The organism is Kitasatospora sp. NPDC001159 (genome assembly GCF_053598235.1).
This window is the reverse complement of sequence record NZ_JBSFJV010000003.1, coordinates 1-55646: the sequence shown is the minus strand read 5'-3', so window position 1 is coordinate 55646 and position 55646 is coordinate 1. Positions and strand designations below refer to the sequence as shown.

At 72.4% G+C, this 55646-nt stretch carries 52 protein-coding genes, 1 tRNA gene and 1 pseudogene (1 of these 54 running past the window's edge); 19 read left to right on the top strand and 35 right to left on the bottom strand.

Annotated features, from left to right (window positions below; translation table 11 throughout):
- Positions 1–523 carry the 5' portion of a LysR substrate-binding domain-containing protein gene (locus ACWC9T_RS02760; protein ID WP_449819346.1) on the bottom strand. Its footprint begins 398 nt before the window's first position, so 523 of the gene's 921 nt are visible here — the first part of the coding sequence; the start codon lies at positions 521–523; the stop codon falls past the left edge of the window.
- A 223-nt stretch (positions 524–746) separates the two neighbouring features.
- On the opposite strand from ACWC9T_RS02760, the gene ACWC9T_RS02755 reads away from it, so the two are divergent.
- Complete coding sequence (locus ACWC9T_RS02755) at positions 747–1298, top strand: peroxiredoxin (protein ID WP_270144493.1); 552 nt, start codon at positions 747–749, stop codon at positions 1296–1298.
- A gap of 4 nt (positions 1299–1302) precedes the next feature.
- Complete coding sequence (locus ACWC9T_RS02750; protein ID WP_396246840.1) at positions 1303–1833, top strand: alkyl hydroperoxide reductase; 531 nt, start codon at positions 1303–1305, stop codon at positions 1831–1833.
- A 201-nt stretch (positions 1834–2034) separates the two neighbouring features.
- On the opposite strand, the gene ACWC9T_RS02745 is transcribed toward ACWC9T_RS02750, so the two are convergent.
- The 4 genes from ACWC9T_RS02745 to ACWC9T_RS02730 form a co-directional block, all read right to left on the bottom strand.
- Positions 2035–3531, bottom strand: a complete 1497-nt coding sequence (locus ACWC9T_RS02745; RefSeq protein ID WP_449819240.1) for an AI-2E family transporter — start codon at positions 3529–3531, stop codon at positions 2035–2037.
- A 510-nt stretch (positions 3532–4041) separates the two neighbouring features.
- The gene (locus ACWC9T_RS02740; protein ID WP_449819239.1) at positions 4042–4782 is read right to left on the bottom strand and encodes an aggregation-promoting factor C-terminal-like domain-containing protein; all 741 of its coding nucleotides are present in this window, start codon (positions 4780–4782) and stop codon (positions 4042–4044) included.
- A 450-nt stretch (positions 4783–5232) separates the two neighbouring features.
- A complete protein-coding gene (locus tag ACWC9T_RS02735; RefSeq protein ID WP_449819238.1) occupies positions 5233–6567 on the bottom strand; it encodes a PhoH family protein in 1335 nt (444 codons plus the stop codon).
- A 225-nt stretch (positions 6568–6792) separates the two neighbouring features.
- Entirely contained in the window at positions 6793–7587 is a 795-nt protein-coding gene (locus ACWC9T_RS02730) for an isoprenyl transferase (protein ID WP_449819237.1), read from the bottom strand.
- Positions 7588–7959: 372 nt separating this feature from the next.
- On the opposite strand from ACWC9T_RS02730, the gene ACWC9T_RS02725 reads away from it, so the two are divergent.
- On the top strand, positions 7960–9531 hold the full coding sequence (locus ACWC9T_RS02725; RefSeq protein ID WP_449819236.1) for a chitinase: 1572 nt from the start codon (positions 7960–7962) through the stop codon (positions 9529–9531).
- Positions 9532–9638: 107 nt separating this feature from the next.
- Here the strand turns inward: ACWC9T_RS02725 and ACWC9T_RS02720 are convergent, their stop codons facing one another.
- Positions 9639–10352 carry a prepilin peptidase gene (locus ACWC9T_RS02720; protein ID WP_449819235.1) on the bottom strand — a complete coding sequence of 238 codons (714 nt, stop codon included), beginning with the start codon at positions 10350–10352 and terminating at the stop codon, positions 9639–9641.
- A gap of 248 nt (positions 10353–10600) precedes the next feature.
- On the opposite strand from ACWC9T_RS02720, the gene ACWC9T_RS02715 reads away from it, so the two are divergent.
- Positions 10601–11815: a pyridoxal phosphate-dependent aminotransferase gene (locus ACWC9T_RS02715; RefSeq protein WP_449819234.1), complete on the top strand. Its 1215-nt coding sequence runs from the start codon at positions 10601–10603 to the stop codon at positions 11813–11815.
- Positions 11816–11967: 152 nt separating this feature from the next.
- On the opposite strand, the gene ACWC9T_RS02710 is transcribed toward ACWC9T_RS02715, so the two are convergent.
- Positions 11968–13794: a phosphoenolpyruvate carboxykinase (GTP) gene (locus ACWC9T_RS02710; RefSeq protein ID WP_449819233.1), complete on the bottom strand. Its 1827-nt coding sequence runs from the start codon at positions 13792–13794 to the stop codon at positions 11968–11970.
- Positions 13795–14079: 285 nt separating this feature from the next.
- Between ACWC9T_RS02710 and trhA the strand changes: the two genes are divergently transcribed.
- Complete coding sequence (gene trhA, locus ACWC9T_RS02705) at positions 14080–14772, top strand: PAQR family membrane homeostasis protein TrhA (protein WP_449819232.1); 693 nt, start codon at positions 14080–14082, stop codon at positions 14770–14772.
- On the opposite strand, the gene ACWC9T_RS02700 is transcribed toward trhA, so the two are convergent.
- On the bottom strand, positions 14743–15282 hold the full coding sequence (locus tag ACWC9T_RS02700; RefSeq protein WP_449819231.1) for a hypothetical protein: 540 nt from the start codon (positions 15280–15282) through the stop codon (positions 14743–14745). The genes trhA and ACWC9T_RS02700 overlap by 30 nt on opposite strands.
- Positions 15283–15603: 321 nt before the next feature.
- Between ACWC9T_RS02700 and ACWC9T_RS02695 the strand changes: the two genes are divergently transcribed.
- Together ACWC9T_RS02695 and ACWC9T_RS02690 are read left to right on the top strand one after the other, a co-directional pair.
- Complete coding sequence (locus ACWC9T_RS02695; RefSeq protein WP_449819230.1) at positions 15604–17166, top strand: MFS transporter; 1563 nt, start codon at positions 15604–15606, stop codon at positions 17164–17166.
- Positions 17167–17174: 8 nt separating this feature from the next.
- Complete coding sequence (locus ACWC9T_RS02690; protein ID WP_449819229.1) at positions 17175–17831, top strand: TetR family transcriptional regulator; 657 nt, start codon at positions 17175–17177, stop codon at positions 17829–17831.
- Between the two features lie 91 nt (positions 17832–17922).
- On the opposite strand, the gene ACWC9T_RS02685 is transcribed toward ACWC9T_RS02690, so the two are convergent.
- Positions 17923–18525 carry a hypothetical protein gene (locus ACWC9T_RS02685; RefSeq protein WP_449819228.1) on the bottom strand — a complete coding sequence of 201 codons (603 nt, stop codon included), beginning with the start codon at positions 18523–18525 and terminating at the stop codon, positions 17923–17925.
- Positions 18526–18553: 28 nt separating this feature from the next.
- Complete coding sequence (locus ACWC9T_RS02680; protein WP_449819227.1) at positions 18554–20293, bottom strand: alpha/beta hydrolase; 1740 nt, start codon at positions 20291–20293, stop codon at positions 18554–18556.
- Between the two features lie 65 nt (positions 20294–20358).
- On the opposite strand from ACWC9T_RS02680, the gene ACWC9T_RS02675 reads away from it, so the two are divergent.
- Complete coding sequence (locus tag ACWC9T_RS02675; protein ID WP_449819226.1) at positions 20359–20727, top strand: hypothetical protein; 369 nt, start codon at positions 20359–20361, stop codon at positions 20725–20727.
- A 5-nt stretch (positions 20728–20732) separates the two neighbouring features.
- Here ACWC9T_RS02675 and ACWC9T_RS02670 read toward each other — a convergent pair whose 3' ends face one another.
- From ACWC9T_RS02670 to lanKC, 11 genes are all read right to left on the bottom strand, one after another.
- The gene (locus ACWC9T_RS02670) at positions 20733–21596 is read right to left on the bottom strand and encodes a GNAT family N-acetyltransferase (RefSeq protein WP_449819225.1); all 864 of its coding nucleotides are present in this window, start codon (positions 21594–21596) and stop codon (positions 20733–20735) included.
- A 74-nt stretch (positions 21597–21670) separates the two neighbouring features.
- Positions 21671–23737, bottom strand: a complete 2067-nt coding sequence (locus tag ACWC9T_RS02665; protein WP_449819224.1) for a thioredoxin domain-containing protein — start codon at positions 23735–23737, stop codon at positions 21671–21673.
- Positions 23738–23762: 25 nt separating this feature from the next.
- Entirely contained in the window at positions 23763–24572 is an 810-nt protein-coding gene (locus tag ACWC9T_RS02660; RefSeq protein ID WP_449819223.1) for an ABC transporter ATP-binding protein, read from the bottom strand.
- 36 nt (positions 24573–24608) lie between these two features.
- Positions 24609–26582, bottom strand: a complete 1974-nt coding sequence (locus ACWC9T_RS02655; protein ID WP_449819222.1) for a prolyl oligopeptidase family serine peptidase — start codon at positions 26580–26582, stop codon at positions 24609–24611.
- A complete protein-coding gene (locus ACWC9T_RS02650) occupies positions 26575–27846 on the bottom strand; it encodes an MFS transporter (RefSeq protein ID WP_449819221.1) in 1272 nt (423 codons plus the stop codon). Before ACWC9T_RS02650 ends, ACWC9T_RS02655 begins: the two co-directional genes overlap by 8 nt.
- A complete protein-coding gene (locus ACWC9T_RS02645; protein WP_449819220.1) occupies positions 27843–29798 on the bottom strand; it encodes an FtsX-like permease family protein in 1956 nt (651 codons plus the stop codon). The genes ACWC9T_RS02650 and ACWC9T_RS02645 overlap by 4 nt, the downstream gene beginning before the upstream one ends.
- A gap of 103 nt (positions 29799–29901) precedes the next feature.
- The gene (locus ACWC9T_RS02640) at positions 29902–29988 is read right to left on the bottom strand and encodes a class III lanthipeptide (RefSeq protein ID WP_402812940.1); all 87 of its coding nucleotides are present in this window, start codon (positions 29986–29988) and stop codon (positions 29902–29904) included.
- A gap of 55 nt (positions 29989–30043) precedes the next feature.
- On the bottom strand, positions 30044–30130 hold the full coding sequence (locus tag ACWC9T_RS02635) for a class III lanthipeptide (RefSeq protein WP_449819345.1): 87 nt from the start codon (positions 30128–30130) through the stop codon (positions 30044–30046).
- Positions 30131–30184: 54 nt separating this feature from the next.
- Positions 30185–30271, bottom strand: coding sequence for a class III lanthipeptide (locus ACWC9T_RS02630; RefSeq protein ID WP_402812937.1), 87 nt, complete (start codon positions 30269–30271; stop codon positions 30185–30187).
- 54 nt (positions 30272–30325) lie between these two features.
- The gene (locus tag ACWC9T_RS02625) at positions 30326–30412 is read right to left on the bottom strand and encodes a class III lanthipeptide (RefSeq protein WP_449819344.1); all 87 of its coding nucleotides are present in this window, start codon (positions 30410–30412) and stop codon (positions 30326–30328) included.
- 6 nt (positions 30413–30418) lie between these two features.
- Entirely contained in the window at positions 30419–32989 is a 2571-nt protein-coding gene (lanKC, locus tag ACWC9T_RS02620) for a class III lanthionine synthetase LanKC (protein ID WP_449819219.1), read from the bottom strand.
- A 207-nt stretch (positions 32990–33196) separates the two neighbouring features.
- Here lanKC and ACWC9T_RS02615 point away from each other — a divergent pair, with 207 nt between their 5' ends.
- Positions 33197–33853: a response regulator gene (locus tag ACWC9T_RS02615; protein WP_449819218.1), complete on the top strand. Its 657-nt coding sequence runs from the start codon at positions 33197–33199 to the stop codon at positions 33851–33853.
- A 29-nt stretch (positions 33854–33882) separates the two neighbouring features.
- Here ACWC9T_RS02615 and ACWC9T_RS02610 read toward each other — a convergent pair whose 3' ends face one another.
- From ACWC9T_RS02610 to mca, 4 genes are all read right to left on the bottom strand, one after another.
- Positions 33883–34599 (bottom strand): ArsR/SmtB family transcription factor, encoded by a 717-nt coding sequence (locus ACWC9T_RS02610; protein ID WP_449819217.1) that lies wholly within the window; start codon positions 34597–34599, stop codon positions 33883–33885.
- Positions 34600–35049: 450 nt separating this feature from the next.
- A complete protein-coding gene (locus ACWC9T_RS02605) occupies positions 35050–36360 on the bottom strand; it encodes a sensor histidine kinase (protein WP_449819216.1) in 1311 nt (436 codons plus the stop codon).
- Between the two features lie 107 nt (positions 36361–36467).
- A complete protein-coding gene (locus ACWC9T_RS02600) occupies positions 36468–36659 on the bottom strand; it encodes a hypothetical protein (protein WP_350515052.1) in 192 nt (63 codons plus the stop codon).
- A gap of 50 nt (positions 36660–36709) precedes the next feature.
- Positions 36710–37615 (bottom strand): mycothiol conjugate amidase Mca, encoded by a 906-nt coding sequence (gene mca / locus ACWC9T_RS02595; RefSeq protein ID WP_449819214.1) that lies wholly within the window; start codon positions 37613–37615, stop codon positions 36710–36712.
- A 239-nt stretch (positions 37616–37854) separates the two neighbouring features.
- Between mca and ACWC9T_RS02590 the strand changes: the two genes are divergently transcribed.
- Both ACWC9T_RS02590 and greA read left to right on the top strand, forming a co-directional pair.
- Entirely contained in the window at positions 37855–38268 is a 414-nt protein-coding gene (locus ACWC9T_RS02590) for a DUF4307 domain-containing protein (protein ID WP_449819213.1), read from the top strand.
- Positions 38269–38543: 275 nt separating this feature from the next.
- Positions 38544–39044 (top strand): transcription elongation factor GreA, encoded by a 501-nt coding sequence (gene greA / locus ACWC9T_RS02585; RefSeq protein WP_355670987.1) that lies wholly within the window; start codon positions 38544–38546, stop codon positions 39042–39044.
- Positions 39045–39154: 110 nt separating this feature from the next.
- On the opposite strand, the gene ilvA is transcribed toward greA, so the two are convergent.
- Positions 39155–40366: a threonine ammonia-lyase gene (gene ilvA / locus ACWC9T_RS02580; RefSeq protein ID WP_449819212.1), complete on the bottom strand. Its 1212-nt coding sequence runs from the start codon at positions 40364–40366 to the stop codon at positions 39155–39157.
- Positions 40367–40487: 121 nt separating this feature from the next.
- On the opposite strand from ilvA, the gene ACWC9T_RS02575 reads away from it, so the two are divergent.
- Positions 40488–40970, top strand: a complete 483-nt coding sequence (locus tag ACWC9T_RS02575; RefSeq protein ID WP_449819211.1) for a MarR family winged helix-turn-helix transcriptional regulator — start codon at positions 40488–40490, stop codon at positions 40968–40970.
- 9 nt (positions 40971–40979) lie between these two features.
- Here the strand turns inward: ACWC9T_RS02575 and ACWC9T_RS02570 are convergent, their stop codons facing one another.
- Positions 40980–42134: a cystathionine gamma-synthase gene (locus tag ACWC9T_RS02570; RefSeq protein ID WP_449819210.1), complete on the bottom strand. Its 1155-nt coding sequence runs from the start codon at positions 42132–42134 to the stop codon at positions 40980–40982.
- Between the two features lie 103 nt (positions 42135–42237).
- Here ACWC9T_RS02570 and msrA point away from each other — a divergent pair, with 103 nt between their 5' ends.
- The 3 genes from msrA to ACWC9T_RS02555 all read left to right on the top strand — a co-directional run bounded on the left by msrA (position 42238) and on the right by ACWC9T_RS02555 (position 44174).
- Positions 42238–42927 carry a peptide-methionine (S)-S-oxide reductase MsrA gene (msrA, locus tag ACWC9T_RS02565; RefSeq protein WP_449819209.1) on the top strand — a complete coding sequence of 230 codons (690 nt, stop codon included), beginning with the start codon at positions 42238–42240 and terminating at the stop codon, positions 42925–42927.
- The gene (locus ACWC9T_RS02560; protein ID WP_449819208.1) at positions 42920–43378 is read left to right on the top strand and encodes a DUF4304 domain-containing protein; all 459 of its coding nucleotides are present in this window, start codon (positions 42920–42922) and stop codon (positions 43376–43378) included. Before msrA ends, ACWC9T_RS02560 begins: the two co-directional genes overlap by 8 nt.
- Before the next feature lie 190 nt (positions 43379–43568).
- Positions 43569–44174 carry a hypothetical protein gene (locus ACWC9T_RS02555; RefSeq protein WP_449819207.1) on the top strand — a complete coding sequence of 202 codons (606 nt, stop codon included), beginning with the start codon at positions 43569–43571 and terminating at the stop codon, positions 44172–44174.
- Positions 44175–44593: 419 nt separating this feature from the next.
- Here ACWC9T_RS02555 and ACWC9T_RS02550 read toward each other — a convergent pair whose 3' ends face one another.
- From ACWC9T_RS02550 to ACWC9T_RS02530, 5 genes are all read right to left on the bottom strand, one after another.
- A complete protein-coding gene (locus ACWC9T_RS02550) occupies positions 44594–45403 on the bottom strand; it encodes a hypothetical protein (RefSeq protein WP_449819206.1) in 810 nt (269 codons plus the stop codon).
- A complete protein-coding gene (locus ACWC9T_RS02545) occupies positions 45400–45951 on the bottom strand; it encodes a SigE family RNA polymerase sigma factor (RefSeq protein ID WP_449819205.1) in 552 nt (183 codons plus the stop codon). Before ACWC9T_RS02545 ends, ACWC9T_RS02550 begins: the two co-directional genes overlap by 4 nt.
- A 114-nt stretch (positions 45952–46065) precedes the next feature.
- Complete coding sequence (locus ACWC9T_RS02540; protein WP_449819343.1) at positions 46066–47259, bottom strand: L,D-transpeptidase; 1194 nt, start codon at positions 47257–47259, stop codon at positions 46066–46068.
- A 274-nt stretch (positions 47260–47533) separates the two neighbouring features.
- Positions 47534–47869 carry a hypothetical protein gene (locus ACWC9T_RS02535; protein ID WP_449819204.1) on the bottom strand — a complete coding sequence of 112 codons (336 nt, stop codon included), beginning with the start codon at positions 47867–47869 and terminating at the stop codon, positions 47534–47536.
- 490 nt (positions 47870–48359) lie between these two features.
- Positions 48360–49760 (bottom strand): cystathionine beta-synthase, encoded by a 1401-nt coding sequence (locus tag ACWC9T_RS02530; RefSeq protein ID WP_449819203.1) that lies wholly within the window; start codon positions 49758–49760, stop codon positions 48360–48362.
- A gap of 213 nt (positions 49761–49973) precedes the next feature.
- Between ACWC9T_RS02530 and ACWC9T_RS02525 the strand changes: the two genes are divergently transcribed.
- The 3 genes from ACWC9T_RS02525 to ACWC9T_RS02515 all read left to right on the top strand — a co-directional run bounded on the left by ACWC9T_RS02525 (position 49974) and on the right by ACWC9T_RS02515 (position 53576).
- Positions 49974–51074, top strand: coding sequence for an SGNH/GDSL hydrolase family protein (locus tag ACWC9T_RS02525; RefSeq protein WP_449819202.1), 1101 nt, complete (start codon positions 49974–49976; stop codon positions 51072–51074).
- A 63-nt stretch (positions 51075–51137) separates the two neighbouring features.
- Complete coding sequence (locus ACWC9T_RS02520) at positions 51138–52358, top strand: acetyl-CoA C-acetyltransferase (protein ID WP_449819201.1); 1221 nt, start codon at positions 51138–51140, stop codon at positions 52356–52358.
- A 288-nt stretch (positions 52359–52646) separates the two neighbouring features.
- Positions 52647–53576: a hypothetical protein gene (locus ACWC9T_RS02515; protein WP_449819200.1), complete on the top strand. Its 930-nt coding sequence runs from the start codon at positions 52647–52649 to the stop codon at positions 53574–53576.
- Positions 53577–53666: 90 nt separating this feature from the next.
- Here the strand turns inward: ACWC9T_RS02515 and ACWC9T_RS02510 are convergent, their stop codons facing one another.
- The 3 genes from ACWC9T_RS02510 to ACWC9T_RS02500 form a co-directional block, all read right to left on the bottom strand.
- Positions 53667–54035 carry a hypothetical protein gene (locus ACWC9T_RS02510; RefSeq protein WP_449819199.1) on the bottom strand — a complete coding sequence of 123 codons (369 nt, stop codon included), beginning with the start codon at positions 54033–54035 and terminating at the stop codon, positions 53667–53669.
- Positions 54036–54122: 87 nt separating this feature from the next.
- A complete protein-coding gene (locus tag ACWC9T_RS02505) occupies positions 54123–54989 on the bottom strand; it encodes a Bax inhibitor-1/YccA family protein (RefSeq protein WP_449819198.1) in 867 nt (288 codons plus the stop codon).
- A gap of 137 nt (positions 54990–55126) precedes the next feature.
- A tRNA-Leu gene (locus tag ACWC9T_RS02500) sits at positions 55127–55211 on the bottom strand.
- Between the two features lie 298 nt (positions 55212–55509).
- Here ACWC9T_RS02500 and ACWC9T_RS02495 point away from each other — a divergent pair.
- Positions 55510–55646, top strand: a pseudogene (locus ACWC9T_RS02495) (ABC transporter ATP-binding protein); the annotation flags it as partial.

Here is a 55646-nt window from a genome sequence, read left to right as displayed (position 1 = left end):
GCCCGGGCGGGGCGACCAGGACGAAGTCCTCGTCGAACAGTGGGATGTCCCGGGTCGGCGAGGCCCCGCCGGCCGGCAGCGCGAGCAGCAGTACGTCCAGCCGCCCGGCGGCCAGGCCCTCCAGCAGCGAGGGGGTGCGCTCCTCGTGGACGTGCAGCTCCAGCTCCGGGAACCGGTCGCGCACCAGCTTCAGCACCAGGGGCAGCAGGTAGGGCGCGACGGTCGGGATCACGCCCAGGTGCAGCGGCCCGGTGAACGGCCGGCGGGCGGCCTCGACCTCCTCGGTCAGCGCCTGGAGGGAGGCCAGCACCCGACGGGCGTGCTCGCGCACCCGCTCCCCCAGCGGGGTGACAATCACCTTGCGCGTCGTACGCTCGACCAACTGCGCGCCCAGCGACTCCTCCAGCGCCGCGACCGCCCCGGACAGCGCCGGCTGGCTGGTCCCGGTCGCGGCGGCGGCCTCCCGGAAGTGCCGGTGCTCGGCCACCGCGACGAACGCCCTGAGCTGGGCGACCGTCGGCATCCGCGGGCTGCGGACCGAGGCGCCCGCCACAGCCGGATCGGACTTGGCGGCGGTGGACCTGCGGGCGGCGGGCCGGGACGTGGGCGTTTCAGTACTGATAGCAATCTCCGATCAGACACATCCAGTGTAGCTATTTCCCTGATCAGTCCACGATGTGGAATCGTGGGGCGTGTCCGGAATCCGGACGAAACTCCCCTCAGCCTCATGTTCTGGAGAAGCGAACGTGCTCACGATCGGTGACAAGTTCCCCGAGTTCGACCTCAAGGCCTGCGTTGACCTGGACGCCGCGAGCGCCTTCGCCGACATCAACCACAAGACCTACGAGGGCAAGTGGAAGATCGTCTTCTTCTGGCCGATGGACTTCACCTTCGTCTGCCCGACCGAGATCGCCGCGTTCGGCAAGCTGAACGACGAGTTCGCCGACCGTGACGCCCAGATCCTCGGCGTCTCCGGCGACTCCGAGTTCGTGCACCACGCCTGGCGCAAGGACCACAAGGACCTGCGCGACCTGCCGTTCCCGATGCTGGCCGACATCAAGCACGACCTGATGCGCGCCTGCGGCGTCGAGGGCGAGGACGGCACCGCCCAGCGCGCCGTCTTCATCGTCGACCCGAACAACGAGATCCAGTTCGTCATGGTGACCGCCGGCTCCGTCGGCCGTAACCCCAAGGAGGTCCTGCGGGTGCTGGACGCCCTGCAGACCGACGAGCTGTGCCCGTGCAACTGGAACAAGGGCGAGGACACCCTCGACGCCCAGGCCCTCCTGGCGGGCTGACCCCATGGCCCTCGACGACCTCAAGGCCGCCCTCCCGGACTACGCCAAGGACCTCAAGCTCAACCTGGGCTCGGTCATCGGCAACTCCGACCTCCCCGCCCAGCAGCTCTGGGGCACCGTGCTGTCCTGCGCGATGGCCACCCGCAGCCCCGGCCTGCTGCGTGAACTGGAGCCCGAGGCCAAGGCCAACCTCTCCCCGGAGGCGTACACCGCCGCCAAGGGCGCGGCCGCGATCATGGGGATGAACAACGTCTACTACCGGACGCTGCACCTGCTCTCCGACAAGGAGTACAGCACGATGCGCGCCGGTCTGCGGATGAACATCATCGGCACCCCGGGCGTCGAGAAGGTCGACTTCGAGCTCTGGTGCTTCGCGGTCTCGGCCATCAACGGCTGCGGCCAGTGCCTCGACTCGCACGAGGCCGTCCTGCGCAAGGCCGGCGTCGATCGCGAGGTCATCCAGGCCTCCATGAAGATCGCCGCCGTCCTGCAGGCCGTGGCCGGCGTCCTCGACTCCGAGGCCGCCCTCGCCTGACACACCCGGCACCCCGCTGACGGGCCCCTCCGCCTCCGGAGGGGCCCGTCAGCGTTTCCCCACCCCGGGCATTCCCAACTCCGCTACCGCGCAAGGCGATCCGCGCACGACACATTCGGCCCGAGGGGGGAACCGAGTTGTCCGACCATCCGGAGAGCGGTGGGGGCGTCCAGATCAACGCGTGCTGTCCGGCCGGATGGGCTAGTCCGTGGCGGGCTCCGCCGCCGGAGCCGCCGGAGCAGGCCGGGCCGGCTGAGTCGCCGGCTGGGTCGCCGCCGTGCGTTCGGCGGCTTCGCGGGCGGCTTCGAGGGCGGTGAAGACGGCCTGGCCGGCCTCGTTGCGGCGGCGGAGATGGGTGATCACGGTGTTGGTGACGGCGATCAGCGGGACGGCGACCACCGCGCCGCCGATGCCGCCGATGATGCTGCCGGCCGCGACGCCGAGGACCACGCCGAGGGGGTGGACCCGGACGGCCCGGCCGAGGATCAGCGGCTGGAGGATGTGGCTCTCGATCTGCATCACCGCGATCAGGACCAGCAGCACCATCAGCGCCGTCCACGGCCCCTGGGTGACCAGGGCGATCAGGACCGCGACGGTGCCGGTGATCAGGGCGCCGACCAGCGGGACGAAGGCGCCCAGGAAGATGATCACGGCCAGCGGCACGGCCAGCGGGACGCCGAGCAGCTCGATGCCGGTACCGATGCAGACCGCGTCGATGAAGGCCACGCCGACCGTGCCGCGCACGTACGCGGTGAGGGTGATCCAGGCCTTGGGGCCGGCGCCGGCCATCGCGAAGCGGGAGTGCCGGGGCAGGCCGCGCAGCGCCCAGTTCCAGATCTTCGCTCCGTCGTAGAGGAAGAAGAAGGTGGTGAAGAAGGTCATCAGCAGCGCGGTCAGCACCTCGACGGCGATCTGCGCGCCGGTGATCGAGGCCGAGGTGAGCTGGTCGGTGTTGGTGGTGATGGCCTTGGTGATCTGGTTGGCGAAGTCGGTGATCTGCTGCTGGGTCAGGTGCAGCGGTCCGGTGACCAGCCAGTCCCGCAGCTGGTTGACGCCGGTCTTCACCTGGTTGGTGACGTCCGGCAGGTTGGTGGTCACCTGCCAGACCACGAACCAGCCGACCAGCCCGATCCCGGCCAGACCGCTCAGGAACACCCCGCCCGCCGCGAGTGAGCGCGGTACGCCGTGCCGGCGCAGCCAGGAGACCGAGGGCTCCAGCAGCGCGGTGATCAGCAGCGAGGCCAGCACCGAGAATGCGACCAGCCGCAGCATGTCGACGACGTAGAAGACGACGTACAGCGCGGCGCCGAGCAGCAGCAGCCGCCAGGTCGACTCGGCGGCCACGCGCAGTCCCCAGGGCACCGCCTCGGCGGGGGTGGCGGGCCGGCCCGGGTGGTACTCCCGACCGAGCCCGACGTTCGCGGCGTTCGCGGCGTTCGCGGCCGGTGCGGGCGGAGCGACCGGGGCCGCCGCCGCGGGCACGGTGGCCGTGACCGTCGCGTTCTCGACGGGTTCGGCGGCCGGGTCGGCCCGCGGTACCGGGACCGGTCCGGGCACCTCGGCGAGGGCCAGGGCGGGAAGCTCGTGCGGGTCGGCCGCCATCGCGGCGCGTCGGCGCCGTTCGATCACGGCGGCCGCGCTTGCCACCACGGCCATGCCCTTGGCCACGGCCTTGAAGGCCTTTCCGCCCCGCGCCATCCTCGCTACCGCCGCTTCCCCGCTGTGTCCGCCGAGACCGGCGGTACGCCGTGGGTCCCGCCACGGCCGTCAGGGATGACGCTACCCGGCGGGGGCCGGACGAGTCCGCCCCCAGGGGGTTCGATTCGATCTCCTCATTCCTCGTCCTTGGACAAATCGCAGCATTACCGGTGGTTTCGTCCACACGCCGCTGGGGAGGAGTCCGAACGGGACACGCGGGTCGTCCCGCTCGTCCCAGTCGAGCCAACCGCCGGCGGACCGGCCGGTGCGGGAAGCAACCAGGACCCCTTCCCGCGCCCCGCGTCCGCACCCAGGACCGCACCGCCCGCGGGCGCACTGGTCAGCGCAGCCCGGGCGGCGCGGCCCGCCTTTCCCGCCACCCGCCCCCCGGCGACATCGCGACGGGGAAACGCCACGGCCCCCGGCCGCTCGTCGAACGGGACGAGCGGCCGGGGGCCGTGCGGGGTGCGCCGCCCGGGGGCGGCGGCCACCTTCAGAGCAAAGGGCGCCCTAGTACCAGCTGTGGGCCTGCCAGAACGACCAGGCGCCGCAGGGACTGCCGTAGCGGTCGTTCATGTAGTTGAGGCCCCACTTGATCTGGGTGGCCGGGTTGGTGCGCCAGTCGGCGCCGACCGAGGCCATCTTGGAGCCGGGCAGCGCCTGGACCAGGCCGTACGCGCCGGAGCCGCTGTTGGTCGCGGTGTAGTCCCAGCCGCTCTCGCGCTTCACGATCTGGCTGAAGCACTGGAACTGGGTGTCGTTGCCGACGATCTGCCGGGCCATGTCCTGGACGGAGCCGGGGCTGACCGAGACGGGCGGCGCGCTGTTGTCCACCGCGGTCATCGCCGAACGCGCCTTGGAGCGGTTGGCGGCGGCGTCGGCGGCGGCGCGCTGGTCGGCGGCGGCCTTGGCGGCCTTGTCCGCGTCAGCCTTCGCCTGGGCGTCGGCCTTCGCCTGGGCGTCCGCGGCGGCCTTCTGGCGCGCGGCCTCCTCGGCGGCCTTCTGCTCGGCAGCGGCCTTGGCGGCGGCGTCGGCGGAGGCCTGCTGGGCGGATGCCTGCTGGCCGATGTTGTCACTGATGGTCTGCGCCTGGGCGCCAGAGGGGACTTCGGCAAGCAGGGTCGCGCCGGCGACGTCGACCGTCTGCATGGTCTTGCCCTCGCTGCCCGAGGCCATACCCACGACGGCACCGACAGCGGTGACGGCGGTGGCGGAGGCCACAGCAACTCCCCGGACCGAGATCCGAGTCACATGGTTTCCTTCCAGCATCGCCCATGCGTGACCGTACGGGCGCAACATGCCCCTTGGCGCGGACCTCCGCAGATGCTCTGGTCACGGGAGGTGCTGGCCCGGCGTCCGGCCGAGGTGAGGCGACCGGGCGTTGGAATCGGGCGGCGTACGGCTCATCGGTCTTCAATTGTGCGTCCACCGACCGGAGTTGGCGGACTTTCCGGGGCCGGACCTCCGGGGTCCGGAAGCCCTGCCGCGCCGTACGCGGGGCCTGACAGAACCCTCACCATGCCGTACCGGGCACTGTCGACGCAATTCCCGCTCACGTGGCGCATGTCACATTCGCCGTACGGGAGTTCTTCGGACAGAAAGCACTCGATGTGATGAATGGGACGGGGCCCGATCCGCCAGGAACGGGCCCCGCACCGCGAGTTGACCTCATTGTCCGACTATGTCTAGGTCAGGGACGATTCACGGGTGGATGTCCTCCAGCATCTCCGTGACCAGCGCCGCGATCGGCGAACGCTCCGAGCGCGTGAGCGTGATGTGAGCGAAGAGCGGATGACCCTTCAGCTTCTCCACCACCGCCACCACACCGTCGTACCGGCCGACCCGGAGGTTGTCCCGCTGCGCCACGTCGTGGGTGAGCACCACCCGCGAGCCCTGGCCGATCCGGGACAGCACCGTCAGCAGGACGTTCCGCTCCAGCGACTGGGCCTCGTCCACGATCACGAAGGCGTCGTGCAGCGAGCGCCCCCGGATGTGGGTCAGCGGCAGGACCTCCAGCATCCCCCGGGCGATGACCTCCTCGATCACGTCCGGGGTGGTGACGGCGGACAGGGTGTCGAAGACCGCCTGCGCCCAGGGGCCCATCTTCTCCGCCTCGGTGCCCGGCAGGTAGCCGAGTTCCTGGCCGCCGACCGCGTACAGCGGCCGGAAGACCATCACCTTGCGGTGCTGCCTCCGCTCCAGCACCGCCTCCAGCCCCGCGCACAGCGCCAGCGCCGACTTCCCGGTGCCGGCCCGGCCGCCCATCGACACGATGCCGATGTCCGGGTCGAGCAGCAGGTCCAGCGCCACCCGCTGCTCGGCACTGCGACCGCGCAGCCCGAACGCCTCGCGCTCACCGCGCACCAGCCGGACCCGCCCGTCGCCGGCGACCCGGCCGAGCGCCCGGCCGCGCTCCGAGGTGAGCACCAATCCGGTGTGGACCGGCAGCTCGGCGGCCCCGTCGATGTCCACCGCGGCGTCATGGCCGGCCGCGAACAGGGCGTCCACCTGGTCGGCCGCGACGTGCAGCTCGGACATGCCCGTCCACCCGGAGGTGATCGCGAGCTCGGCACGGTACTCCTCGGCGAGCAGGCCCACCGAGCTGGCCTTGATCCGCAGCGGGAGGTCCTTGGAGACGACGGTGACGTCGTAGCCCTCGGCCTGCAGGTTGCGGGCGACCGCAAGGATCCGGGTGTCGGCCTCGCCGCCGCCGGCCCGGTAGCCGACCGGCAGTATCGAGACATCCGAGTGGTTGAGCTCGACCCGGATCGTCCCGCCGAGTTCGCCGACCGGGATCGGCTCGTCGAGCCGGCCGTGGCGGATGCGGTAGTCGTCGAGCAGTCGCAGCGCCTGGCGGGCGAAGTAGCCCAGCTCCGGGTGGTGCCGCTTGGCCTCCAACTCGGTGACGACCACCACCGGGAGGACGACCTCGTGCTCCTCGAAGCGGGTCATGGCGAGAGGGTCCGCCAGGAGCACGCTGGTGTCGAGAACGTACGTGCGCCGGTCTGGTGTCCGGCGGCTCTTGGAACTGACCACTAGGCCTCCAGAGCGGATGACCCTGCGTCATCCGCGGCATGCCGGCCCCCGCTGCCCCGGTGGCCTCGGGGCCGGACTGACTGGAGTATTCCCAGGCGAGGAGCGGTGCATTCGCGCCCCCGGCGAACTGACGGATCATTGCCGGTGAACGTTTGGCCTCGCGCGCAGCCCGGGTAGGCCAGCCCTACGGCGGTCATTTCCGGGGGCTGGGGCCCAGGGGCGGGCCTAGAGCCCCATCCGCCGGTGCCGCTCCTCGAACGCGCGCAGGGCGCGCAGGAAGTCGACCTTGCGGAAGGCCGGCCAGTAGGCCTCGCAGAAGTAGAACTCGCTGTGGGCGCTCTGCCAGAGCAGGAAGCCGGAGAGGCGCTGCTCGCCCGAGGTGCGGATGATCAGGTCCGGGTCGGGCTGGTTGCGGGTGTAGAGGTGCTCGGCGATGTGCTCGACGGTCAGGATCTCGGCCAGTTCCTCGATCGGGGTGCCGCGGCCGGCGTGCTCCTGGAGCAGCGAGCGGACGGCGTCGGCGATCTCGTGCCGGCCGCCGTAGCCGACCGCGACGTTGACGGTGATGCCGTCGATCGCGGCGGTCTCCTCGGCCGCGCGCTTGAGCACGTCGGCGGTGTGCTGCGGGAGCAGGTCCAGCGCGCCGACCGGGTTGACCCGCCAGCGGCGGGCGGCGGCCAGGCCGGTGACGGCGTCCTCGATGATGCCGAGCAGCGGGACCAGTTCGTCGGCCGGACGGTCCAGGTTGTCGGTGGAGAGCATCCACAGGGTGACGACCTTGACGTGGGTCTCGTCGCACCAGCCGAGGAACTCGCTGATCTTGTCGGCGCCGCGCTGGTGGCCGTACGCGGTGGAGCCGCCGGCGGCCTTGGCCCAGCGGCGGTTGCCGTCCAGGATCACGCCGATGTGGTGCGGGGTTCGGCCGAGGTGGACCTCGACCCGGCGGCCGTACAGCCGGTACATCCCGCCCAGCAGGGTGCGCAGCCCCGGCGTCCGTTCGGCGACATCGCGCAGACCCATTTCTCCCGGCCCCTCCGTGCTCGTTCAGCTGGTGCGTCACCGCACCGGCGCAGCCTACTCCCGCGCGCTGGCGCACGGTAAAGCCGCAGGTAGCGGTCTGGTCACGGTCCTGTACGAAGTCTGTCGTGGCGCGCGTGTCCGGGGGGCCGCCGGGCCGAAACCGCATGGACACGGAACGGTCTCCGAATCCTTAAGGAATCCGTAAGCCGACTGTCCGATGCTTGACGACCGGCAATGGTCTAGTCCAACTTTTGACCCGGGGCGACAGGTTCCCCCGCGTCCCGCAAGGCTCACCCCGGACCTCCCCTCCCCCACACGCGGCCGCCGCGCCCCCCACCGCGGCGGCCGCTCCTCCCCCAGGAGCGTCGCCCCATGGCCCGTACGCCGAACCAGCCCGCCCACCAGCGCCGGCGCAGCCCCCTCCCGGCCGTCGCGGCCGGTGCCACCGCCCTCGCCCTGACCGGCGGCGGCCTCGCCCTCTTCGCCGGCGGCGCCAGCGCGGCGGTCGGCAACCTGGTCACCAACGGCGGCTTCGAGAGCGGACTGGGCGGCTGGTCCTGCAGCGGCGCCGCGACCACGGTGCCCTCGCCGGCCCGCTCCGGCACCGGCGCGCTGCAGGCCACCCCGGGTGCGGGCGACACGGCCGAGTGCACCCAGACCATCAGCGTGCTGCCCAACACCAGCTACACCCTGAGCGCCTGGGTGCAGGGCTCCTACGTCTACCTCGGCGCGCGCGGCACCGGTGGCACCGACCCGTCCACCTGGTCGAACCAGAACAGCTGGAACCAGCTGTCCACCACCTTCACCACCGGGGCGAACGCCACCAGCGTCACGGTCTACCTGCACGGCTGGTACGGGCAGAGTGCCTACCTCGCCGACGACGTCGCGCTGGTCGGCCCGGGCGGCACCCCCACCCCGTCGCCGACGGCCACGCCCACCCAGACGCCGACCCCGACCCCGACGGCCACCGCCACCCCCACCGCGACGCCCACCCAGACCACCACGCCGACCCCCACGGCCACCCCGACCACCCCGCCGGCCACCGGCCTGCCCGCCCACGTGGTCACCGGCTACTGGCAGAACTTCGACAACGGCTCGACCCCGCAGCGCCTGAGCGACGTGCAGAACGCGTACGACATCATCGCGGTCTCCTTCGCCGACGCCGTGCCGACCCAGACCGGCGCGATCAGCTTCACCCTGGACCCGGGCCTGTCCAAGGCGCTCGGCGGCTACACCGACGCCCAGTTCCGCGCCGACATCAAGGCCAAGCAGGCGGCCGGCAAGAAGGTCATCCTCTCCATCGGCGGCCAGAACGGCGCGATCACCGTCGGCGACGCCACCGCCGGGGCCAACTTCGCCAACAGCGCCTACGGGATCATCAAGGACTACGGCTTCGACGGCATCGACGTCGACCTGGAGAACGGCGTCCAGGCCGGCCCGCTCGGCGACGCGCTGCACGCCCTGCAGGCCAAGGTCGGCCCCGGCTTCGTGCTGACCATGGCCCCCGAGACCATCGGGATGTACAGCACCTCCGGCGCCTACTTCCAGCTGGCGCTGAACACCAAGGACATCCTGACCGTCGTCAACACCCAGTTCTACAACTCGGGCGGCATGAACGGCTGCGACGGCAAGGTCTACAACCAGGGCACCATCGACTTCATCACCTCGCAGGTCTGCACCCACATCCAGGGCGGCCTGCGGCCCGACCAGGTCGGCATCGGCGTCCCCGCCTCCGGCAAGGCGGCCGGCGGCGGCTACGTCGACCCGTCGGTGGTGAACAACGCGCTGAACTGCCTGGCCACCGGCAACAACTGCGGCAGTTTCGTGCCGCCGGCCAAGTGGCCCACCATCCGGGGCGCGATGACCTGGTCCACCAACTGGGACGCCAACAACGGCAACGCCTTCTCCGACGCGGTCGGCCCGTTCGTCCACAAGATGCCGTGAGGCCCTCCGGGACGTAACTCCCCTCGGCGCGCAGCTCCTTGAGGGTGGGGCCCGCGCACCGACGGCGGGGCCCGTCGTACCGACTCCGGTACGACGGGCCCCGTCCGCTATCCGGCCAGTACCGCGACGAGGGCGCCGAGCAGCAGGAACGGGCCCACCGGAACGTCCCGTCCGCGCACCTTGCGGCGGCGGGCCAGCGCGGCGACGACCAGCAGGGTGGCCCAGAGCCCGGCGAGCACCAGCGCGGCGAACAGCCCGGCGAGCGCGACCGGCCAGCCGTACCAGCCCAGCAACCCGCCCAGGGCGAACCCGAGCGGGGAGTCCCCGGGGCCCAACGCCTTCGCCCAGACGGCGAGTTCGAGCAGCATCCCGACGGTCAGCGCGGCCAGCAGGCAGCGCACCAGCACCCCGGGGCGCCCCTCGGCCAGGGCCGCCACCGTCAGCAGTACGGCCACCCCGGCGAGCAGCGCCAGGTTCAGCAGGTGCGGCAGCCGGCGCACCCGCGCGTCCACGAAGCCGAGTGCCACGCCGAGCGCGCCCGCCCAGCCCAGGGCCATCGTCTGCGGCCCGTCCGCCGCGTACGCCACCGCGACCGCGACCGCCGCCGCGACCGCCTCCACCGTCCCGGCGCCGGCGCCCAGCCTCCCCCGGCAGCCCGGGCAGCGCCCGGTCGGCGGCAGCAGTCGCACCGCGCGCCCGCACAACGGGCAGGCCTCGCACCAGGGTTCGCCCTCGGGCACGGCAAAGTAGGCGATCAGCCCGCGCAACGGCGGGGCCACCAGGAGTCCGACCAGCACCGCCGCGGTCATGACCGGTACCACCGGCGCACCTCCTCCTCGATCCGACGCACCGGCCACATCCTCCCGCGCCGGGCGACCGGGCAGTGTGCCGTCCGTCTCGTTCCGAGCGGAATCCAGCACGAGCTCCTCACATACAGGACCATTTAGGACATTCGGCCACCGGTTTGGAAGGCGGTCGAACGCCGCCGCCTGTCGATCCAAGGAGGCCGCTCGGGGCGCGTTCACCCGTGTCCCAGGACACCCGACGCGTGCCCCTAAAGTAAGCAGGCATGCAGGTCATCCAGTCCAGCAAGCTCGCCAATGTCTGTTACGACATTCGCGGCCCGGTACTCGACGAGGCGATGCGGCTGGAGGAACAGGGCCACCGCATCCTCAAGCTCAACACCGGCAACCCGGCCACCTTCGGCTTCGAGGCGCCCCCGGAGATCCTCCAGGACATCCTGCGCAACCTCGGGAACGCGCACGGGTACGGCGACTCCAAGGGCCTGCTCTCCGCGCGCCGCGCGGTGGTCATGCACTACGAGGACCGCGGCCTACACGGGCTCTCCGTCGACGACGTCTTCCTCGGCAACGGCGTCTCCGAGCTGATCCAACTGGCCATGACCGCGCTGCTGGACGACGGCGACGAGGTGCTCGTCCCGGCGCCGGACTACCCGCTGTGGACCGCCTCGGTCTCGCTGGCCGGCGGCACCGCCGTGCACTACCGCTGCGACGAGCAGGCCGAGTGGTACCCGGACCTGGCCGACATCGAGGCCAAGGTCACCGACCGGACCCGGGCCATCGTGGTGATCAACCCGAACAACCCGACCGGCGCGGTCTACCCGCGCGAGGTGCTGGAGGGCATCGTCGAGATCGCCCGCCGGCACCAGCTGGTGGTCTACGCGGACGAGATCTACGACAAGATCCTCTACGACGACGCCGAGCACGTCCCGCTGGCCACCCTGGCCCCGGACCTCTTCTGCGTCACCTTCAACGGGCTGTCCAAGGCCTACCGGGTCGCGGGCTTCCGCTCCGGCTGGATGGTGCTCTCCGGCGACCGCAACCGCGCCCACAGCTACGTCGAGGGCCTGACCGTGCTGGCCTCGATGCGGCTGTGCGCCAACATGCCCGCCCAGCACGCGGTGGCCGCCGCGCTCGGCGGCCGACAGTCGATCCGCGACCTGGTGCTGCCCGGCGGTCGGCTGCTGGCCTCCCGCGACGCGGCGTACGAGCTGCTGAACCAGATCCCGGGGGTCAGCTGCGTCAAGCCCAAGGGCGCGCTGTACGCCTTCCCGCGGCTGGACCCGAAGGTCTACAAGATCAAGGACGACGCCCAGATGGTGCTGGACCTGCTGCGCTCCCAGCGCATCCTGCTGGTCCAGGGCACCGGCTTCAACTGGCCCGAGCCGGACCACTTCCGGCTGGTCACACTGCCCCGGGCGGAGGAGATCACCGACGCGGTGACCCGGATCGGCGACTTCCTCAGCGGCTACACCCAGCCGTGAGCCCGCACGGATCCGGAAAAGCACTACGGCCGGAGTCCCGGTCCGGGCGGTCTCCTTGGTCGGGGAAAGACCGCCCGCCGGAACTCCGGCCGTCCTGTCACTCGGCGGGCGCGCGGTTCGTGCCGCGCGCCCACCTCTCGCTCGGCTGAGGCTCAGCCGAGGCGCGCGACCAGGCTCCGGTACTCGTCCCACAACTCCTTCGGGGTGTGGTCGCCGAACAGCTCCAGGTGGGCCGGCACCAGCGCGGCCTCCTGGCGCCAGATGTCGGCGTCCACGGTGAAGAGCAGGTCGAGGTCCTCCTTGGACAGCTTCAGGTCACCGAGGTCGAAGCCGTCGACCGTCGGCAGCACGCCGATCGGGGTCTCGACGCCCTCGGCCGTGCCCTCCAGCCGCTCGACGATCCACTTGAGCACGCGGCTGTTCTCGCCGTAGCCGGGCCAGACGAACTTGCCCTCGGCGTTCTTGCGGAACCAGTTGACGTAGTAGATCTTCGGCAGCTTGGTGGCGTCCGCCTGGGCGCCGACCTTCAGCCAGTGGGCGAAGTAGTCGCCCATGTTGTAGCCGCAGAACGGCAGCATCGCGAACGGGTCGCGGCGCAGCTCGCCGACGGTGCCCTCGGCGGCGGCGGTCTTCTCGGAGGCGATGTTGGCGCCGAGGAAGACACCGTGCTGCCAGTCGAAGGACTCGGTCACCAGCGGGACGGCGGTGGCGCGGCGGCCGCCGAACAGGATCGCCGAGATCGGCACACCCGCCTGGTCCTCCCACTCCGGGGCGATGGTCGGGCACTGCGCGGCCGGGACGGCGAAGCGGGCGTTCGGGTGGGCGGCCGGGGTGCCGGACTCGGGGGTCCAGTCGTTGCCGCGCCAGTCGATCAGGTGCGCCGGGGGCTCCTCGGTCAGGCCCTCCCACCACACGTCGCCGTCGTCGGTGAGGGCGACGTTGGTGAAGACGGTGTTGCCCCAGAGGGTGTCGATGGCGTTGGCGTTGGTGTCCACGCCGGTGCCGGGGGCGACGCCGAAGAAGCCGGCCTCGGGGTTGATGGCGTACAGGCGGCCGTCGGCACCGAAGCGCATCCAGGCGATGTCGTCGCCGATCGTCTCGACCTTCCAGCCCGGGACGGTCGGCTGGAGCATGGCCAGGTTGGTCTTGCCGCAGGCCGACGGGAAGGCGGCCGCGACGTACTTGACCTCACCGGACGGCGGGGTGAGCTTCAGGATCAGCATGTGCTCGGCCAGCCAGCCCTCGTCGCGGGCCATGGTCGAGGCGATGCGCAGGGCGTAGCACTTCTTGCCGAGCAGGGCGTTGCCGCCGTAGCCGGAGCCGAAGGACCAGATCTCCTTGGTCTCCGGGAAGTGCGAGATGTACTTGGTGCTGTTGCACGGCCACGGCACGTCCGCCTGGCCCTCGGCCAGCGGGGCGCCGACGGTGTGCACGGCCCTGACGAAGTCCCCGTCCTCGCCGAGCTGGTCGAGCACGGCCTGGCCCATGCGGGTCATCACGCGCATCGACACCGCGACGTAGGCGGAGTCGGTGATCTCGACGCCGTACGCGGCCAGCGGGGAGCCGACCGGGCCCATCGAGAAGGGCACGACGTACATCGTGCGGCCCTTCATCGCACCGCGGAACAGGCCCTTCTCACCCTGGAAGACCTCCCGCATCTCGGCGGGGGCCTTCCAGTTGTTGGTCGGGCCGGCGTCCTTCTCCTGCTCGGAGCAGATGTAGGTGCGGTCCTCCACGCGCGCCACGTCCGTCGGGTCCGAGGCGGCGTAGTAGGAGTTGGGGCGCTTCTCCTCGTTGAGCTTCTTGAAGGTGCCCTGAGCCACCAGCAGGTCCGCGAGGCGCTGGTACTCCTCGTCGGAGCCGTCGCACCACTCGATGCGGTCCGGCTGGGTGAGCTCGGCGATCTCGCTCACCCAAGCGAGCAGCTGCTTGTGGCGGGTGGGCGCGGATGCGCTGAGAGCAGAGATCTCGTACGACACGATCGCTCCGTTTCACGCCGACTCGGCGAGGAGGCGGCGTCGCGGGGGTCTGAGGGTGCTTGCAGCGTAGCCCCGGACTTCGGGCCTGAATGCGGCGCAGCGGCGAAATTGACGCATCTTTTACTACAGTAAGTACGATTACTAGCCAGTAACAGGTCGTTCACGCCCCGGCCGGAGTGCGCGGGGCCACACTTCAAATACTCCATAACGTCCAAGAGTGACGATCGCCACTTCATTACGCGCCAGTAACCTACGGATCCGTAGGTAACGGGTAACATGCTGTGCATGACTGCTGCCGCGCTCGCCGAGCGCCTCGCGGAGGACCCTGCCGAGAGCAGGGAGAGCAAGCCGAAGTGGCGTGGCTGGCTGCACGCCGGGATGTTCCCCGCCACGGTCGCGGCCGGGATCGTGCTGATCTGCCTGGCCGACTCCACACCCGCCAAGGTCGCCTGCGCGATCTACTCGGTCAGCGCCTGGCTGCTGTTCGGGGTCAGCGCGGTCTACCACCGCTTCGACTGGGGCCCGCGCGGGGACGCCGTGCTCCGCCGGCTGGACCACGCGAACATCTTCCTGATCATCGCGGGCACCTACACGCCGTTCACGATCCTGCTGCTCAAGGGCGACAGCCGGCAGGTACTGCTGTGGGCGGTCTGGGGCGGGGCGCTCGCCGGGATCGCCTTCCGGGTGTTCTGGGTCGGCGCGCCGCGCTGGCTGTACACGCCGGTGTACATAGCGCTGGGCTGGGCCGCCGCGTTCTTCCTGCCGGACTTCCTGCGCACCGGCGGGGTGGCCGTCCTGGTGCTGATGATCGTCGGCGGGGTGCTCTACAGCATTGGCGGCGTGGTGTACGGGCTCAAGCGGCCCAACCCCTCACCGCGCTGGTTCGGCTTCCACGAGGTGTTCCACGCCTTCACCCTCGGAGCCTTCATCGTGCAGTACGTCGGCATCTCACTGGTGGCGTACAGCACGGCCGGCTGAACCCGGCGCGTTTCGACGGGCGGTCGTGCGGTCCACGGACCGGACGGCCGCCCGTTCCGCTGTCCACGGCCACTCGTACGGGGCCCGGCCCTGCGGGCGGCGCGGGTACGGCTGGCGGTCGGCCGCGCCGGACTCCGGCTGCTGGGCCCGCGCGAGCTCGGCCGACTCCGACGCGAACTCCGGCTCGGGCTCCGGGCGCACGGCATCCGCGCCCCGCCCGCGCGCCTGCCGCGCGTCCAGCGCCTCGCGCGCCCGGCGGCAGCGCTCGCAGTGCGCCGCATCCGGGGTGCCGCGCAGCCGGCGGTGCCCGGCCGGGGAGGGCTGCCGGTGCAGCGCGCGCCAGCGGCGGCCGACGTACACCATGAGCAGCAGCACCTCGACCCCGGCGACGCCGAGGACCAGCGCGGCGCCGTTGATCAGATAGGCGGCGACCACGGCCAGCGCCGAGCTCACCACCGCGGCCGCGCCCCGCACCTGGGCACTCGCCTGCCTGTCGTCACTGTCGGCCACTTCGGCTTCCCCTTTCCCGGCGCCGGGCTCGTGGTCGGCTCCTGCCGCCCCACCCCTTCTCCGCTCTCGGCACGCGTCGGCCAGCACTGACCGATTGCCACATGCTATCTACCGACAGTCACCCGGGGCAGCCTCCAGGCGGCGAACGACAGATCAACGTTGCGTCAATTCCACGTGCGGAAGCAGCACTTCCAGGACGCATCACGGAGTGTGCCCGTGAGGTCACGCCGCTACTGTCCGGAATCATATTGACTGCCAGTCCCTTTTGAGAGTTACTGTCATTTGATAGAGACTTCCCTTCGGAGGGCCCTGGAGGTCACCGTGCCCGCCACTCCGCCCGCTACCGCCACCACCGAGGTCACCGACCCGCGCCGGTGGCTCGCCCTGGTCGCCGTCGCCCTCAGCGTCCTGGTGATCAGCTTCGACATGACGATCCTCAACGTCGCCCTGCCCACGCTGGCCTCGCAGTTACAGGCCACCACCGGACAGCAGCAGTGGATCGTCGACGCCTACACCGTGGTGTTCGCCGCCGCGATGCTCCCGGCCGGCCTGCTCGGCGACCGCTACGGCCGCCGCCGCACCCTCACCGCCGGCCTCGCCCTGTTCGGACTCGCCTCCGCCGTCGGCATGCTCACCGACTCCCCCGGCACCCTGGTCGCCGCCCGCGCCTTGATGGGCCTGGCCGGCGCGCTCGTCATGCCGATGTCCATGGCGGTCATCCCCGGACTGTTCCCGGCCGCCGAACAACGCCGGGCCACCGCGATCCTGGCCGCCGCACTCGCCGGCGGCGCCCCGCTCGGGCCGCTGATCGGCGGCTTCCTGCTCCAGCACTTCTGGTGGGGCTCGATCTTCGCGATCAACATCCCGCTGACCGCGATCGGCATCGTCGCCTGCGTCCTGCTGCTGCCGGAGAGCCGCAACCCCGCCGCGCCCCGGATGGACCTGCCCGGCACCGCGCTCGCCGCCGCCGGACTGAGCGCGCTCACCTACGGCATCATCGAGGGCGCCGACACCGGCTGGGGCGACCCGCTGGTGGTCGGCACCCTGGTCGGCTCGGTGCTCGCGCTCACCGCGCTGGTACTGCGCAGCCGCCGCCGGAGCGACCCGATGCTCGACCTCGCCCTGCTCGCCGACCGGACCTTCCGCTGGTCCTCGGTCGCGGCCACGCTGATCTCGCTCGTCCTGTTCGGCGCCTTCTTCGTGCTGCCCCTCTACTTCCAGAGCGTGCTCGGCGCGGACGCCCTCGGCTCCGGGCTGCGACTGATGCCGATGATGCTCGGCCTGCTGATCGCCGCCAGGCTCAGCGACCGGCTGGTCAGCCGGGTCGGCGCCCGTACCGTGATCACCCTCGGCCTGGCCCTGCTCGGCGGCGCCCTGCTGTTCGGCAGCCGCACCGGCGCCTCCGACGGGTACGGGCGCGCCGCGATCTGGCTCACCGTGCTGGGCCTGGGGATGGGCCTGTCGCTGATCACCGCCCAGGCCTCCGCCCTGATCACCCTGCCGCCCGCCAAGGCCGGGGTCGGCTCCGGACTGCTCCAGACCCTGCGGCAGGTCGGCGGCGCGATCGGCATCGCCGCCTTCGGCAGCCTGCTGGCCGGGGCCTACCGCGGCGCGCTGGACACCGGCGGCCTGCCGGCCGACGCGGCGCACCGAGCCGGCAAGTCGGTGGTCGCCGCCGACGCCGTCGCCCGGGCCACCGGGCGGTCGGCGCTCAGCGCCTCCGCGCACGCGGCGTACGTGCACGGGATGGGCGTGGTGCTGCTGGTCGCCGGCCTGGTCGCGGTCGTCTCGGCGGTGCTCGTCGCGGCCCGGATGCCGGCCGACCGAGCGGGCGACCAGACCGCGGACGCACCCGAACCCGCCGCCGCGGGAGATCGCCGATAATCGTCGGTATGACTCCCAAGCAGCCGACCGCGGCCCTCCCGGACGCCCCGACCAACCCGGTCCAGGCGCTGCTGGAGGCGCCGCTGTCGCTGCGCGAACGCAAGAAGCTGAAGACCCGGCAGACCATCCGCCGCGAGGCCTACCGGCTCTTCATCGAACAGGGCTACGAGAACACCACGGTCGAACAGATCGCCACCGCCGCCGAGGTCTCGCCGTCCACCTTCTTCCGCTACTTCGCCACCAAGGACGACCTCGTCCTCTCGGACGAGTACGACCCGGCGATGGTCTCCGCCCTGCTGGCCCGCCCCGCCGACGAGCCCTTCCTCACCTCCTGCCGGGAAGCCCTCATCGGCCTGATCCGCGCCCTGCTCCAGCACGAGCGCCAGGAGCTGCTGACCCGGATGCGGCTGGTCACCGAGGTCCCCGCGCTGCGCGCCGGACTGGACCGCTCCGGCAACAGCCCGCGGGACCTCTACATCACCGTCCTCACCCGACGGGCCGGCGTCGAGGAGCCCACGTACGAGATGCGGGTCACCGCCGCCGCCATCGGCGCCGCCACCACCGAGGCCGTCCTGCAGTGGGCCGCGGGCGACGGCCGGGAGGACATCGCGGACCTGGTCGACCACACCTTCGCCCTGCTCGGGAGCGGCTTCGCCGGGGTGTGAGCCCCGACCTGCGGGAAAGCGGGGCCCGGCCCGACCGGCCGGACCCCGCTCGGTGTCAGCGGGTGCTCCGCCTGACTGGGAGCAGTGGAGGTCAGTGCGACCAGTACGGGTCGTCGACGGGGTCACGCCTGGCACCGGGCGACGTTCTGGCGAGCGGGGACACTGGTTCGTACTCATCGGCGGGCTGGTACAGCGCCCCATAGACCTCTGCGCTGAACGTCAACAGATAGGTTGAATCCTGCTGCGCCCTCGCGAGGAACGTCAGGAACGTCTCACCATCCAGCTCTCCGACCCCCCTCACGGACTGGATCTCATCAGAGGGATCCGATCGATGGGCGACTCGGTTCCCGAGTGCCTTCCAGGCCTGGGTCACCTGGTCCATCAGGACCAGCAGTTTCGCCCGCGAGATCACGGTACGAACGGTGACGATCTCGGTGACAGTCGATCCCATGCTCGGCTCGCCGTCCCAAAGATCGCGCTCCCTCTCCACCTCGAACTCAGCCCCCGTGTAGGTGAGTGAGGGCGATATCCCGTTCATGGTGGCGCGCACGGCATGGTCGATCCGGCCCTTCGCCTCGCCATCCCCCAACCGGCCTGATCGATCCGCCAGCGCCAACGGCCCGTACCCGTTGACGAAGAGCACCGAGCCGACGGCCACCATGATGACGAACGACAGCACGATCGAACCGATCACCTTCCCTCGGGCCGTCATCGGCCCTCAGTCAGATGAACGTCATCGGGCTTGCCTGAGACGATCGCGGCGACGTTGCCCAGCGAGGGACCGCCCGTCTCCGGGGCCAGGTACTTGGTGTGCATCCCGAAGTCCACCCAGCTCCACGACTTGCTCCAGCCGTCGACGGTAAACCGCTTGGCTCCGAACGAGTCGCTCGACGGGTCCCTCCCGTACCAGAGGTCGTGCGGGTCAGACCCGACCACCCCGCCAAAGGGCCAAGGCACCGACGCGGCCGCCGCCGAGGGAATCTGAGTGACCGGGTCGTTGTTGCTGCACCTGCCCACACATGGCCGGCGGGCATCCCCAGGTCCGAAGCATGCTTCACGCCGACGCCAGGACTTCCGATGATCACCACGTCGTCCGGCAGCGTGTAGTTTCCATGGTGGGCGGCCATCTTCGTGGCCTGTCCGACCAGGAGCGAGCCGTAGCTGTGCCCCACCGAGGTGATGTGTGGACACTGGCCGCTCGTGTTGGCCGCCCGGAGTCCGGTGACGAACCTCGCGTAATCGGGCGCGCCGTTCAACGCCTGCTTGGGCGTGGTCGCCCTGATGTCGATGTCGGGTGGGTCGTAGCCGAGCCAGATGACGGACGCCACCGATCCACCGGGCTTGACCTTCTTGTTGGCCTCCCGCCAGACGTTCAGCGCGTTCTCCGCCTCGTTGGTGCCGGGTGTGGTACCCGGCTTCGCCGGGCCGAGCGAGTCGGGGGTGGTGGTGATGCCGGGCACGTACGACGAGATGTCGGTGGCGGTGTCGGGGTTGCCGAAGGAAAGGATCGCGCGGCCCTGGCCTTCGGTGTCGATGCCGATCAGGTACGTGTGCGGCCTACCGTCCGTCGCCCTGGCATCCTGGTCGAGGCGGTCCCAGATGGGCCTGAGCTTCTTGTACTCCGCGTCCTCTTCCTTCGTCCGGTCCTTCTTGTCCTTGAGTTCGTTCATCCGCTTGTCCAGGTACCGCCGGTTGACCTGGTCCCGCACCTCCGCCGGGATCCCGTCCAGGTTCCCGATGTTCTCCGGGTGGTGGTCGATGAACCACTGGCGCCCGTCCGGGCCGAGGTTGTTCCACCAGCTGTTGACCTCCGTCGGAGGCGCCCCCACGGCTGGCATGTCCCTCAGGTAGGGCGCGCCCGGACCGCTCGCCGCCTTCTGGTCGGCCTCGGCGACCGCGAGCGTCAGGCCCGACTTGCTGGTGGCGTGCTGGGTGAAGCCGTTGAGCAGTCCGGCCAGTGCCTGGTCGGCCGCGCTCGCCTCGGTGATGGCGGCGCCGATCCGCCTGGAGATGTCCTCGGCCGCGGCCTTCTGCTTCCCGTCCTGGCCCGCGTCCACCGGTCCGCTCGACGCGGGCCAGCTCACCGTCCCGTCGTCGCTGACTGTCAGACCCTTGGTGCCGGCATCCAGGACGGCCTGCCGGAGCTTCGACTGGGCGAGCGCGAAGAGGTCCGCGTAGTCCCGCAGGGTCTGGCCGATCGAGGCCAGTTCGGTCTCGGCGGCGTGGAGCTGGGTGGTGGTCGCGTCCAGCGAGGGGATCGCGGCGTCGGCGGCCGGTCCGCTCCAACCGGACCCGTGCACCCGGTCTGTGGTGCCGCTCTTCCAGTCGGAGGTGTGCTGCGCGTACGCCTTGTGCAGCGCGTCGTACGCGTCCCCCGCCGCGTGCAGGTCCTCCGGCTTGACGTTCTTCAAGCTCGTGAAATCGAGGCGGCTCGCCCCCGCCTTCTGGCCTGGATCAGCCATGAGTGTTCCCCCCGATACTCGGCGCTACCATAACCTCTACGACTGCCACAGTGACACCGGGGGACATGATGGCTGACGGCAAGGGATTCACGGTCAAGCCCGGCGAGTTGACCGCCGCCGGCAACAACGCGGTGACGGTGGCCGGGAAGGTCCCCGAGGAAACCGCGAAGCTGGCGGAGCCGAGCGCCAAGGCGGCCGGGAGCCTGGCCGGTTGGCAGAGCGGGGCGGCGCTGACGGGGTCCAGCAGCGCCTGGAAGGCGCTGCTGGACGGGCTCTCCAATGACATGAAGTCGGCCGGGGGCAACCTCATCAGCTGTGCGCAGACGTACCTGAATGCCGACCACCTGCCGCCGCCCACCACGACGGCGGCTTCCGATCCCTTCGACACCAAGGTGGCCGGCGTGACCGGTGGACACCTGACCAAGAACGCATAACTCCCCTACCGCGCCTCGAAGTCCAGGACCACGGCGTCCTCCACCGCCCGGTACCCGATCTGCTGGTAGATCGAGTTGCTGATCGGATTGTCGAGGTCCGTGTACAGCAGCACCTCCTGCGCCCCCAGCCCGAGCACATGCGCGGACGCGGCCGCCGTGACGGCGCTGGCGTAGCCGTGGCCGCGGAGGTCGGCGGGGGTGTAGACCGGGCCGATGCGGGACATGCCGGCGAGGACCGGGCTGGTGCCGGCGACGGAGACGGGGCGGCCGTCGTCCGCCCAGAGGTGGAGGCCGCCGTTCGCGATCTTCTCGTCGACCGCCTTGGGCACGTCGGGCAGGCGGACCTTGACCTCGGCCAGGAACTCGTAGTACCAGCGGATCACCAGCTCGCGGTCGGCCGGTTCGGCGAGCCGGTGGCGGCCGGCCGGCGGGCGCGGCGGGTCGGTCAACTCGCCGAGCCGGTAGAGCCGTTCGCTGACACTGACGGTCCGTTCGGCACCGGTGGCGGCCGTCCAGGCCGCGCCGAAGGCGTGGGCCGCCTCGGCTCCGCCGCCGATCCCGGTCACCTCGGTGAACTCGGCTCCGGCGGCGGCCAGTCGCACCGCCAGCTCGGCCGCCACGGCTGGCGGCATGGCGGAGAGTCGGGGCGGGAAGGGCGGGGTCTGCAGGAAGGCGCCCTCGACCGGGCCGCCGTCCCCGCCACGCCACCATCCGAAGACCGGCGGGCGTTCCCCGAACACGTCGAGTCCGGCCTCGGCCAGCCGGTGGGTGATGGTGAGCAGGACGGTGTTCTCGGCCGGGCGGGCGGCCAGGAAATCGCCCGCCTGATCACGGAAGTCGTCGAGCGACGTACTGAGGGTCCAGGTCATGGCCCATGCTCGCCCCGACCGGCCTCCACCCGCCAGCGATTATTCGCCCACCAGCCGCCGTTACCCGGCCGCCGTTACCCGAGCACGGCCCCGAGCCGCTCCCCCAGCACCGCCGGCTCCGTGGTCGGCACCTCGCAGGCGAAGTGCCGGCACACGTACGCGGCGGGCGCCCCGCCGACCAGCGGCCGGTCGGCCAGCAGGGGGACTTCGGTGTCCCCCGGTTCCCCCACCGCGACGACGGCCCCCGGCGCCGTCCCCAGCAGAGCGGCCCGCCGCAGCGCCGCAGTGGCCGGGTGGCCGGCCGGGCCGACGACGGCGATCTCGCGCGGCCCGTCGAGCAGCGCTTCGGCGACGGCCAGGCCCCAGCCGATGAAGCGCGGGGCCCGCCCGGCCAGCGCTCCGACGATGCCGAGGGCGCGCTCGGCGGCGGTGCGGTGGCGGTCGGAGCCGGTGTACGCGGCGTAGCCGAGCAGGGCGCCGGCGGCGGCGGTCCAGCCGGACGGGGTGGCGTTGTCGGTCGGGTCCTGCGGGCGGCGGATGAGTTCCTCGGCGTCGTCGGCGGTGTCGTAGAGCGCGCCGGAGGCCTCGTCGGTGAAGTGCTTGAGCACGGTGTCGAGCAGCCCGCCGGCCAGTTGCAGCCAGGAGGCCTCGCCGGTGACGGCGTACAGGGCGAGGAAGCCTTCGGCGGTGTCGGCGTAGTCCTCCAGGACGCCCGCGTTGGCGCCGGCCCGGCCGTCCCGGGAGGTGCGCAGCAGCCGCCCGTCGGGGGTGAGGTGGACGGCGAGCAGCAGGTCGGCGGCGCGTTCGGCGGCGTCGACCAGGTCGGGGCGGTCCAGCAGGGCGCCGGTCTCGGCGAGTGCGGCGATGGCGAGGCCGTTCCAGGCGGCGACCACCTTGTCGTCGCGGGCCGGGGCGGGGCGGGTCGCCCGGGCCTCGAACATCCGGGCGCGGATCGTCTCGTACTCGGTGCGGCCCTCGGCGGGGTCCTCGGTGAAGTCCTCGGGGTCGGCGAGGAGTTGGAGTACGGAGGTGCCGTGTTCGAAGGTGCCGTCGGCGGTGACGGTGAACAGCCGGGCGGCGGTGGCCGCGTCGGCCGGGCCGAGCAGGTCGACCAACTGGCCCGGCTCCCACACGTAGTAGGCGCCCTCGGCGGTGGCGCCGGTCTCCTCGTCCAGGCTGTCGGCGTCCAGTGCGGAGGCGAACGCTCCTTCGGGCGTGCGGAGTTCGCGCAGCAGGAAGTCGGCGGTGGCCAGCGCGACCCGTCGGGCGAGTGCGGAGCCGGTGGCCCGCCACAGGTGTAGGTAGGCGCGCAGCAGCAGGGCGTTGTCGTAGAGCATCTTCTCGAAGTGCGGCACGATCCACTCCGCATCCACGGAGTACCGGGCGAAGCCGCCGCCGAGCTGGTCGTGGATGCCGCCGCGTGCCATCGCCTCAGCGGTGCGGACGGCCATCTCCAGTGCCGCCTCCGAGCCGGTGCGGGCGTGGTGGCGCAGCAGGAACTCGACCACCATGGCCGGCGGGAACTTGGGTGCCCCGCCGAAGCCGCCGCGGTTCTGGTCGAACTCCCGGCTGAGGGCGACCAGCGCCTGGTGCAGGTCGGCCTCGCCCGGCGGGTGGTGGGCTCCGGCCGAGTAGACGGCGGCCCGCTCGGCCAGGTCGGCCCGGATCCGGCCAGCGACCTCCCCGACCTCCTGCCGCCGGTCCCGCCAGGCGGCGTCCACGCCCTCCAGCACCTGCCGGAAGGACGGCATCCCGTGCCGGGGCTTCGGCGGGAAGTACGTGCCGAAGTAGAACGGTTCCTTCGCCGGGGTGAGGAACACCGTCATCGGCCAGCCGCCCTGCCCGGTCGCCGCCTGCACGGCCTCCATGTACACGGCGTCGACGTCCGGCCGCTCCTCCCGGTCCACCTTGACCGCGACGAACCGCTCGTTCAGGTACTCGGCGAGCCCGGCGTCCTCGAAGCTCTCATGCGCCATCACATGGCACCAGTGGCAGGCGGCGTAGCCGACGGACAGCAGCACCGGCACTCCGCGCCGCTCCGCCTCCGCGAAGGCCTCGGGCCCCCACGGCCACCAGTCGACCGGGTTCTCGGCATGCTGCAGCAGGTAGGGCGAGGTCGCGTCCGCGAGACGGTTCGGCATGCCTCCCATCCTCCCGCATCCGGGGCTACGGAACGGACCAGTGGCTGATCCCGAGGTTGGTGTCGAAGGTGCGCATCCGCCGGAGCACCTGGTCGGGAGTGGGCGCGGCGAGTTCGTCGACGATCCGGCCGTCGGCGAGGAAGACCACCCGGTCCGCGTGGCCGGCCGCGATGGGGTCGTGGGTGACCATCACGATGGTCTGACCGAGTTCCCGGACGCACCGGCGCAGCAGGTGGAGGATCTCGGCGGCGGAGCGGGAGTCCAGGTTGCCGGTCGGCTCGTCGGCGAAGACGACCCGCGGTCGGCCGACCAGCGCCCGGGCGCAGGCGACCCGCTGCTGCTGGCCGCCGGAGAGCTGGGCCGGGCGGTGGGCCAGGCGCGGTCCGAGGCCGGCCGCGTCGATCACGGTGCGCAGCCACTGCCGGTCGGGGGTGCGGCCGGCCAGGACGAGCGGCAGGGTGATGTTCTCCAGCACCGTCAGGGTGGGGATCAGGTGGAAGGACTGGAAGACGAAGCCCAGGTGGTCGCGGCGGAGCCTGGTGAGCCGGCGGTCACTCAGCCGGGCGAGGTCGGTGTCTCCGATCCGGACCGTACCCGAGGTGCAGGACTCCAGTCCGGCCAGGCACTGGAGCAGGGTGGACTTGCCCGAGCCGGACGGGCCCATGATCGCTGCGAACTCACCGGCCCGGAAGGCCACCGAGACCCGTTCCAGCGCCACCACCCGGGCGTCGCCCGCCCCGTGCACCTTGGTCAGGTCGACGGCCGCAGCGGCCGTCGGGGCGGCGGTGGCGGGGGGCCGGGGGTGGCCTCCGGGGAGGGACGGGGTCTCGGTCATGGGTGGTGCTCTCCTCGACTGGGCGCGGGCGAAGGTTCAGGGCTGCGGTCCGGCCGGGCCGGGCGGTGGTCTCAGGCCGGTGGCGGCACCCAGCAGGGCGAGCGAGCGGGCCGCCAGCTCCCGCCCGGCCGCGGCCGGGCGGCCCTGGTGCCCGCCGCTGTCGTGGTGGTCGAGCAGGACCGGCGCCTCCCCGGTGGTGGCCCGGCCGAGGGCGGCGCAGAGCTTCCAGGCGTGCCAGGGCGGCACCCGCGCGTCGCCCGCCCCGGTGGCGAACAGCACGGCCGGGTACGCCGTACCGGGCACCACCCGGTGGTACGGCGAGTAGTCGAGCAGTGCCCGCAGTGCCAGCGGGTCGGCCGGATCGCCGTACTCCTCGGTCCAGAGCCGGCCGAGGCCGCCGGTCTGGTAGCGGGCCAGGTCGGTGAGCGGGGCCACGCAGACGGCCGCGGCGAGCAGCCCGGGCTCCCGGGTGAGTGCGGCGGCGACCACCAGCGCACCGTTGCTGGCGGCGATCGCGCCGAGCCGGCCGGCCGGGGCCTCGCCGCGTTCGACCAGCATCGCGGCGGCGGCGCGGAAGTCGTCGACGGTGGTGTTCTTGCCGGCGCCGCGCCCGGCGGCCGCCCAGGCGGGGCCGAGTTCGCCGCCACCGCGCGCGTGCACCCAGGCGATCCGGCCGCCGGCCCGCAGCCAGGCCTCCAGGGCGGGGTCCCAGCTGGGCTCCAGCGGGATGCCGAAACCGCCGTAGACGGTGAGCAGGGTGGGCGCGGGGCGGTCGCGGTCCTCCGGCCGGGGGTCGCAGACCGTCACCGGGACGGGGGTGCCGTCCCGGCCGGGCGCGGTGAGGGTGCGCAGCGCCGCCCGGTGTTCGGGCGGGGCGATCGGTCCGGTGCCGTCCAGGCGCCTGGTCCAGGTGCCGTACCGGGGGTCGTCGGCGAGCAGCCAGACCGCCCCGCCGACCTGCCCCTCCCGGTCGTACGGGCCGGCGCCGAGGCGCAGTCGGGCGGGCCAGGCCAGGGCGGTGGCGTCGTCCGGTGGCTCGCCCGGCCGGTGCAGGTCGAGCCGGTGGGCGGTGCCGGTGCGGCGGAGCACCGCCAGCCGGGGCGTCCGGCCGGGGCCGAGCACCCGCAGGGCGCTGACCGCGCCGCCGGCCGCCACCGCGGTGGACCGGTCCACGGCGCCTCGGGCCACCTCGGCCAGGTCGAGCACGAGCAGTTCTTCGGCGGCGAGGAAGCAGGCGGTCTCGTTCAGGTCCACCGCGGTGACCCGCCACCCCGCCAGGTCGAGCGGCTGCCAGTCGGGCTCCGCCCGTCCGGTCCACCGGGTGGCCCACCAGCGCACCGGGCCGGACGGTTGCGGACGGGTGCGCAGCAGCAGGTGGCCGCCTGGCCCGCCGTGCAGGGTGAGCCGGACCGGGCCGGGTACCGGCAGGGCGATCCGGCGGGTGGTTCCGTCGCGCAGGTGGCGGGCCGCCAGGGTGTGTTCGGTGCGGGTGCCGGCGGTATACACCAGGGTGTCCCCGGTGAACGCGAGGCTCGCGTAGGGCGCCGCGTCGGGCAGTTGGCCCGGCCGGCCGGTGGGGCGGGTGGGGAGCAGGTGCAGGCCGCCGTTCTCCGCGCCGTCGCGGTGCAGTTGGACGGCGGTGAAGCGGCCTCGGGGCTCGGGGCGCCAGTCGGCGATCCGGTCGCCGTTGCGGCCGACGCCCTCGATCAGTGCTCGGCCGGTGCCGTCCGGGTGCCGGACGGTCAGCCGGTCGCCGTCGGGGCCCCGCTCGTGCCGGAAGAGCAGGCCGCCCGCCTCGGTGGGCGGGGTGGGGGTCCGGTCGGGTGCCTCCCGTTCGACCCGGTCGAGCAGCGCGGCCCAGGCAGGTTCGTCACCCCGGTGCGGGCGCTCGTCCAGCAGGCGCTGCTGGGCGGCGAGCCAGGACCGGGTGCGCGGGGCGTCCGCGTCCTCCAGCCAGCGGTACGCGTCCGCCGGCGACAACGGTGCTTGGGTGTCGTCGAGTTCAGCCACGGACGGTCTCCACGGGGTCGTCGCTGCGTCGTTCCGGAAGGTCCTCGGCCGCGCCCGGCCGACCGTCGGCCAGGCCGGGGGTGGCGGCCAGGCCGGCGGTGGCGACCAGGCCGACCGCGGCGAGGGCCACCACGACCGCGGCCGCGCCGGCCACCGTGCCGGTCAGTCCGAAGGCGTGGGCGCCCAGGCCCGCCAGGGTCGGCCCGGCGGGGGCGACCAGCTGCGCGAGGAAGCCGACGCCGCTGTGCACCCGGCCCTGCAACTCCATGGGGGTGACGGCCATCTGGGTCACCGCGACCAGCACGGTGACCACCGGTCCGGCGGCCGCGGCGAGGGCGAGCGGCAGGACGGCCGACCAGTGCCCCCGGGCCGCCGTGAAGCCGGGCAGGGCGAGCGCCACCACGGCCGTACCCAGGGCGATGCCGCGGGCGGGTGGAAGCCGCCGGGCCAGGACCGGTGCGAGCAGCGAGCCGACCAGCCCGCCGGTGCCGAGGGCCGCGGTCAACACCCCGACGCCCAGGGCGTCCCCGCCCGAGGCGACCACCACGATCAGCAGGCCGTTGAACACCAGGTTGAGCACGGCCGCGTTGACCGCCGCGTAGCGCAGGAACGGCACCCGCCAGATGAACCGGACGCCCTCGGACAGCGCGGTCCGTACCCCCGGCCCGGCCTCGGGTCGCTCCCGCACGCCCCTCGGCAGCAACACCGCGCAGCCGGCGGCCGTCAGATAGCTGCCGGCATCGACGGCGAACACCCAGGCCGGGTGGACGGCCAGCAGCGCGCCGCCGGCCAGCGGGCCGGCGGTGGTCGCGACGGCCGCCCTGGTCTGCAGCAGTCCGATCGCCCGGGGCAGTTGCTCGGGCCGGACGAAGGAGCGCACCACGACGTTCTCGACGGGCGCCAGGGTGCTGCCCACCGCACCGAGCAGCAGGGCGGCGGCGAGCAGCGCCCACAGCGGTGTCGAACCGCCGGAGGCCAGCAGGGCCAGGGCGGCCAGCACCGCGGCCCCGGCCAGGTCGCAGACCAGCAGCAGGGTCCGCCGCTCGCAACGGTCGGCGATGACGCCGCCCGGCAGCCGGGCGAGCAGCACCCCGAGCGACAGCGCCGTGCCGGCCAGGCCGGCCTGCCGGACGTCGCCGCCAGCCCGCAGGGCGACCACCGGGAGGGCGATCACCGAGGCGGCGGTGCCGAGGGCCGAGGCCGACTCGCCGCCGTACAGCAGCCAGAACGACCGGCCCAGGGCCCGGCCGCCCGCCCCGCTCACGCCGAGCCTGCCGCGAACTGCCGCTGGATGCCACGCAGTGGACGAGCCGCCAGCGTCGCCGGGACGGCTGTGGTGACCAGTATCCCGAGCAGCACGCCGACCGTCCACGGCACGTCCAAGGCGGGCAGCGGCCCCTGTCCGACCGCCCGGGCCAGCGGCACCAGACAGATCCCGGCCGTGATCACCGCCAGGACCGTCCCGACCAGCGCCGAGGCGAGCACCTCGTACACCACGCAGCGCAGCAGCTGCCCGCGACCGACGCCGAGAGCCCGCAGGTGGGCACGCTGGGAGCGGCGGTCCCGCTGGGCGATGGCGCAGGTGTTGGCGACGGCGAGTAGCGCGTAACCAGCCACCACGGAGACGATCAGCCGGGAGGCCAGGTCGTCCTGCACGTTGCGCGGCCGCAGGTGGGCCAGGTAGTCGGCCCGCGTGGCGAGCCGCTGGCCGGACCGAAGCTCCCAGCCACTCGGATCGCCGCGGAGCAGCACCCGGTCGGCGTGCGGGGCCGGGGTGTGGGCGAGGGCGAGGTCGGCCGGGAGGACGAACGACGGGAAGGCCAGGTCCCGCTGGTAGACGGCGATGAGCCGCAGCTGGGCCTCCTGTCCGTCGGCGAGCTTGAAGGTGACGCTCTGGCCGAGCTTCCAATGGCGCGAGGCGGTCTCGGTGCTGCCGGCGGCAAACGTGCCGGGCGCCAACTCGTCCAGCCGGCCCTGCTGTTCACCGAGGTCCAGGACGCTCCGCAGGGCCGCCCCGTCGGCACCCCAGGCGCGGGTGGGCCGGGGCTTGTTGTCGTAGAAGCTGGGCGGCGCGGTCACCTCGGTGGCGATCGGCGCGGCGGCGGTGCCGCCGGGCAGGCCGGCGGGCCGGGCGGGCAGCCTGCTGCCCGGCTCTGCGGTCACCACGGCGTCGGCCCGCAACGCCTGCTCGGTCTGCTGCTGCACGGCGGCCCCCATGGTCGCCCCCGAGCCGAGCAGGCAAACCACCGTGCCGACGGCCAGCAGGACGGGCACCGCGATCGCCGCCGTCCGGGCGGGCGCGGCTCGCAGCCCGGCGGCAGCGATGCGCCCGGCCCGCCGGTCGAGCAGCTGCAGCAGGACGCAGACCGGGCCGGTCAGTAGCGGCACGAACCAGGGCGCCAGCACCGCGAGCGTGGGGATGAAGACCGTGGCCAGGCCCAGCACCATCGCGCCCTGGAGCACCGGCGGCATGTCCATCGCGACCATCACGACCAGGATCGGGCCGCAGAGCAGGAGGACCATGGCGATGCCCGCCGCCAGTCGGGCGCGGTTGCGGCGGGGCGGGGCCAGGGCCAGCGACTGGTCCTTGAGCAGATCGATCGGCTGGATCCGACCGGCCGCCAGCACGCTGGCCAGCGCGGCCAGGACGGCGACCGCGCAGGTGCCCAGGCACGCGCCGAGGGCGACCGCCAGGGTCAGCCCGGCGGGCGGCAGGTCGACTCCGGCGGGGAACAGCTCGCGGTCGATCAGCAGCCGCCGTCCGAGCCCGGCCGCCGGCGCCACCCCGGCCGCGGCGGCGAGGGCGGACGGGCCGAGCGCGACCAGCGCGACGTCCGCGGCGACCAGGGCCCGCAGCCGACCGGCCGTCACCCCCAGAGCCCGGAGCACGGCGAACTGCCCGAGCCGCTGGTTGGTCCAGAGCGCGACCGTGGACCCGGTCACCAGCACCGCCGACATCAGCAGCAGCGACAACAGCAGACCCAGCAGGTTCTGCGCGTCGCGGGCCGCCTCGGCGGCCGCGGAGCCCTCGGGATAGGACGGGCGGCTCACCGCCGCGAGCAGCACCAGGCAGGCGCCCACCCCGGTGGCGGTCAGCGCGCAGGCGACCGCGACGCCTATGACCCGCCCGGGGTACGCCTGCACTTCGGCGACGCACAGGCGCAGCCCGCCCAGCGGGCCGCTTCGGCGGGAAGTCGACTCCGATGCCACGGTCACGGTTATCTCACCCCAAAACGGTTAATAGGATGCAGGGTTGGGGAAGGCCGCATGCGCCGCGGCCTTCCCCTTCCCGTCACCCGGTACTGCCGGACCGCGCGGGTCAGCAGTTGAACAGGCTGTACGAGCTGAGCGGGGCGTCGACGACGATCTCCTCGTCGAGCTCCTGCAGCGCGAGAACCTCGGCCATTTCCAGTCACCCCCTCTCGAACTCGTCACACCGGTTGCCTACCGGGCTGCCGGAATCAGCAGCTGAAGGCGCTGATCGAGCTGAACGGCGCGTCGACGACGATCTCCTCGTCGAGCTCCTGCAGCGCGAGAACGTTGGCCATTTCGAGTCACCTCCCCCCACCGTCACGTCGGGACGTGACGCCGGACGACCGGCATCAGCAGCTCCAGTAGCTGAGCGAGCTGAACGGCGCGTCGACGACGATCTCCTCGTCGAGCTCCTGCAGCGCGAGAACGTTGGCCATTTCGAGTCACCTCCCCTCGCCGTCTCGTCGGGGTCCGGTACCGGGCGGTCGCGATCAGCAGCTGAACACGCTGACCGAGCTGAACGGGGCGTCGACGACGATCTCCTCGTCGAGCTCCTGCAGCGCCAGGACGTTGGCCATTTCGAGTCACCTCCCCCCACCGTCACGTCGGGGTCCGGTACCGGGCTCGGCCCGCTCCGGCGTCCACCCGCTGGAGGGGTGGCCGCCGGGCAGCAGGCACCGCCCGGGGCTCTTGGCGGCTTCCAGCGCCAGCAGGGCGCCGGCGGAGCCGGTGGCCAGGTCGGTCGAGAGCCGGATCAGCTGGTCCCCGTGCAGCACCCGGCCGTCCCGGTGGGGTGCCAGGTGCAGCTCCAGCAGCCGGAGTTGCTCCCGCACTTCGGCCCGCCAGTGCGGCAGCCGGTCGGCGATCCGGGAGAGGACGTAGGCGAGCCCGGCCCGGCCGTTGAACAGCCCGCCCTGGACGACCACCCGGACCGCACCGGCCCGGGCCGCGGCCTCCAGCACCCGGTCGGCGCCCAGCGCCTCGGCCTGCGCGGCGGGCAGTGCCAGGACGGCGAGCGCCACCCCGGCCGAGCCCTCCGCCAGGTACGGCAGCAGCCGACCCGAGCTGTGCATCTGCAGCATGTCGTCGACCAGCCGTCCGTGCCGCAGGTCGCAGCGGACGGCGCGCTCGGCGGCCTCGGCCCAGGCCGCGTCGCCGGTGAGGCGGGCGCAGCGGGCGAACAGCACCGCCGGCCCGGACCAGCCGCGCAGCAGCCCGGGCCGGTCCAGCAGTCCGGCCTCGCCGATCCGCCCGGCGGCCTTGGCGGCCAGGCCGAGCGCCTCGTCGGTGGCGCCAGCCTCCAGCAGCAGGTGGGCGACGCCGGTCAGGCCGCTGTACAGCCCGGGCGATTCGGGCAGCGGGCCGGCCAGCAGCCGGTCCACCACCCGCGGGGCGTCCGGGTGCCCGAGCCGGTGGAACAGCCAGCCGGCTCCGGCCAGCCCGTCGTACAGTCCGGCGGGGGTGTCGGCCGGGGCGCGCCGTACGGCGGCGGCGAGCCAGGCGAGGTGCGCGTCGTCCGTCGCGGCGCCGGCCAGGTGTCGGGCGAGCAGCACGCCGGAGGAGCCGTACGCCAGCCCGAGCGCGCCGCCGGGGCGCAGTCCGGCCACGTCGCCGGGGTGGAGGCGGTCCTCCCGCTCGGGCGTGGCCGCCCGCTCGATGCCGCGCAGCAGGGCGGCGACGGTGGACGTCGGCGGCTCCCCGACCGGCTCGGACCCGGCCGTGAGGTGCGGCCGCAGCGACGGGGACAGTGCCAGCCGCCCGGTCATCCGCTGGACGAAGCCGGCCGGCAGCGTCGGGAAGGACTCCCGGGCGAGGTCCAGCAGCCGGGTGACCACCGCCGGGTTGCGTCGGGTGAGCGCGGTCAGCGAGACCAGGGCGGCGAGTTGGCAGCAGCCGAGCGCGAACAGGTCTGCCTCGCGGGCGTCGGTGATGGCGCCGTCGACGAAGCCCGGGGCGCCGAGCGTGGCCCGGCGCGGGGTGTCCAGCGGCGTCGCGAGCTCGAAGTCGATCAGTGCGACGGTGCCGTCCGGCCGGATCATGATGTTGCGGTGGTGGAGGTCGCCGAAGGCCACGCCCTCCCGGTGCAGCGCCGCGACGCACTCCTCGACCTGGGCGAGCCGCGCCGCCGCGAGCCCGGCGAAGTCGGCCCGGGTCCGCGCGTCCGGGCGGTGCCGGGTGAGCGGGTACTCCCGGCCCAGCCAGGCGCTGAAGGACTCGCCGGGGATGTACTCCATCGCCAGGTAGTGGTGCTCCCAGGAGGTGAAGTGCTCGAACAGCGTCGGTACGAACGGCAGGTGGCCGACCCGTTCCAGGACGTCCCGCTCGACCAGCAGCCGGGTCACCGCGTCGGTCTCGGAGGCGTCCAGTCCCGCGTGCGGGCGGGCCTCCTTGATGACGACCTGTCGACCGTCCCCGTCCTCGGCGAGGTACACCCCGCCGGCGTTGGAGAAGTGCAGTGCCCTGACCACCCGGTATCCGCCGAGCGAGGCCCCCGCACCGGCGGCGGCCGCGGCGATCCGCCCGGTCAGGAAGCCCGGGGTCCCGGCCCACTCCGGCACGGTGAAACGCGGGCGCCGCGCGTCCGGGACCAGCCGTCCGTCCGGGTCCCTCACCGCCGGCACCCGGGTGCCGTCCGGCAGTTCGCACCACATCAGGGCGAAGCCTCCGTAGCGGACCGACACCGGGCCCTCGTTCCAGCGGAGGTCGGACAGCACGTACGGGCCGGGGCGGCCGCCCAGCGCCCCGTCCAGCTCGGCGAGGACGGTCTCCAACTCCCCGGCGGTGCGCGGGTAGACGGTGACGGCCTTGCCGCTGGCGGACCGGTCGGCGTACTTGGCGTTCACCACGGCGACCACCAGTCGGCTGCGCAGGTACTTCCACGGCAGCCCCAGTCGGCGGCAGATCCGCCAAGCGGTCTCGATCGTCTCCTCGGCGGAGTCGGGCGTGGCGCTGACGTGGACCTTCCACCCCTGCTCCGGCATCGCCTGCCCGCCGGGCGGTGCCAGCACCTCCCACACCCCCTGGGTGCGGCTGCGCCAGCCCTCGGGCAGCACACCCCCGCCGGGAGCGAACCGGGAGTCCCGGTCGTCACACCGGTCCAGGGCGTCGTACCACACCGGGTCGGCTATCGCATACGACTCGTATTTAGCGTCCACGCCGCCGTCCGCCCCCTTTCGAGTTCCACTGAACCAAATTCTGGTTTTCGCCGGAACTTTCGACACCTTGGCCTTCCTGTTCCGACCGGAACCATCTTTCCCAGCCGCCCCGCCGCGTGACAACGGTGTTAAGCAGGAACTGAATCCGGCACATACGCGGCGAAATCCCGGCCTTCGCTTCGGGGGCCGCCGAAAACCCGTGCGATCATGACCTCCATGAAAACCCGCGTCGTGATCGCGGACGACCAGGCGAGCGTCCGCCAGGGGTTCCGGCACATCCTGGCCGCCCAGCCCGACATCGAGGTGGTGGCCGAGGCCGCGGACGGCCTCGCCGCGCTGGAGACGGTCCGCACCCTGCGACCGGACGTCCTGCTGGTCGACATCCGGATGCCGGAACTGGACGGGCTGGAGGTCACCCGCCGACTGGGCGGCATCGCCCCCGAGGTGAAGGTCGTCGTGGTGACCACCTTCGACCTCGACGAGTACGTGCACACCGCGCTGGGCAACGGTGCCTGCGGTTTCCTGCTCAAGCACTCCGGGCCCGCGCTGCTGGCCGAGGCGATCCGTTCGGCCGCGGTAGGGGACTCGCTGATCAGCCCGCAGATCACCACCCGCCTGCTGCAGCACTTCAAGGGCCCGCGCCGGGTCGACCGCTCCCCGGTCGAACCGCTGACGGCCCGCGAGGAGGAGATCGCCGTCCTGGTCGCCGAGGGGCTGACCAACGCCGACATCGGAGCCGAGCTGTTCATCTCACTGAGCACCGTCAAGACCCATCTGACGAATCTCCAGCGCAAGTTGAAGGCCCGCAACCGGGTGGGCATCGCCACCTGGGCCTGGGAGTCCGGCCTGATCGAGCGCGGCTGAGCGGACACACCCCCGGCCGTCCCGGAGCCTCACCGCAGCGCCCGCAGACGGCCTTCGACCCGCCGCCGGGCCGCACCGCCGGGACATCGGACCGCCCCGTCGAACCGGGTCTCGCCGCGCAGCAGCAGCCGCCCCAGCGGAGTGACGGTGTGCAGCACGCCGTTGCCGCTGCGCCGGGTGTCGATCAGCCCGGCCGCCCGCAGCACGGCGGTGTGCTGACTGACCGCCGAGGCGGTCACCCCGAGTCGGCCGGCCAACTCGCTGGTGGTACAGGCCTCCAGCGCCTCATGCAGAACCGCTGCCCTGGTCCGGCCGACCAGCGCGGCCAGCGGCTCCTCCCCGCCCCGGCCCGCGGGCGCCATCGCCTCACGCACGGCGGCCAGCACCGGAGCGCCGATCCGGTCGGGGCGCATCGCGAACAGCAGGGTCGGGGCCTCGTCCGGTTCGTCCCGACGCGGCCGCAGCAGCACCCCGGCCCCCTGCAGGAAGAGCGACGGGGCCAGCCGCAGCCCGCGCCCGTCCAGGGCGAGTTCGGCGTCCTGTTCGGCCGGGACCTCCAACACCGGGGCGTTCCACCGGATCTGCGGGTGCAGCGTGCCGAGCAGGGCGTCCACCCCGCCACTGCCGGCGATCTGGCGACGGAGATCCCGCTCGGCCTCCAGCCGGGCCCGGATGTCCGCCCAACAGGGCCGCAAGGCTACCTGGTGGAACTCGCGCACCGCGGCGGCGATGTCGGCCCGCGGCACCACCGGCCTCCCGCCGCGGCCGGGCGACACGATCCGGCCATTCGCCCACACCCGCAGAACCTCCCGAAAACCGCCGTTGGGTCCCGAAAGGCGCCGCAGCCGCTCGGCCAGCACCGGCTGCCGCGCCAATCGCCCACGGACGGCCCGTTGCCACGGTCGGAAGAATTCCCCGCCGGTCCGCCAGGCCTCCAGGGCCAGCAGCGCCTCCATCTCCTGGTCAACAGTTCCAATAATTCGTACACGAGCTAGATCGTCGGCAGACATGGCAATGCGAATCACAGACTGATCCCCCGATCAGGATTCGTCGGTCGTCACGGCCCCGGGGAAACCCGGCACCCCTGGTCGCCGTGCCGCCATCCTCGCCCGGTCCGAAGCCCGCCGCCATCGGCCGATCGGCCCATTCGACCGACCGGCCGACCGACCGGACCGGGCGAGGCCGAGGGGTGGCGGTCAGTCCCCGAGCCCCGCCACGCCCTCCGTCGGCAGCACCGCCGCGACCCGCCAGCCGCCCTCCGGCCCCGGCCCTGCCGTCAGCTCACCCCCGGCCGCCTCCACCCGCTCCCGCAGGCCCACGAGACCGAGACCGCCGCCCTCCCGCTCGGTCCCGCCCAGCCCGCCACCCGGCGCTCCGTCATCCGACGCTCCACCGCCCGACACGCCGTCACCCGACCCCCCGTCGTCGGTGACCGCGATCCGCAGCGCACGCCGCCCTCCGTGGCGGGCCGGGCCGACCGCGATCTCCACCTCCTCGGCCGAGGGCGCATGCCGACGGACATTGGTCAACGCCTCCACCACCAGCCGGTAGCCGAGGCCGCTGATCGCCGCCGGCACCTCCGCCAGTTCCTCCGCCGCCGGGGCCTCCAGCCGCACCCGCGCCGAGCCGCTGCGGGTGAACCGGTCCGCCAGCGCGGGCAGTTCGCTCAGGTCGCGCTTCAGGCTGTGCCGCCCACCCGGCGCCGCCCGCTCCCCCGCGCGGGACGCTCCGAACTTCAGCCGCGGCCCCGACTCGGCGTCGTCGGCCGCGAACAGCTGCACGGTCCGGTCCATGGTGACCAGCGCCTGCCGGCCCGCCGCCTCGATCCCCGCCAGCAGCTCGACCACCCGCCGGGGGTCCTCCTGGGCCAGCACCTGCGCGGCCTGGGCCAGCACCACCACCCCGGTGACGTCGTGCGCGGCGAAGTCGTGCAGGTCACGGGCCAGGTCCAGGCGCTGCGCCCGCCGCTCGGCCGCCACGGCCGCCCGCGCCCGGGTGTCCAGCGACCGCAGGTAGCAGCCGACCCCGACCACCGCGCAGGACAGCAGGGCCGAGGTCAGACAGAGTTTGGTGGTCGCGCCGGGCGGGGCCGGCGGTTCGGCCCAGATCCCGATCCGAAGCGGGACCAGCGCGATCGCCACGACCAGCAGTGCGCCGTAGCCGAAGGCGCGCAGCGCCGGGGGCCGCCGCACCGCGGGGACGACCACGCCCAGCAGCGCGACCGTCTCCATCAGCCACCAGGACTCGGTACGGTCGGACACCGGCCCGCGGTAGCAGGCGGTCACCAGCAGCGACACAGCACAGGCGGCCAGCACTGCCGGGCCCACCGCGCCGATCCGCCCCGGGGCGCAGAGCACCGGAAACAGCCCGGCGACCACCGCCACCACCGCGGAGCCGACGATCATCGGCCCAGGGTCCCCCAGCCCGGACACCGCGCCAGCCAGCACACCCGCCGCGGCCGCTCCGTACCCCGCCCTGCGCACCACGGTGTGCCACGACCACGTCATGGTTCGAGATCCTACGAAGCCCGGCAGCGCGCCGGACCGGCTTCGTGGAAAGCGGCTCCGGCCCGGCCGTCGTCCGCGTTCGCGGACGACGGCCGGGCCGGAGCGGGTCACTCCTTGGGTGCCTCCGGCTCCTCGGCGAAGTCGACCTTCTTGAACTGCCGGTTCATCGACTTGGCCAGGAACCACGTCGCCACGCCGAGCGCGGCGAAGACGACGAAGCCGAGGAGACCGGGGGTGACCTTGGCGTCGTCGACGGCGAGGTCAGCGGCGAGGTGGATGAGGTTCACGGGGGCACTCATATCTCTATGGTGGCCCGACTCACGTCGAGCCGGGCCGTCGGGGGGGTGGGTCAGTCGCGCGCGTCGGCGACCTCGGCCGCCAGGATGGGGGTGCGCAGGCCGGCGAACAGGTCGTCCTCCGGCAGGTCCACATCGATCAGGGTACGGCTGAGCTCGTAGTCCTCGGTGGGCCAGACCTCGCGCTGGACCTCCAGCGGGACGCGGAACCACGGCCCGTCCGGGTCGATCTGGGTGGCGTGGGCGATCAGCGCGCGGTCGCGGGTCTCGAACCAGTCGTCGCAGCGCACCCGGGTGGTGATCTCGCGCTCCTTGCGGCCGCTCTTCTCCCAGCCGGCGATCCACTCGCCGTACGGGGAGTCGAGGTCGTGCTCGGTGAGGTACTGGTGCAGCGCCCGGATCCGGCCCATCGGGAAGCCGTGGTTGTAGTACAGCTTCAGCGGCTGCCAGGGCTCGCCGGCCTCGGGGTAGGCGTCCGGATCACCCGCCGCGTCGAAGGCCACCATGGTGATCTTGTGGGTCATGATGTGGTCCGGGTGCGGGTAGCCGCCGTTCTCGTCGTAGGTCGTGATGACCTGCGGCTTGAACTCTCGGATCAGCCGGACCAGCGGCTCGGCCGCCTCCTTCACGTCCTGCAGGGCGAAGCAGCCCTCGGGCAGCGGGGGCAGCGGGTCCCCCTCCGGCAGGCCGGAGTCGACGAACCCCAGCCAGGCCTGCCTGACGCCGAGGATCGCCCGCGCCTCGTCCATCTCCTTGCGCCGGACCTCGTGGATGTTCTCCTCGATGTACGGGTCCCCCTGGAGCTTGGGGTTGAGAACCGACCCGCGCTCGCCCCCCGTGCAGGTGGCCACGAGCACGTCCACGCCCTGCTCGACGTACATGGCCATGGTGGCCGCGCCCTTGCTGGACTCGTCGTCCGGGTGGGCGTGCACCGCCATCAGTCGCAACTGCTCAGTCAACGCCTTGCGTTCCTTCCACATCATCGGGCGTTCCGCGAAGTCCGGTCTGCCCACCGTACGAACCGCTCACTTCGGGACCGCGTCGCCGCAAGGCCGGCCTCCGGCCGGTGGCCGGCACGACCGGCCCCGCCCCCGCCGGACCGGCCGCGGGCGTGCCCCTCCTATAGTGACGGACTGGAGGAGCGTCGCATTCCCCCGCACCGCCCGCGCGGCCCCTCCCCGGGAAAGGACGAAGTCCGATGACTGCACAGACCACCACCGCCCAGCTGCCCGAGGGGCGCTACGGCCGGAGCGGGAACAGCGAGTCGGACCGCCGCCTGAAGGTGGTCGGCGCGGTCTGCGGCGTGCTCGGCCTGGGCCTGATCGCCTGGCTGGGCGGCTCCTACCTGCTGCGCGAGTCGAAGATCAACGGTTCGGTGCCGACCTTCCAGGTGGTGTCCGACTCCGAGGTCCAGCTGCAGCTGACCGTCCGCAAGAGCGACGGCACGGCGGGCACCTGCACGGTCCGTTCGCAGGGCGACGACCACGCGGTGGTCGGGGTGGCCGACTTCCCCGTCCCGGCGGCCGGGTCAAGCTACGAGGCCACCGTCACCCTGCGCACCACCGCCCGCGGCACCACCGCCGAGCTGCTGGGCTGCACCCCGGCGAAGTAGGGGGAACGGCGCGGGGAGGCATATTCGTTCAGGAGAACGGGCATCCGTAAGAGGTCCCGCACCCGGTCCCTGTACACCGCGGCGTAACGCCGTCGTCAATCACGCGACAACGCCTCTCCCGCTTGTCGGCAGGACTTGTTAGGCTCGTGGTTTCGCCCCTTCCGCACCGGATGGTACGGGAGCGGGCGTTGCTTTGTAGTTAAGACCGATATCACCGACGACCCTGCTGACGACTCACACCCTCAGTACAGCCCCAGCACCTACGAGGAGCACCCGTGACCCAGACCAGCGAGAACGTGACCTGGCTCACTCAGGCCGGCTACGACCAGCTCAAGGCCGAGCTGGATCATCTGACCGGAACCTGGCGCATCGAGATCGCCCAGAAGATCGAGGCGGCGCGCGAGGAGGGCGACCTCAAGGAGAACGCCGGCTACCACGCGGCGAAGGAGGAGCAGGGCAAGACCGAGCTCCGCATCCGCCAGCTGACCCAGCTGCTGGAGCGCGCCAAGGTCGGCGAGGCCCCGGCCGACTCGGGTGTGGTGGCCCCGGGCATGATCGTCACGGTCGCCTTCGACGGCGACGAGGACGACCTGATGGAGTTCCTGCTCGCCTCCCGCGAGGTCGCGGGCGCCGACGACCTGGACGTCTACTCGCCGCAGTCGCCGCTGGGCCGCGCGATCGACGGCAAGAAGATCGGCGACGAGGCCACCTACGAGCTGCCGAACGGCAAGCCGGCCATGGTGAAGATCGTCAAGGTCGTTCCGCACGCCGGCTGATCCGGCTCCCGAACGCCGCCGAGGGCGGTCGCCGAGTCCTGGGACCCGGCGACCGCCCTCAAGCGTTCCGCACCCGAAGGCCGGTGGAGCGCCACGCCGGCCGGACGGCCTCAGCCCGAGACCACGTACCCCGCGTCCCGCAGCTCGCCGACCACCAGCGCGCAGTGCTCCGGCCCCTTGGTCTCCAGGTGCAGGTCCACCTCGACCTCGGTCAGCCCCAGCCGGGGGTCGATCCGGACGTGCGCGACGTCCAGCACATTGGCGTCCACCCTGGTCAGCACGCCCAGCAGGTCCGCCAGCGAGCCCGGCTTGTCCGCCAGGCGCACCCGCAGCGACAGGTAGCGCCCGGCCGCCGCCAGCCCGTGCCGCAGCACCCGCTGCATCAGCTGCGGGTCGATGTTGCCGCCGGACAGCACCGCCACGACCGGGCCCTCGAAGGAGTCCGGCCGCTCCAGCAGCGCCGCGATCGGGGCCGCCCCGGCCGGCTCGACCACCAGCTTCAGCCGCTCCAGGCCGAGCAGCAGGGCCCGCGACAGCGCGTCCTCGGAGACCGTGCGGATGCCGTCCGCCAGCGTGTTGATCACCTCGAACGGGATGTCGCCGGGGCGCCCGACCATGATCCCGTCGGCCATGGTGCTGAACTGCTCCAGCGACACCGGCCGCCCGACCGCCAGCGAGGGCGGGTACGCGGCCGCGGCCGCCGCCTGCACCCCGATCACCCGTACGTCTGACCGCAGCGGCTTGACCGCCGCCGCGATCCCGGCCAGCAGCCCGCCGCCGCCCACCCCGACCAGGATGGTGCGCACCTCGGGGCACTGCTCCAGGATCTCCAGCCCGACGGTCGCCTGGCCGGTGACGATGTCCCAGTGGTCGAAGGGGTGGATGAACACCGCGCCGGTCGCCTCCGAGTACCGCTGCGCGGCCTCCAGCGCCTCGTCCACAGTGGTGCCGTGCAGTCGCACCTCGGCACCGTACTCACGGGTGGCCGCGACCTTCGGCAGCGGCGCCGCGACCGGCATGAAGACGGTGGAGTGCACCCCCAGCAGCGAGGCCGCCAGCGCCACCCCCTGGGCGTGGTTCCCGGCGCTCGCCGCCACCACCCCGCCGGCCCGCTGCACCGGCGAGAGCCCCGCGATCCGCACGTACGCTCCGCGCAACTTGAAGGAGCCGGTGCGCTGCAGGTTCTCGCACTTCAGGTGGACCGGTGCACCGATCAGCCCGGACAGGTGCCGGCTGCCCTCCATCGGGGTCACCCGGGCGACCCCGGCGAGCATCTTCTGGGCCCCGCGGACGTCGTCGAGGGTGATCGGCCAGTTGTGCATGACGTCAGCCTAGGGCGCCGACACCGTCAATCGGGGACGTCGGGGCGGTTCCCGGGCCCGCCCCGCCCGCGTACGCTGCTGCTTCTGAGCCTCCCTCACCGCACGACGATCGTGAGCCGCGATGACGACGACCTCGCCCCAGGCCACCGACCGAACCGAGCCCGTGCACACCCAACTCCAGTACCAGCTGGCGGTGTTCGCCCGCCGGATGGAACAGGTCCGGACCTCCGGCGGCGGCATCGGGGTGCTGGACCGGGCCGCCTACCTGCTGCTCGACCGCCTGGAGCGGCACGGGCCCGCGAACGTCAAGGCGCTGGCCGAGGCGCTCGGCGTCGACTCCTCCACGGTGACCCGCCAGGTCGCCCCGCTGGTCGCGGCCGGGCTGGTCGGCCGGGTCCAGGACCCGGCCGACCGTCGCGCGGTGCGGCTCGCGCTGACCCCGGGCGGCGCCGGCAGGCTCGCCGAAGTCCGGGACGGACGGGCCGAGTTGACCCGCCGCCTGACGGCCGACTGGCCGCCCGAGGAGCAGCGGGCGTTCTGCGCCCTGCTGGCCCGGTTCAACCACGCGATGGAGTCGTACACGGCGGACCAGCAGGGGCAGTGACCGACCTGCCTAGCCCAGCGCCTGCTTGAGGTCGGCCAGCAGGTCGTCGATCGACTCGATGCCGACCGAGACGCGCACCAGGTCGGCCGGCACCTCCAGCGGCGAACCGGCCGCCGAGGCGTGGGTCATCCGGCCCGGGTGCTCGATCAGCGACTCCACCCCGCCCAGCGACTCGCCCAGGGTGAACAGCTGCGCGCGGTTGCAGACCTCGACGGCCGCCTCCTCGCCGCCGGCGACCCGGAACGAGACCATGCCGCCGAAGGCCTTCATCTGCTTGGCGGCGATGTCGTGGCCGGGGTGCTCGGGCAGGCCCGGGTACAGCACCTGGCTCACCTTGGGGTGGCTCGCCAGCAGCTCGGCGACCTTCTCCGCGTTGGAGCTGTGCCGGTCCATCCGGACACCCAGCGTCTTGATGCCGCGCAGCACCAGCCAGGCGTCGAACGGGCCGGAGACGGCGCCCATCGCGTTCTGGTGGTACGCGACCTCCTCGCCCAGGCCCGCCTCGGCCAGCACCAGGGCACCGCCGACCACGTCCGAGTGGCCGCCCATGTACTTGGTGGTGGAGTGCACGACCGCGTCCGCGCCGAGCGCGATCGGCTGCTGCAGGTACGGGCTGGCGAAGGTGTTGTCGACCACCAGCAGCGCCCCGGCGCCGTGCGCGACCTCGGCCAGCGCGGCCAGGTCGGTGATGCCCAGCAGCGGGTTGGACGGGGTCTCCACCCACACCGCGCGGGTGTCGGGGCGCAGCGCGGCCCGGACCTCGTCCAGGTCCTGGGTGTTGGCGACGGAGAACTCGACGCCCCAGCGGGTCAGCACCTTGGCGAACAGCCGGAAGGTGCCGCCGTAGGCGTCGTTGGGGATCACGATGTGGTCGCCCGGCTTGAGGATGGTGCGCAGCAGGGTGTCCTCGGCGGCCAGGCCGGAGGCGAAGGCGAGGCCGCGGGCACCGCCCTCCAGCGCGGCGAGGCACTCCTCCAGCGCGGTGCGGGTCGGGTTGGCGCTGCGGCTGTACTCGTAGCCGCCCCGCAGGCCGCCCACCCCGTCCTGCTTGTAGGTGGACACCTGGTAGATCGGCGTGACGACGGCCCCGGTCTGGGGGTCGGCTTCCTGACCCGCGTGGATGGCGAGGGTCTCGAAGCCCTGGGGAAGCTGGTGCTCGGTCATGGCTCCGAGCCTAGTGGCCGTACGCCGGCGCGCTCGCCGGAATCCGCGGACCGCCCCGTGCGTTGAACGCTGGGCAACCGTCCCCACCCCGCTGGAGCAGGCCGTGCTGTTCAACCGCCACAAGACCTCGCTCGTCCCCGCCGACCAGGCGCTGCCAGGCCGCCAGGCCCCGGCCTTCACCCTGGCCGAGCCGCACACCGTGCTCGGTCACCCGCTCACCGGGCCGTACCCGGAGGGGCTGGAGGTGGCCGACTTCGGGCTGGGCTGCTTCTGGGGCGCCGAGCGCACGTTCTGGCGGCTGCCCGGCGTCTGGACCACGCTGGTCGGCTACCAGGGCGGCTACACCCCGAACCCGACGTACGAGGAGGTGTGCAGCGGCCTGACCGGGCACACCGAGGCGGTCCGGGTGGTGTTCGACCCCGCGCTGATCTCGTACGAGCGGCTGCTGAAGGCCTTCTGGGAGGCGCACGACCCGACCCAGGGCAACCGCCAGGGCAACGACGTGGGCACCCAGTACCGCTCCGCGCTCTACACCCACTCCCCCGCCCAGGCCGCCGCCGCGACCGCCACGCGGGACGCCTTCCAGCCCGCGCTGACCGCGCTCGGTTACGGCCCGATCACCACCGAGATCGCCCCGGCCGGCCCGTTCTACCCGGCCGAGCCGTACCACCAGCAGTACCTGTCGGAGGCCAAGAACCCCAACGGCTACTGCGGTCTCGGCGGCACGGGGGCTGAGCTAGGTGACCCTTCGGGCGGGTCCTGCCCGATCGGCATCGCCAAGACCGATGACTGACGGCCCGGCGCCGACGGCACCGGAGCTGTACCGGGCGATGATGCGCGACGTCGCCCCGCGGCTTCGAGACCTCGGCTGGAAGGGCTCCGGCCAGCGCTTCGAGCTCCCCGACCCGCACGCCTGGGTGCAGCTGGGATTTCAGTCGTCCCGCTCCAACGCGGCGAGCTCCCTGAAGTTCACGATCAACGTCTCGGTGATCGACCGGTCAGCCTGGGCCGCCCACCAAGCGGAGCGCCCCGGGCTGCCCGCCCGACCGAACCCGTCCACCCACTACGGTCCGCAGCTCGCGCCGCAGCGGATCGGCCATCTGTTGGCCGCCCGCCAGGACACCTGGTGGCACATCTCGGCCGGGCAACCAGCGGATCGGGTCGTCTGGGTCGCCAACGGCGTCATCGCCTCGGTCTCGGACTACGCCATGCCCGAGATCCACCGCCGAATAGGCCAGGCGTGACGTCCGGTGACGGCACGTAGACCCACCCTGCGCCCTCCAATTTGTGAGCGCTCGAAGGGCCGACCTGCCCATCGGAGGGCCCGCCCCGGCGCATCCTGCCGATGGCCGATCACAGCGCGCGCACCAACCAGGATCCTGCGACCGTGGCGATCGGGATACGCAGCGGCTGGGCAAGGTGGAGGCGCCGCAGATGGCTCAGGACGCAGGAGGACTCTTCTCTAACCTCGCCGTCCCGCTACTAGCGGCGGCCATCACCGCGGTTGTGGGGGCTTTGGGGGCCTCGTTCCAGGACTGGCGTCAGCGGCGGCGGGACGATGTCGGTCGCCGACACGCAGTGGACGCCGCTCAGGCGTATGTTGCCTTCCTCTCCATGTGGTTCTCGGCCTATCAGGCCGTTCAGCCCCATGCGCAGATCGATGACGCTCGCCGACGGGCTGCCGACTCTCTCGACGGTGAGTTCCACGCCCTGCAGACCACGTTGTCCGAGCCTCGCCCCAGAACCGCGCGGCCGGGGCTCTGGGCGCGGATCCGGGTGGCCGCCCTCCTAATCCCATTGAGATCCTGGCAAGCGTCGCTCGTGCGTGTCGCCTTCTACCTTGCGATCATCAGCGTGAGCGGAGTACCGAAAGAGATCCTGGCCGACAGTACGCACGGCTGGGGCTACCGGATCGGGTCAGCACTTGGCTTCGTTGCCTTCGCGGTCGCGGTCATCTACGGGCTCTGGCGGCTGGCCCGGTTCCTCTCCGTTCGTAAGGAGGCTTCGCGGAACTTGGACGTCGGCCCTCCTGACACCTGACCGATGGCCAGGCATGCTCGCACAAACGGTCACCTGACACAGGACCCTCGCAGACACGGGGGCCTCCTGCCCGATCGGGGTCGCGAAGACCGAGAGCTGAGACACGAAGCACGGACAGGAGCCGGCCCGTCCTTCGCGGACGGGCCGGCTCTGCGTCGATTCGATCGACTCCGCAAGCCCGGCACGGTGACCGCTCGCGCGCTGGCCACCCCGTCCAGCCCACATGACCGCACCGTCAGCGCCGGGCACCACGGCCGTCGAATTTCGACGCTCCCGAGGAAGTCCGCCCCTTCGAAGAGGGCATGGGGGAGCTTCGCCTGGTCAACCTGGACGGCGGCCCGGTCGGCAGGGCCGTGTTCCGGCCCGGGCGGCAGCGGTCCAAGCACGTGAAGCCGATCGCAGGCGGTGATCGGACCGGGTCACAGCCGGGCCGGAGCCTTCTCGTCGGAACCGTCGGCGGTGGTGCCGGGGTTCTCCGCCAGCAGCTTGCCGTCGGCGTCGTACACCCCGATCGCGGGGCTGGTCGGCCGCCGGTGCGCGGCCGCGTCGAAGGTCGGCAGCGGCGGCAGGATCACGTAGTAGCCGGTCCACCCCTTCATCCCGGTGGTGGTGACCAGGGTGGCGACGGTCGGTTTGCCGTTGAGGAACGCCACGATCCTGGACGGGGTCGGACCCAGGTAGAAGCTGGCCACGACGGTGCGGTCCCGGTTGCCGCTCGTCTGGGCGTAGACGCTGGGCTTGTCGTGCTCCAGGTTGTCGCTGCGCACGTCCCGGCAACCGAAGGAGGTGTGCCAGCTGCCGTCGGGCTCGCGGGATTCGTCGCAGCGCTCGTTCGCGGTGAACCAGATCCGGAGGTCGTCGGTGATCGGGATCTTCTCCCCGGGGACGACCTGCCGCACCGGCGAGAGCGGCAGCGCGGTCGCCGTCGGGGTCAGGGTCGGAGTCGCCTCCGGCGCCAGGGCGGTCGCCCCTGCCGAGGGAGTCATCGCCGCCCCCGCCCCCGCCCCCGCCGCGGCCGCGGCCGCGACGCCCCCGACGTGCCGGGCGCTGCCCGCCGTCACCGCCGTCACCCCGTAGACCAGGGCCACCGCGAGCGCGGCCGCCGCGGCCCCCATCCTGCGCCGGGCCCGTCGGCGCCGGGCGCCGGCGATGACCGTCGCCGGGTCCGGCCCGGCCGCCGGCGGGTCCTCGTCCTTGAGCAGTTCTCCGAGTCTGTCCTCGAAGCTCATACCGTCACCTCGATGTCCGTCATGGGACCCGCCGCTCCGCCGGTGCGGTCGGCGAGTTCGGGGAGTGCGCGCAGCTTCGACAGCGCCCGGTTCAGCGTGCTCTTCACCGTGCCGGTGGCGATGCCCAGTTCGGCCGCGATGGCGGCTTCGGCGAGGTCCCCGTAGTACCGCAGCACGACGACCGTCCGCTCCCTGCGGGTGAGCGTGCCCAACGCCTGTTGCACCAGCGCCCGTTGGGCCTGATGTTCGGCGAGGTCCTCGGTGAGCGGCCGGTCGGGGGTGTGGTCGGTGGGCAGCTCGCGGTTGCGCAGCCGGCGCCACCAGTCGCGGTGTTGGTTGACCACGATCCGGCGGACGTACGCGGTGGGGTCGTCGGCGGTGATCCGGTGCCAGTGCAGGTAAGCGCGTTCCAGCGCGGACTGCACGATGTCCTTGGCCCGCTCCGGGTCGCCGGTCAACAGCTCGGCCAGTCTCAGCAGCTGCCGGCCGCTCCCGGCGACGAACGCGCTGAACTCGGCGTCCTGTCGCTGTCTCTGCTCGCGTTTCACACCCACCTGACTCCTCGGGCGGACCGCGAGGTTCGGTCCGCGCGAGGAGAATTTTCAGATGCCGGCGCCGTTGCTAGTGACGGGTGCCGGGGCCGGTGCCGGCGCCGGTGCCGGTCAGACGGCGCTGCCGGCCTTCCAGTCGGCCCAGCTCAGGTTCCAGCCGTTCAGGCCGTTGTCCGGGGCGACGGTCTTGTCGCCGGAGTTCACGACCTCGACCACGTCGCCGACCATCGAGGACTTGTAGAACTTGTAGCCGTCCGTGCTGCCGTCCTGCGCACCCTTGGCGTCCTGCAGGCCGACGCAGCCGTGGCTGGTGTTCTGGCCGCCGAAGATCGACGGCGAGGACCAGTAGTTGCCGTGGACGAAGGTGCCCGAGGTGGTGAGGCGTTGGGCGTGCGGCACGTCGGCGATGTCGTACTCGCTGCCCAGGTTGACGGTCTGCGAGTTCATCCGGGTCTGGGTGAACTGCTCGGAGATGACCATCTTGCCGCCCCAGGTGGTGTGCTCGGGGGAGCCACCGGAGATCTTGTAGACGGCGCTGACCTGGCCGTCCGTGGTGACGGTGAGCTTCTTGGTGGCGAGGTCGGCGACGCTGGTCTGGGCGCGGCCGATGGTGAAGCTGACGTCCTTGGACTGGGTGCCGTACACGCCCTTCGCGCCCTCGACGTCCTTGAGTCGCAGCTTGAGGGTGACCTTGGTGCCCTTGGCCCAGTAGTCCTGCGGCCGGAAGTCGAGCCGGGTGCTGGAGAACCAGTGCCCGACGATCTCGACGCCCGGCTCGGCTATCACGGTGATCGCCTGCTGGACGGCCTTGCGGTCGGTGATCGGCTTGCTGAAGTTGATCGAGACCGGCATGCCGACGCCGACCGTGGAGCCGTCCTCGGGGGTGAAGTAGCCCACGAAGGTGTTGGCCGGGGTCGCCGTGGTGAAGGTGGCGTTGGCATCCGCCTCCAGCTTGTCCTTGTCGACGGCGGTGGCGGTGACGGAGTACTTGGTGCCGCTGGCCGGGGCCGCGGCCGAGGTCCAGGCGGTGTTGTCGGAGGAGAGCTGGCCGGCCAGCTCCTTGCCGGTGGAGTCGGTGACCTTGACGGTGCCCAGGGTGCCGTTGCTGACGGTCACCTTGACCGGCTCGCTGAAGCTGGCGCCGGTGGCGCCGTCCGCCGGGCTGACGGTGATGACGGCGGTCGAGGTCTTCGGGGCGCTGCTGCCCCCGCCCGAGCCGGGGGTGCCGCTGGCGCCGCCACCGCCGGAGCCGCCGCTGCCGCCACTGCTGCCACCGCTGTTGTCGTTGCAGGCCGCAAGCAGCATGACGGGCGCACCGATCAAGCCCGCGAGCACTCCGCGTCGGCTCCAGTTGCTTCCGGCCACCCGCCCCTGACCGTCCCGTGCCGTCACGTCGCGTCTCCCTGCTGATCATCCCGGGCATTTACGGATACAGAAACGCAATCCGTCCGCTCACGGTTCCATCACCGAAGGGTAAGCGATCGTATGAGATGACCCAACTTCCCGACGAACATGGACAAAACGCCCAGCCCGCCGAAGCGGACCGGGCGTTCACGAGCGGTGACGGTACGGGCGGCCGCTACTCGGCCGACGCGTCCACGGTGTACTCGTCCCACTCCTCGTTCTCGGGGTCGAACTCGGTCTGCGCCGACTCCCAGGTGGCCGAGGCGAGCTCGACGCCCGGGACCTCGCCGAGCAGCGCGACGGGGTCGATGAAGTGGGCGAGCGAACCCGACGGGTCCACCTCGATGGCCTCGACGGACTGGGCCCGCTCCTCGTCGTCGAGGTACTCGTCCTCGGCGACCTGCTTCAGGGCGGCGGCCTTGAGCGCGCCCTCGTCGGTGATCTCCGCGATCAGCTCGATCTTGAGCTTGACGTAGCGCGGGGCGTCCTCGGTCGTTTCAGTGCTGGTCATGCGTGCGAGCGTACGGGACGGCGGGCCGCCCGGCGCACCGGATGGGCCGGGGCGCACGGGAAGGGCCGGCCCCTCGGAGAAGGACCGGCCCCACCGTCTCTCCGCATCGACTCCCCCACCCGGGAGCCGCGGAGACGCGCCGTACGGCGCGGTGTGCGCCGCGGGAGCCGCCGCACCCTGTCGACCGGCCGGAGCCGGACAGGGGCGGGACGACGGCGCCTCCCGCGGAGGGCCCCTCCCTCCGATTCCGGTCGGGGAGGGCGGACACGGCGGACCGGGTCAGGACCGTTCCGACGTGTCCGGAGCCGACCACGCCCGCCGGGGAGCCGCTCCCGGTGGCCGCTGCCGTCTCGCTCGGCGTCTTGCCGTTGACCACCACGATGCCGGAGCGTTGTTAACCACGTGCTGCGGGCAGGTGACGTCGGTGTACCACTTCGCCCGTGGACGAACCCACCGGATCCGTCCACGGGCGAAGCGTGGTGACCGATCGTCAGTGGGCGGCGCGGGTGGTCAGGAAGCCCAGCAGGTCCTGGCGGGTGACGATGCCCTGCGGCTTGCCCTCCACCAGCACGACCGCCGCGTCGGCCTTCTCCAGCACGGTCATCAGGTTGGTGACGGTCTCCCCGGAGCCGACCACCGGCAGCGGCTTGGACATCACCTTGTCCAGCGTGTCGGTCAGCTCGACGTCCTTGGCGAAGATGCCCTCCAGCAGCAGCTTCTCCACCACCGAGCCGATCACCTCGCCGGCCATGATGTCCGGGTGCCCGGCGCCCGGGGAGACCACCGGCATCTGGGAGACGCCGTACTCACGCAGCACCCGGACCGCCTCGGCGACCGTCTCGTTGGGGTGCATGTGGACGAACTGCGGGATGCCGCCCTGCTCGATGGCCTCCTTGCGGGCCAGCACCTCACCGATGTGGGCCTCGTCGGTGGACGAGGGCAGGAAGCCGTAGTCGGCCATCCAGTCGTCGTTGAAGATCTTCGACAGGTAGCCGCGGCCGCCGTCCGGCAGCAGCACCACCACGACGTCGTCCGGCCCGAGCTTGCGGGCCACCTCCAGCGCGGCCACCACGGCCATGCCGCAGGAGCCGCCGACCAGCAGGCCCTCCTCCTTGGCCAGACGGCGGGTCATCTGGAACGAGTCCTTGTCGGAGACGGCGACGATCTCGTCCGCGACGTTGCGGTCGTAGGCGGTCGGCCAGAAGTCCTCACCGACGCCCTCAACCAGGTACGGACGGCCGGTGCCGCCCGAGTAGACCGAGCCCTCCGGGTCGGCGCCGATCACCTTGACCTTGCCGCCGGAGACCTCCTTCAGGTAGTTGCCGGTGCCGGAGATGGTGCCGCCGGTGCCGACGCCCGCCACGAAGTGGGTGATCTTCCCCTCGGTCTGCTCCCACAGCTCCGGGCCGGTGGAGTGGTAGTGCGAGGCCGGGTTCTCCGGGTTGGAGTACTGGTCCGGCTTCCAGGCGTTCGGGGTCTCACGGACCAGGCGGTCGGACACGTTGTAGTACGAGTCCGGGTGCTCCGGCGCGACGGCGGTCGGACAGACGACCACCTCGGCGCCGTACGCGCGCAGGGTGTTGATCTTGTCGGTGGACACCTTGTCGGGACAGACGAAGATGCACTTGTAGCCCTTCTGCTGGGCCACGATCGCCAGACCGACACCGGTGTTGCCCGAGGTCGGCTCCACGATGGTGCCGCCCGGCTTGAGTGCGCCCGAGGCTTCGGCGGCCTCGATCATGCGCATCGCGATGCGGTCCTTCACCGAGCCGCCGGGGTTGAAGTACTCGACCTTCGCCAGCACTGTCGCGCTGATGCCCTCGGTGACCTTGTTCAGCTTGACCAGCGGCGTGTTGCCGACCAGGTCGATGATCGAGTTGTGGTACCGCACGGGGGTCCTCCCGGTCTTTGGGCATGCGAGTGCATTCGGTACTGCAAAGCCTAGGGCGTGGGCGGCGACCCGGGGTTCCCCTCTTGCACACCTCCCCCAATGGCCCACCCCCACCGCCACCTCCGGTACTCCCGCCGCCCATCCGGGTAAGACCGCTGTGCAGGCACAGCCGTGTCCCCGCCGGGGCGGCACGAGGACGCGAAGGGGGCACGGATGCCAGGCACAGCGGACTCGCGGGCCCGGGTGGCCCGCCGGATCGCCACCGCGGCGGCGTACGGTGGCGGCGGGCTCGGCCTGCTCGGCGTGGGCCTGGTCGGCCTGCTGCTGACCGAGAGCAAACTCGCCATCCAGGCCATCGGCATCCTGGAGACCCACCCGCCCAAGGCCGACGGCGTCTACGGCGAGGCCTTCGCCGACGGCACCTCCGCCCAGCAGCGGCCGCTGGTGCTGGCCGTCCTCGGCGACTCCACCGGCGCCGGCCTCGGCGTGGCCCGCGCCCGCGAGACCCCGGGCGCACTCCTGGCCGCGGGCCTGGCCTCGGTGGCCGAGCGCCCGGTGCGGCTGGTCAACGTGGCCCGCTCCGGCGGCCGCTCCGCCGACCTCTCCGGCCAGCTGGAACAGGCCCTGCCGCACCACCCCGACGTCGCCGTGATCATGATCGGCGCCAACGACGTGACCCGGCACAGCCCGGCCCAGGTCGCCGTCCGCCAGCTCGGCGAGGCCGTCGCCGCCCTGCGCGCCAACGGCTGCGAGGTGGTGGTGGGCACCTGCCCGGACCTCGGGACGATCAAGCCGGTCCGCCCGCCGCTGCGCTGGGTGGCCCGGCGGCTTAGCCGCCAGCTGGCCGCCGCGCAGACCATCGCGGTGGTGGAGGCGGGCGGCCGCACCGTCTCGCTGGGCTCGCTGCTGGGCCCGGAGTTCGCCGCCCGGCCGGAGATGTTCGCCGCCGACCGCTACCACCCCTCCGCCCAGGGCTACGCCACCGCCGCGATGACCGTCCTGCCCTCGGTCTGCGCGGCGCTCGGCCTGTGGCCGGAGGAGGAGCGCCCGACCGCCCCCCTCCCCGGCGGGACAGTGCTGTCGGGCGAGACCGTGCTGCCGGTCGCGGTGGCCGCCGCGGCCGCGGCCGGACGCGCGGGCACCGAGGTGGCGGCCGTGGAGGCGGAGGGGGCGGGTCGGCGCTGGGCCCTGTTGAGGCATCGGCTGCGGATCGGCCTGCCGGGCTCGGAGAACGGGAAAGGGCCAGGCACGAGCCCCGGTGCGCCTCCCGGGAACACGTCGGCCAGCTCACACGCTGAGGCCGGTGACGCCTGAACTACCAAGCGGTAGCTTACCTCCCGGACCGCCGGTCCGTCGTCACTCAGCGAGGAGCCCGTCATGCCCGAAGCCGTCATCGTCAGCGCCGCCCGTTCGCCGATCGGCCGGGCGTTCAAGGGTTCGCTCAAGGATGTCCGCCCGGACGACCTGACCGCCCACATCATCCAGGCCGCCCTGGCCAAGGTCCCGCAGCTCGACCCGCGCGAGATCGACGACCTGATGCTCGGCTGCGGCCTGCCCGGCGGCGAGCAGGGCCACAACCTGGCCCGCATCGTGGCCGTGCAGATGGGCATGGACTACCTGCCCGGCGCCACCATCACCCGCTACTGCTCCTCCTCGCTGCAGACCACGCGGATGGCGCTGCACGCGATCAAGGCCGGCGAGGGCGACGTCTTCGTCTCGGCCGGTGTCGAGACCGTCTCGCGCAGCATCAAGGGCACCTCGGACGGCCTGCCGGGCACCATGAACCCGATCTTCGACGAGGCCCAGGCCCGCACCAAGAAGCGCGCCGAGGAGGGCGGCGGCGAGTGGCACGACCCGCGCGAGGACGGCCTGCTGCCGGACGCCTACATCGCGATGGGCCAGACCGCCGAGAACCTGGCCGCGCTCAAGGGCATCACCCGCGCCGACCAGGACGAGTTCGGCGTGCGTTCGCAGAACCTCGCCGAGGCGGCGATCAAGGCGGGCTTCTGGGAGCGCGAGATCACCCCGGTCACGCTCCCGGACGGCACCGTGGTGAGCACCGACGACGGCCCGCGCGCCGGCGTCACCCTGGAGGGCGTGTCCGGCCTGAAGCCGGTGTTCCGCCCCGACGGCACCGTGACCGCCGGTAACTGCTGCCCGCTGAACGACGGCGCCGCCGCGCTGGTCATCATGTCCGACACCAAGGCCCGCGAGCTCGGCATCACCCCGCTCGCCCGGGTGGTCTCCACCGGCGTCAGCGGACTCTCCCCCGAGATCATGGGCTACGGCCCGGTCGAGGCCTCCAAGCAGGCGCTCAAGCGGGCCGGCCTGACCATCGACGACATCGACCTGGTCGAGATCAACGAGGCCTTCGCGGCCCAGGTGATCCCCTCCTACCGCGACCTCGGCATCGACATCGACAAGCTGAACGTCAACGGCGGCGCCATCGCGGTCGGCCACCCCTTCGGCATGACCGGCGCCCGGATCACCACCACGCTGATCAACTCCCTGCAGTGGCATGACAAGCAGTTCGGCCTGGAGACCATGTGCGTCGGCGGCGGCCAGGGCATGGCCATGGTCATCGAGCGCCTCAGCTGACCCCGCCGAACCGCTCCGAAGAGTCTGAAGCACCTTTGGAGTGACGTAGCGTAATTGAGGGCCGGATCACACCGCGAGGTCGATCCGGCCCTCCTCCTGTTCGTTTCCGGTCCGGAAATCGACACTGCGGAGCGGATCAACTCCACTGCGTAGACCGGTGTTACCTAACAATTTGGGGACAAGGGGGAAAGTCCTGGACGAATTAGACATTCGCCACTGCGGTAACACCCCCGAATGCGGCAGTGTGGACACGTAACCCCGTTCCGCTCCTCGCTAGGAGTACGTTCCGTGAGCGCCGTCTACACCGTCCTGCTGCTGACCCTGATCGCCGTGTCGACCGCCGTGCTGCTCCACCTCCGGGGACTCTCCCGCCGACTGGACGCGCAGGCCGCGCCCACGCCCGTCGACGAGGCCGCGATACGCCGGGCCGTCGCCGAGGCGCTCGCCGCCGACCGCGAGCGGGAAATCACCGAGGCCCGGGCGTTCTGGGCCGAGCAGGAGGCCCGCGCGGCCGAGGACGCACCACTGTTCGACTCCCCCTTCACCGGGGTGTTCACCGGCACCGACGAGTGGCCGCTGTTCTTCCCCCGCCCCACCGGCCCGCAGGACGCCGCCGACAACGCCGGGACGATGGACCCGGAGTTCGGCGAGGCGCTGCGCTCCGCGCTGGAGGACCTGATCAACGAGGGCGGCACCGGCCCGGCCGAGTCCGGCACCGAGGGCGGCGCGTCGCTGCACCCCGGCCACCCGGCCGGCGAGACCGTCAAGGACGCCCGGGCCCGCCGCGAGGCCGACCTGCTGGCCACCGGCCTGGAGTCCGGGCTGCTGGACGCCGAACCGACCGTGGAGGACGCCCCGGTCGCCGTGCCCGACCCGCGCCGCCACCCCTCGCACCCCGACTTCGTGCCGCGCCAGACGCCGTCCCGCGAGTGGACCGACACCCGGCTGGCCACCCTCGCCGAGGAGGCCGTCGCCCTGGTCGACGTCCGCCCCGGCCCGCTGGGCACCCTGGACGTGTACGCCTTCGCCGACGGCACCACGCTGTGCGTGGCCCCGGGCGACCGGGAGGCCGCCTACCGGCTGATCGACGCGGTCCGCGCCGGTGCGCACGTCCGGTTGCTCGGCGGCTCGCGCTTCTCCGGTTCGTACTCGCTGACCTTCTCCACCGACGAGGAGGCCGTCTACGTGCTCGCCGACCGGGTGGTCGCCAGCATCTGACGCCGACTCACCCAAGCAGCGGGGCGAAGGTCGGCCGGGTCAAGGGGTACCGACCCGGCCGGCCTTCGGCATGTCCGGCTCCGGGACGTCTCAGGCGCAGAGCTCGGCCGTCTCGCGCACCGCGGCCACCGCCCCGGCCAGCGCCTCGCCCACCGCCACCGGCCCGTCCGGCAGCGCCACCACGGCCCCCTCGGGCAGCGCCGCGAGCGCGGCCGCCAGGTCGTGCCCGGCGACGGCCAGCTGGTCCCCCACCGCGAAGGCCCCGGCGTCCGGGAACTCCCGGTCCGGCCCGCCCTCGGCCGCCAGCGCAAGCGCGGCCAGCCGCCGGGCCAGCGCCAGCACGGCCGCCGCCCGCGAGGCGTGCCCGGGGACGGCGCCCAGCAGCTTGCTCTGCGGCAGCGAGCGGAAACGATCCGCCAGGGAGTCCACGGCTTCGACCAGGGGCTGTACGTCATGCATGGAGAGGAGCCTAAACGCCGCCGGGCCCTGGAGCGCTTCGCGCTTCGCTCCGGGGCCCGGCGGCAGTGGGTGCCGGCAGGGGGTGCGTCAGTCGTCGCCGCGCAGGATCGCGATCAACCGCAGCATCTCGACGTAGATCCAGACCAGCGACAGGGTCAGCCCGAAGGCGGCCCGCCAGGACTCGCGCTGCGGGGCGCCCTGCGCGATGGCCGTCTCGATCTCCGCGAAGTCCAGCGACAGGAAGAAGGCGCCGAGGCCGATGCCGACCAGGCCTACCACCACGCCCAGCGGGCCGGAGCGCAGGCCCATGTCGGCGCCGAAGGCCATCGCGATCACGTTGATCAGCATCAGCAGCACGAAGCCCATCGCGACCGCGATGCCGATCCGGGTGTAGCGCGGGGTGACCCGGATCCGGCCGCTCTTGTAGGCGAACAGCATCGCCCCGAAGACCGCCGCCGTGCCCAGCACCGCCTGGATCGCGATGCCGTTCAGCATGGTGTTGAGGGCGTGGGTGACGGCGCCGAGCGCGAAGCCCTCCAGGGCCGCGTACAGCAGGATCAGCGGCGGGCTGACGCTTTGCTTGAACGAGACCACCAGGCCGACCACCATGGCCACCAGGCTGGCGCCGATCGCGAAGCCGAAGTTCTCGAACGGCAGCGTGAACCAGGCCACCGCGCCGGCGGCGACCAGGGTGAGCAGCGTCATGGCCGTGCGGGCGACCACGTCGTCGAGCGTCATCCGCCCGGTGGCCGCCGGGCCGGCCGACGGCCCGTTGTACATCTGGTACAGCTGTTCGTCCGTCAGCGGGCCCTGCCCCTGCGGCTGGGCGTAGGGGGTGCCCGCGTAGGGGTTGCCGTACGGACCCCCGGCCTGCGCGGTGGTACCGAATCCCGCGTAGCCGGGCTCGCGGGTGAAGGACCCCTCCCGCGAGAAGACCGGGTTGCTGCTTCTCATTGCACATTCCCTCCGTGGCGGCACTGCACCGCCCGCGCACCAGGGTAATGGCTTGGCAAAAAATTCGGGATACGCCGCGAGGAGGATCTGGTGAACGACTCCCGGCGGGGACGCCGGCGGCGCCCCCGCGGGTCGAGTGGTGCCCGGAGCCGGACTCGAACCGGCACGGCCTCGCGGCCAAGCAGTTTTAAGCTGCCCGTGTCTGCGTTCCACCATCCGGGCGTCCCGCGAAAGCACCCCTGAGCCTAGTCGCCCGGCTCACTCTTTCGCATGTTCCCAGCCCGGGAAGTTGTCATGTTTCCTTGCTATCTGACGAACTGTTCGGGATTTCGGCCACGAAGCGCAGCGAATCCGGCCATCGGGCCTCCCTCAGGGTTGCCCTCATACCGCAGGAGGAGAGTCCACCCCCTCCCGTACGTCCAGCGGTGGTAGGCCCAACCGTTCGGCGGAGCGACGCCAAACCATGATCACGTCGCGGAGCATGGAGGTACCCGTCAGTCGGCCCAGCAAGGAGCACCCCGTGACCACGTCGACCGCAACCGCCATCCGCACCGCGGCCGCCCGCGCCACCGGCCTGAACAAGGTCTACGGGGAGGGCGAGACCCGCGTGGTCGCCCTCGACGACGTCAGCATCGCGTTCCCCCAGGGCGAGTTCAC

Coding starts and splice junctions, on each gene's coding strand:
- ACWC9T_RS02750 (WP_396246840.1), top strand. CDS start 1,303: ATGGCCCTCGACGACCTCAAGGCCGCCCTCCCGGACTACGCCAAGGAC.
- ACWC9T_RS02745 (WP_449819240.1), bottom strand. CDS start 3,531: ATGGCGCGGGGCGGAAAGGCCTTCAAGGCCGTGGCCAAGGGCATGGCC.
- ACWC9T_RS02730 (WP_449819237.1), bottom strand. CDS start 7,587: ATGGGTCTGCGCGATGTCGCCGAACGGACGCCGGGGCTGCGCACCCTG.
- ACWC9T_RS02725 (WP_449819236.1), top strand. CDS start 7,960: ATGGCCCGTACGCCGAACCAGCCCGCCCACCAGCGCCGGCGCAGCCCC.
- ACWC9T_RS02715 (WP_449819234.1), top strand. CDS start 10,601: ATGCAGGTCATCCAGTCCAGCAAGCTCGCCAATGTCTGTTACGACATT.
- trhA (WP_449819232.1), top strand. CDS start 14,080: ATGACTGCTGCCGCGCTCGCCGAGCGCCTCGCGGAGGACCCTGCCGAG.
- ACWC9T_RS02690 (WP_449819229.1), top strand. CDS start 17,175: ATGACTCCCAAGCAGCCGACCGCGGCCCTCCCGGACGCCCCGACCAAC.
- ACWC9T_RS02680 (WP_449819227.1), bottom strand. CDS start 20,293: ATGGCTGATCCAGGCCAGAAGGCGGGGGCGAGCCGCCTCGATTTCACG.
- ACWC9T_RS02675 (WP_449819226.1), top strand. CDS start 20,359: ATGATGGCTGACGGCAAGGGATTCACGGTCAAGCCCGGCGAGTTGACC.
- ACWC9T_RS02670 (WP_449819225.1), bottom strand. CDS start 21,596: ATGACCTGGACCCTCAGTACGTCGCTCGACGACTTCCGTGATCAGGCG.
- ACWC9T_RS02665 (WP_449819224.1), bottom strand. CDS start 23,737: ATGCCGAACCGTCTCGCGGACGCGACCTCGCCCTACCTGCTGCAGCAT.
- ACWC9T_RS02660 (WP_449819223.1), bottom strand. CDS start 24,572: ATGACCGAGACCCCGTCCCTCCCCGGAGGCCACCCCCGGCCCCCCGCC.
- ACWC9T_RS02640 (WP_402812940.1), bottom strand. CDS start 29,988: ATGGCCGAGGTTCTCGCGCTGCAGGAGCTCGACGAGGAGATCGTCGTC.
- ACWC9T_RS02635 (WP_449819345.1), bottom strand. CDS start 30,130: ATGGCCAACGTTCTCGCGCTGCAGGAGCTCGACGAGGAGATCGTCGTC.
- ACWC9T_RS02630 (WP_402812937.1), bottom strand. CDS start 30,271: ATGGCCAACGTTCTCGCGCTGCAGGAGCTCGACGAGGAGATCGTCGTC.
- ACWC9T_RS02625 (WP_449819344.1), bottom strand. CDS start 30,412: ATGGCCAACGTCCTGGCGCTGCAGGAGCTCGACGAGGAGATCGTCGTC.
- ACWC9T_RS02615 (WP_449819218.1), top strand. CDS start 33,197: ATGACCTCCATGAAAACCCGCGTCGTGATCGCGGACGACCAGGCGAGC.
- ACWC9T_RS02605 (WP_449819216.1), bottom strand. CDS start 36,360: ATGACGTGGTCGTGGCACACCGTGGTGCGCAGGGCGGGGTACGGAGCG.
- ACWC9T_RS02600 (WP_350515052.1), bottom strand. CDS start 36,659: ATGAGTGCCCCCGTGAACCTCATCCACCTCGCCGCTGACCTCGCCGTC.
- ACWC9T_RS02590 (WP_449819213.1), top strand. CDS start 37,855: ATGACTGCACAGACCACCACCGCCCAGCTGCCCGAGGGGCGCTACGGC.
- ilvA (WP_449819212.1), bottom strand. CDS start 40,366: ATGCACAACTGGCCGATCACCCTCGACGACGTCCGCGGGGCCCAGAAG.
- ACWC9T_RS02575 (WP_449819211.1), top strand. CDS start 40,488: ATGACGACGACCTCGCCCCAGGCCACCGACCGAACCGAGCCCGTGCAC.
- ACWC9T_RS02570 (WP_449819210.1), bottom strand. CDS start 42,134: ATGACCGAGCACCAGCTTCCCCAGGGCTTCGAGACCCTCGCCATCCAC.
- ACWC9T_RS02560 (WP_449819208.1), top strand. CDS start 42,920: ATGACTGACGGCCCGGCGCCGACGGCACCGGAGCTGTACCGGGCGATG.
- ACWC9T_RS02555 (WP_449819207.1), top strand. CDS start 43,569: ATGGCTCAGGACGCAGGAGGACTCTTCTCTAACCTCGCCGTCCCGCTA.
- ACWC9T_RS02550 (WP_449819206.1), bottom strand. CDS start 45,403: ATGAGCTTCGAGGACAGACTCGGAGAACTGCTCAAGGACGAGGACCCG.
- ACWC9T_RS02540 (WP_449819343.1), bottom strand. CDS start 47,259: ATGCTGCTTGCGGCCTGCAACGACAACAGCGGTGGCAGCAGTGGCGGC.
- ACWC9T_RS02535 (WP_449819204.1), bottom strand. CDS start 47,869: ATGACCAGCACTGAAACGACCGAGGACGCCCCGCGCTACGTCAAGCTC.
- ACWC9T_RS02525 (WP_449819202.1), top strand. CDS start 49,974: ATGCCAGGCACAGCGGACTCGCGGGCCCGGGTGGCCCGCCGGATCGCC.
- ACWC9T_RS02520 (WP_449819201.1), top strand. CDS start 51,138: ATGCCCGAAGCCGTCATCGTCAGCGCCGCCCGTTCGCCGATCGGCCGG.
- ACWC9T_RS02510 (WP_449819199.1), bottom strand. CDS start 54,035: ATGCATGACGTACAGCCCCTGGTCGAAGCCGTGGACTCCCTGGCGGAT.
- ACWC9T_RS02505 (WP_449819198.1), bottom strand. CDS start 54,989: ATGAGAAGCAGCAACCCGGTCTTCTCGCGGGAGGGGTCCTTCACCCGC.